The following is a 57,552-nucleotide window of genomic DNA, read 5'->3' on the forward strand; positions in this document are numbered from 1 at the left end:
CGGTGACCTATGATGAGCTGCAACGAATGGGCTATGAGGAGAAGATGCAACTCGCGCAGAAGCTCTTGAGTCAGTACCTCGTTTCCTCAGACAATGGATTGCAATTGCTCAATAACCTGCTGCGTGTGCAGAAAGCGCATGGCAAATGTATGCACTACTATTATCCGAAGCCATACAATGGGAAAATTACGCTCTTCCGGGCCAGCTCACTCCATCCCGATGATATTGAACAGGATGATGAAATCTTCAGAGATCCCGCCTATGGTTGGACTCCATTTACACCGGAAGCGGTCGCAATGTATACAATTCCTGGCGATCATATCTCGATGGCAACCGAACCTCATGTACAGGTTCTTGCAGAACGACTCAACCACGCGCTGGACATCGCGGAGCAGCAGTGGAAAAGGGAACAGGGAGGTTCTCTTCTATGAATAGAACAAGTAAAGACACGAGCACAAAAAGTCGGGGGATGGGCGTTTTCACGCTCATCTGGAGCGGACAGTTTGTCTCCTATATGGGCACAAGCCTGACCGAATTTGCTCTGGCGATCTGGTTGTATCAGCATACATCGTCGGTGACACAATTTACCCTGGCATCGTTATGCGCGGCTCTGCCCGGTGTCCTGGTCGCGCCACTGGCCGGGGTTGTTGTCGATCGCCATAGCCGCCGCTGGATTCTGCTCTGTTGTGATATACTTGCGGCTCTCAGCACATTAGGAGCAGGAACGCTTGCTTTTACTGGCCACCTCAACGTCTGGTTCATCTGCCTGGCAAACATTATCGCATCTGTGAGCGGCGCCTTTCAGCGACCTGCCTATATGGCATTGGTAACGCAACTGGTGCCACAGGAGAGGTTAAATCGCGTCAATGGGATGATTCAGTTTGCGAATGCCAGTACCCAACTGGTCGCGCCGGTCCTTTCCGGCGCCTTACTCCCAATCATCCAGCTACAGGGAATCTTTCTCATTGACCTGACAACATTCCTCTTCTCTATGGGGACACTGCTGCTTGCCAGATACTCAACAGAGCCCCGGACCGTTCATGCAGGGGGTGAACAGGAGCAAAAGGGAAATTTTGTGCAAGATGTTGCGGTTGTCTGGCGCTATCTCCAGCAACATTCAGGGCTGGTAATTTTGCTTCTCCTATTCACGGTTACCAACTTTTTAACTGGAATGGTCAGCGTCCTGGTCAAGCCAATGATCCTTTCGTTTACCTCTGCTGCCTTGCTTGGTACCTTGATGTCTATTGGCGGCATCGGCATGATTGTTGGTGCATTGACTATGAGCGTGTGGCGCGGTTTTAAACGTCGCGTCCATACTATCCTCTGCTTTCTCAGCATCAGTAGTATCTGTCTGGCCCTGGTCGGAGTCAGTACCTCATTCCTGCTTATCGCGGTAGCAGGCTTTGCTTTCTATTTCTGTCTGCCACTCATTAACGGTTCAGTCCATGCACTCTTTCAAAACCTGACAGATACCAGTATGCAGGGACGCCTTTTCTCTGTCCTGGATATGCTTACAGGAGCCGTTGTACCACTTGCCTATCTGCTTTCGGGACCTCTAGCCGATGCGCTTTTCGAGCCATTATTGCGTGCTGATGGATCCCTTTCTCACTCAGTTGGACAGATTATCGGTGTAGGACAGGGACGGGGAATCGGGTTTATGTTCATCCTGATCGGTGGGATACTTCTTATCATTACCCTCTGCTGTAGTGCCTCTTCCCGCCTGCGTCATCTGGAAGCAGAGAAGAACAAGCAAGAGACACCGGCCCTTTCGGCTCAAGAGGCACCGGTAAGCGACTGACAGCGAATGAACCTTGTGCCTCTTTGTCGTGACACTCTCCCGCTTGCCTGAGACTATCAACCGTTACAGGCAACGGGAGAGCGTCAACTTCCCGGCACTCGTAAAAGGTCGCAGGTCTAATAATACCATATTTCAGCTTCCTAAGCAGGTCTCTGGTCGGAGTGCAAGCAGGTACATCTGTAGATATGCTGGGCACCTGATGTATCAGGCTTCTCTTTCTCCTTTTGAGCGCTTTACTAAACTCAGGCCTAAAACAACGCAAAGAACAAAAAGTAACCCCTGTCTCAGCCAATCCATAGACAGCCAAAACCAGCCTCCAGAGACAAGGACAGGGGATGAGCCATGTTCATCAGCATACACACCCATATTCCAAAAGAGTTTTAAAGAAATAACGAAGATAAGAAGGCTCAAAACAAAAAGAGCTATGTTCAGCCCTCTTTTCTCAAGTTTGACTGTTTGTCCTGTCTTTTTCACATAAAATACAACAAGCCCAAGACACAAAACAATGAATAGAAAGCCAATAAGAAGTAGAGGCATATGTTTTCCTCTCCATGAAGATAGGACTTCAATACGAAATAAAGCAGCGTACAACTTATCTGAAAAAGAAAGATTCATAGAACGTACTTATTGGACAGTAAAAAAACCAACCGACCAAAGAAACTACAGATGCAGATGAAATATATTATAACACATATTTTTGCAAGAAAACAAATATGTCAATTATGTCGAGACCAGATTCATCGTGCAGTAATGCCCATCCTCCTCAGGTCGACACGCTCAGAGATAAAAAGGACAAGTACCGTTGTGACAGAGAAGCATTTCCAGCATAATTAGAATCTTTACATGCTTCCCGCTCATGAGAACAGGAGAAGCTGAAATATGATGGCTACCACCTCTGTCAATGAAGCCATCCCTGATCCGCCTGGATGATGAGCGCACGATCCTTCTCCACACAATGCTCATCCAGGCGGATAATTCTCAGGCGAATCATCTGTGTTCACACAGTCACGGCCAGAGCGAGCCGCAAAAGGGCGATCTGGCCGTCAAAGGTGCTCAGCTCTTCAGTGATCTGTTGGCTGGCTCCATAGCCCGGTCTATCCAGCGCCAGAACCGCGTATCCAAGAGAGGCAGCCGTATTGGAAGCCAGCTTCGCCAGGGATTGGTGTCATCAAAGATAGCAGCCGAGTTGCCGCCGCCATGCAAGGCCACAATCAGAGCGCGAGAAGCCCTGGAAGGTTTCGCATAGACTCCCGCGAGGTCACTATGACCCGCGCGGATCAGAATGGGTTTCTTGGTTGTTGAAATGTTCATTTTTCCCCGAGGACATCGCTTACCAGTGCTGATACAGGGCCTTGGAAAGAGGATAGAGCGAAAGAAGAGAACGCTTCTCTCAAGTCTTTACACTCCCAAAGCCACTCTCCGCGCCAGAATCGTTTTTTTCTCAAGACATAGCTTCTGGCCAATTCAGATCAGCAACAGAGAACATTGACACCACAACACCCGGTGGCAAAACTGATTTTCCACCTGATGGGAGCGTTGGCCGAATTTGCGCGCGATCTCATTCGAGAGAGAACCAGAGCGGTCCTAAGGCCAGAGGGCGTGTCGGCAGCTGGTCGAGAAAAGCCGCTGAGGGGTTGCCCTGGCCCGACATCTCTATACGGTGGGAATATCGATATGAGCGATGGTCTGATGTATTCTGTTCAGTTTTCCTTTCAGGTCTTCGTTTAAAACAAAACACCGTTTTATTCAATTATTTGAAACATATGTTTAAATTATGCGTATGAATATTCTCGTTGTCAAGGGGAAAAATCCCCTCTTTTAAGGGAAGGCGAAAGACTACACCATACAAGTATATACACTCCCATGCCCGCGGCTCTCCCCATCTTTGCCCGCTTTCCAGAATCTGTTAGGACTCAAGCTCAAGTAGATAGAACTGATAAATTGACATCACAGTTTGCCTCTACGGTTCTCCCTGTTCGCAGCCAGCTTCATCGTGCCTTCTTTCTCTCTTGACAAAATATATTAGGGCAGGCTAATATCTTAGTAAATGAGTCGGATTTAGCGAATCTCACCTTGAAGAAAGAGGAGAATATGTATTCTTTCAATGAAGAACAGTGGCCTATTGTGTCTATACATAATGATGGAGAGACAACCTTAGCTGATATGGAAGAGCATATTGCTTTCTGGGAGCGCTGTCTTGCACGTCAGGAACCTTTTGGGGTCCTTTTAACCCAGAACGGTGAGGCTCAACAGAGTTCAAAAGAGGTCAGAGCATTGAGTAACCAGTGGCGTCTGGCAAATAAGCCGCGCATTGCTCAGTATTGTGCAGGCATGGCAATGGTCACCACCTCATCAAAAATGCTGGCGCTCTACAAGCCCATTGCAGCTATGATTGCCAGAAAGTCGATGGGGTGTCCGGGGCAGATCTTTACCAGCAAAGAGCAGGCAAGATCCTGGCTTATGCAGCACATAGAACGGCTTACATTTCTCTATACAACCAGAGACTGAACACACAGGGAGCATTCATTTTCCATCTGTGGTCAGCATATTTTCTTCCAGGAGCTCTCGAATCTGCGTCAACACCACACTTCCTCTATCGAGACGATATGCTGCCTGGAGGGGGCACTGCACAGGTAAGCCAGCTTCCTGTTGCGTTCGCTTTGCGGCATTCTGTACATGCATTTCTATTGCCCCTGGATGCAACCGATTATAGGGACAAAACAACTCACATTGCTGATCAGCCGGGAGCACAGAAAGCCTGTAGAGTCTTGTTGAGCCTGAGAGGAAGCGGGCTCTTGCTGCTTGCAAGGGAGAGGCTCCAGATTGTAGAGCACCAGCAGGAAAGCCTCTTCCTGAAGTCTGGATCCGACGATGCCGGAATCAGTATCGGAGATCACCAGGGCCCGTAGTCCGTTTCAGGGTATGGACATAGCATTCTGCCTTCATCAGGCGTCAGCCGTGGACCTATCCGGTGCCTCTTCCGCCAGCGGCAGGCTAAAATAGAAGGTGCTTCCCTTCCCCACCTGGCTCTCAAGCCATATTTGCCCGTTATGCTGCTCTAAAATCGCACGCACGATATAGAGACCAATGCCGAGACCCGGGTACGTACTCTCTTTGGGCCCCGTGACCTGATAGAAGCGCTCAAAAATACGCTCATGATACTTCTCTTCAATACCCGGCCCGAAATCCTGCACAGCGACTTCAACCCGCTCTTCATGGGTGCGAATACGCACCTGCACTACATCAGCATCAGGAGAATACTTGATCGCATTATTCAGCAAGTTGATAAGCACTTGCCCCAGACGGTCCCAATCTCCGTACACCTGAACAGGAGTTTCTACTTCCTCATAGACACAAAGACGATGGCTCGAGGTAGCCGCCTGGACGTTCTCTACCGTCTCATAGACCAGCTCTTTCAGATTGAGTATGGCTTTACGAAAGCTCAACGTCCCTTGCTGCATTTTCGAGACATCAAGCAAATCATTAATCAGTGCTGTGAGCTTCTTGACCTGTACATCCATTCTGTTTAGAAAAAGTAGCGTTCTGGGATCCTCCTGCTGCCGCATCTGTCTTTGCAAGATCTGGATAAAGCCTTTCAAGCTGGTCACCGGGGTCTTGAGCTCATGACTTGCCATAGAGATAAAGTTATCTTTGCGCTGTTCAAGCTCTCTTCGCTCCGAGACATCACGCGCAATCTTCGCTGCTCCGATAATATTTCCCTGCCTATCCTTGACAGGGGAAAAACTTAACGAGACGTAGATACGACTTCCATCTTTTCTTTGACGGACCGTTTCATAATGCTGTATTCGCTTTCCCTGCTTTATCTTATTGATAATTTCTATCTCTTCTCGGAGCAGCTCATCAGGAATAATGAGCGTGATATGCTTTCCAATAGCCTCATCCGCTGAATACCCGAACAGACGCTCCGCGGCGTTATTCCAACTCGTAATTGTGCCATCAAGCCTTTTACTGATAATCGCATCATCCGACGATACCACAATTGCAGCAAGCCTGAAGCGCTCCTCCTCTATGCGCTTCGTCTCAGAGATGTCACGGGCAATACAGGCGAAATTCTGCATAACTCCTGATTCTTTCTCTTTCAGGAAAAAGACGTTCCACAAAACAGGAATAGAAGCACCGGTCTGAAAGTGGCGGAAGGTTACTTCACCGCTCCATGAGCCGTCCTTATACAGAGCGGGGAAGATGTCCTTCATCACGCGCCTCTGTTCGTGCGGCGGGAAATAATCAAGCATGCTGGTTCTGCTGGCCTCCTCCTCGCTGCAAAGGCCGACAAGATCCCGACCAGCCTGATTGACAAAGAAGACCTGCTGATTCGCATCCGCAACCCCGATAAAGTCTGTACACTTCTCAAGGAGAGCAAAGACCCGCTCGCGATCCTCTTCGGCCTGTTTGCGGGCGGTAATATCTTTGATCTGCGCGACAAGATAAAGCGGTTTATCCTGCTTATCTCGCACCTGCACAACGCTCTCCTCAACCCAGACGAGACCTCGATCCTTTGTCAGGTAACGCTGCTCAAGGATGAAGTTCGAGCAGCGGTCAGCACAGAGGTCCTGTATCTGTCGCTCATAGCGGGGCCGATCAGCTTCATAGACAAGCGCGGCAGCTTGCATGTGAGAGATCTCTTGCGCTGTATAGCCAGTAATAGAGCAATAGGCAGGATTTACCTGTAAAATGTGGCCCGCAAGGTCTACAAACGCTATTCCCATCTGGGCCAGCGTAAACGCCATACGGAAATATCCTTCATTCGCGTTGAACGCTTCCTGTACCTCGCCCCTGGCAGCTTCAACGAGCCGGGCAAACAGCTCTTCAGAGGTTGGCAGCGGGCGTCCGCTCTCCTGCTGTGCGCTTCTGACTCCGAGGATAGACGCTCCCGCATCAGAGACCCTCTCTGAAGGCTGCACACGTGAGCCAGTATCATGCAAAACTCGTGCTTGCGGCTGGCCTGTTTTCATAAACAGCCCGCTCTCATCTCCCTGAGCCTGCCCTTGCAGTGTACAGGAACCCACCAGCAAAAAGGGAGGCGTGACATGATGCAGATCCTTCCAGATCTCTTCAACGTGCGTGGCGGCTGCTCGCTTCCCTTCTATGCGCAACAGATCAGCAGTTTCATCAAAGATACGAACAGAGTACTGATCGTCTGCGGCTTGCCAGATCAGACCCGCAACCTCTTCTCGAAAGCGCTGTGAATCCAGCGAGCCATCAACCATGCATTTCGCCAGGATGTCGATAGCATCACGCGCAATATAGCGGTCCTGCAAATCAGGGGCGGTTACATCCAGCCCCATTGACCGTAATCGTGCTTCCAGACCCTCCCTATGCGGCTTTGTTGCCAGAACAATACAGGAATCGCCCTTATGAAGACCAGCTCCCAGAAAGCCACTTACCGAGTCCTGCAAAACAGTATCCATTTCACAGAGAGATACAGGGAGTTCAGGAACAAGTGCCTTATGCCAGACCGGGTCCTGAGCCTGGCCGCTACTCACTCGCAATACCACCACAAAAGCCTCTGAACCGGTGGGAAGCAGCAAACTGGTGATGTTTCCCTCGAACTGATGTGGAACTCTATGCCGATCCAGGAGGCGACAGGCAAGGTTCAGGCGTTTTCCCTGAGCCTGCTGGATGGATATCAACACACGCTGCAAAATAGCACGGTCATCAGGATGAATGAGAGCTAACAGAGAACTACCTGCTATTTCGGCGGGGGACTTGCCCAGAAGTGGAATAGTAGAAAGACTGATAGAGGTTATTACTCCTTCTTTATCGAGTAATGCAGTGATCTCCCTTTCACCCTCACCATAAGCCGGAAAGCGTTGATTGTGCAATGGGGAAACTCCTTCCTGGTAATTATTTGGAGTGGAGGGCATATGTTTTGTTCCTGGCCTTCCTATTGAACCTTTCTTCTATTATATCATCCACGTATTTTGACAGACAAACAAAACCTCACACACCATAATGATATTGGTTCTATTGCTCATACGTGTGTACTGCAAACTTCAGATACACGTTCCTTTCAATATTCCGGGCTTCCTGATATGGCCTGGATGAAGCCGCGTTTCTCCATTTCCCTTACGAGGAACAACAGACCCGAACGTGATCGGAGGAGAAACGACAGGCAGAGATTCAGCCGTTCTCGTCCTCCTCTATCACATGCTATGAAACTTTTTTACCATCCTACGAAATTTTGGTCCCCGAAAATAACTGCCAGTTCCCTTTATGCCTCTCTCCGCACCAGGCTCTGCGGCAGCGTGGCGAATGAGAGAACCGAACAAAGCATACCACCATCGACACAGATCATCGCACCCCCCATAATCAGCGAGCAAGCTCGCCAGACTGGTACCGAACTGACAGCGGCGAGACAGGTGATATGGTGAGCCCAGGTACCGGCAGACCATTTTGCAACACACAGGAGAGAGAATGTAACACTTTCCAGACCCGATTGTTATACTACATGAGGTCGCCGAGACCATATATTCAGAATGAGGCCAATATGCAGGATACATTAGACAAAACCGAGGGGTCTCTTATCTCTGCCAGCTACCAGAAACATGCTACACGGTTGCTTGCCTACCTGAAACGTCATACGTCTTCCCAGGAGGATGCTGAAGACCTCCTCTATGACGTGTTTTATATGGCCATCAAACACGAGCAACAGTTCGCAGCGATGGACGAGGAGAAGCGCCGTTCCTGGCTCTGGACAGTCGCACACAATAAACTCATCAATTATTATCGACGTACCCAAAACCGGGATTTTGTCCCTTTAGATGATCTTGAGAGCATACGCGACAGCGAGCGGTATGAGCCCGAATACTCGTTCCTTCAGAATGAGGAGGAAGCAATCTTGCAGGAGTACCTGAAACAGCTACCAAAGGCGCAGCAGGAAGTACTCTATCTGCGCTTTACCAGTGGCTTGCGCTGCACCGAGATTGCCCGCATCCTGAAAAAACGCGAGGGAGCCATACGCGCAATGCTTTCCCGATCGCTTCGCGCTCTGCGAAGCATGTTTGAATCCCGGAAAGGAGATATATAATGGCAGAGAAGCAAGAGAAAGATTTTCGAGAGCAATATATAGATGAGGATATAGAGGCGCTGCTTGCTTCCTCAGATGATGCTTTTCTGCCCGATGCTTCACAGCAAGCCGCCCGACGTGCCGTTCAGGCCCTTGAGCGTCACTATACTCCTCAGCCTGACTATGCAGCACTTCAGCGTGTCTGGAAGCGGTTAGAACCACATACACACACCGCGACACAGGCCAAAACAGAAAAGGCTGCTTCAAAGCTTGTCATGTTCAAGCAGAAAAAGCATCAGAAACGTCCTGTTCTTCGTAGCGTCGCGTTACTCGCAGCCGTCCTCTGCATTACCGTGCTGGCCGGAAGTGGTATCATCCTCTTGCAGGCGCTCGCGCAGAAGAACACAACAACAACGACTACAACGCTCTCGACCCAATTCGCCTATACAAAAGGCAAGCTCTATGCGCTCGATGCGAAAACGCATAAGCCGCTCTGGAGCTTTGGAGGTTCCAACGCGGTTCTTTCGCTTGGTACACTCCACGGGGATACATATTATACCTACGCGACAGAGGATCAACAGTTGAGGTTGTTTGCTCTCGACGCAAAAAGCGGCTCTGTTCGCTGGAAAGCGCCTATCGATGATAAAGCAATCTCATACCTGACACAAAATTCAAAGCCTGTTATTACAGATAACGCTGTTTATGTTTCTTTCTCTCTTGGCACCACATTGTATATCAAAGCATATCAGGCACAGAATGGTGACAGTCTCTGGACGCATGCAGAGCCCTTGCCGCAATCAAAGACCATCGAAAATCAGAGTAGTTCTTACCTGGCAGCAGCTACCGCGAACCAGATCTATCTTATTCTGACAACAAGCGATAAATCGGTTATCGTTACCCTGAACGAGAAGGGGAAGGAAGTCGGACAAGCTACATACTCTGCGGCTTTCCATGAAGGAGCCATCTTCGCGCAGAATAAGCTGTATATGATAGGCACCGCGCCTGAGAATACGGATCAGCTTTTCAGCTATGATCTGGCTACCAGGAAAATGACTGTATACCAGTTGGCGGGTGTGACAAATGAAAGCGCTTTGCAGTATCAGGATGGAGTGCTCTACTTCAGCGCTTCGGCCCGGAACACCAGTGCGCTGTATGCCTACTCGGTGCAGGATGGGCGAAAACTCTGGGAGCAGCCATTGTCGAGCCCGGCGCCATACCTGTATGTAGCAGGCAAGCACCTGTATACCCTTAACTACCATACCAGAGAGGGATACAGTGTCACTGCGTACAACACCCAGAACGGCGCTTATGAGTGGAAATCATCCTTCTACGAACAGGACAGCCTACCTCCACAGCCGGTTGCTGATGAAAATGTCGTCTACATCGGGCTTTCTCAGAATCGAGTGCTGATGTTACAGGTGAAAGATGGTAAAACGCTTGGCACCTTTACCATTCCCTCATCTGAACAAGTAAAGGATCCGAACGACCAGGTCTTAATGCAGCTCTATAGCAAATAATCGGGCCATTAGACTCCGGTTGCAGAGAGGTACTGCCTCTCTGCGCCGGGCTCCAGCCCGGGTCATTCTTCGTTCTGTGCAGGAAATCAAAACGTATGGAAAGGCGTTTCTTCGTGGCTTCACTCTTTCTCTTATGCCTTGTGCTGGTGCTGGTGACGGCGTGGCAATTCGCCCTGTACGCCTCTCTTCTAAATGCTGGCCCGATGCATATACAACCCAAAAATCATGCTATACCTGAAAGTATTCGTTCTGTTTCTATGAAAAATCCAATGTATACATCCTGTCGAGTCCTCGTACAGTCGAACGTATGTATATATGTATAGCGTTCTTCAAAGCAGGAAGGAACTGGCTCACGTCAATGCACTATACACAAAATCCTTCAAACATCCATACACAACCACTCATTCAGCCTTATCAAGGAGGGCATCATTCCATTCTCCAGATCTTTCTGAATAAGCAGAAGAGCCTCTTGCTTGTGACCATTGCGTCACTCTATGTGGTTTTTCTCATCATTCATTCACTGCAAAGGCTCCTTCTTCCGCAACGTGATGGCATTCTTGCTCTGGGTGCAATCTTCTCTCCTTACCTGTTTGTCCCGTTATTGATTTTCCTCCCTTTCTGTTTTCTGCGCTATCGCGGCTTACTACGCATCGTACTGGTCATAGGGGCGCTCCTCTTCGGCCTCAACTTTCCGCCAGCCATCGCGTTCCCTCAGAGTGCGCCAGCCGACGCCTCTCACTTCACTGCGATGACCTGGAATGCCTATATGGATAATGACGACTCTCAAGCGCTCTATCGTGCCCTCAAGGAGAAGCATCCAGACATCGTCACCCTGCAAGAGGTCAACAACGAGGAGATTTTCAACGCAGAGGACCTGATAAAGAGCTACCCTTATCACTTCTATCATGAGGGTCCCGATTTCCCGACCGCGGAAGTCTTCCTTAGCAAATACCCGGTCCTTCAAACCGGCGTGCTCGAAGACGAAGACGGGCACACCTGGGACATTCCGCGCGTCTTCTGGGCAAAGCTCGACCTCGGGCACGACAAAACCTTGCTTGTCATCAATGCGCACACCCTCTCGGCTGTCAATACAACGTACAATTGCCTTTTTTGTCCTGAGCTGCGTGACAAGCAGATCCACGCAATCAGCCAGTTCGTCACGTCCGTACTCCAAAAAGGCGAAAACGTGCTTCTTATGGGAGATCTGAACGTTACTGACCGTGAAGTCGCGTATAAAGAGCTTTCACAGCAGCTTCGCGACACGCACCTGCTGGCCGGAAATGGGCCCGGGCACACCTGGGGGCGTATCGAGCTCAACCCGCTCTGGGCAATCATCCGTATTGACTATATGTTTATCAGCACATCCATCACGCCGCTCTCGCAGACAACGGATTGCAGTAAGCATGGCAGTGATCACTGTATCGTCACAGGAGAATTTTCCCTCTCTTAACGCCACCTCCCCCCTGCTGAGAGGCCTGTCCTGCCCCTGGGACAGGCCTCACCCCTCAGAAGCATCCCTCAAGAGCAAGATCTGCGCGCCTCCATCCCTTTAGAAAGAAAGCGCTCCGCTCACGGCTCTCTGTATCGCCCCTGAACCGAGGAGCACGAGGAAAGCACCAGGCGCTAGCTCCGCTTCTGACAGACATAGATCATATAGGGAGACGTAGCGGTCAAAGGCTCTTTCTGCCAGTTCCCATAACAGGACGAACTTGTGTCGCGTCCTCAAAAGTTGTATTTTCTCCAGAGCTGGCAAAAAACCATATTTTCCCTCTATGGCGGACAGAGTCGCGCGGGTGGGGAGCAACTCTTTCCCCTGTGCTCTCCCTCACCTCACGCAGCGAGTTGCTCCCACTTTTTTTCAAGTCATAGATCCTCCTTCAGCTTCAAGTCCCAGAAACCGCCCCGTACCATTTCCGCCATCCCATTGACTTCCATATAGCCGGGAAGAGCAGCTATAATAGGGAGGGAAGCAAAGCATTTCACCCTTCCCTCGGCCATCTTTTCAGCAGAAAGCGAGTTGTTCTCAATGACAAATTTTTCTTCGCAGCAGGCTTCAAAAGAAAAACTCGTCGCTCCGCGCCTTCTTCGTTCCAGTCAGGACCTCGGATGGGAAGGTCTGGCCGCGTATGCGTACGACGAGCCAGAGGAGTTTGAGAACCAGTCCTTATTTAAACTCTCACTTGAGCCGTATATCCCGCTGGTCATGCTTGTAGGCGGCGCCATGTATATAGAACAACATCTCGCCAATGGTTCGTGGATCGGCAATCGCTTGCACTCAGAAGAGTGTATCTTGATGACGAACGAGGAAACCTTCAATGCTACTCGCTGGAAAGCGCTTTCCCCCGAACCCATGCAAACCTTACATCTTCATCTCAGCAAAGCGCTTCTGACACAGATTATTGCCGAGGAGATGGAAGCCGATCCCGCTCACATCCAACTTGTAGGAGGTATTGGCATACAGGACCCACTTCTCGCCCAAATCGGTCTGACTTTGTGGCGTGAGCTTGAACAGCAGTCACCCTCTGGGAAGCTCTATGCACAGGCAGCCGCGCAGTTGCTTGCTGTGCACCTCCTACGGCATTACGCCAGCACCTCCATCAAAATCAAAGACACTTCGACACACAAGCTCACTGCTCAGCAATTAAGGCGTGTTACAAACCTCATCAACGAATGCCTTCATCAGGATCTTTCCCTCGAAGCTCTGGCAGAACAGACAGGTTTCAGCCCTTCCCATTTTTCCCGCCTCTTCCGCCAGACAACCGGGAAGACTCCACACCAATTTGTGCTGGATCAACGCGTCAAAAAAGCGCAACAGTTGCTTCAAAGGACTGATCTTCCTCTTGCTCATATAGCGCTAGAGAGTGGCTTTGCAAATCAGAGCCATCTCACCCGGGTGTTTCAGCGCTATCTTGGCCTGACACCGCGAACCTACCGCTTGAATACAAGGAACAGAGCATGTTTTTATTATAATTCGCAAAATTAGACAAGATTGCTTGCTCATCTGCGCTGTACCATATCCCCATAGATATTGGCTAGCATCTCATTTTCCAGAAAGGAACATCTATGGGTAACGATACACCTGCTATTCGCCGAACTTTCCGTATCTGCATTGACGTTGAGGCAGACATCCAGGCAGAACCTGAAAAAGTGCCGGGCGATTATCAGGAGCAGGTGCGCTTCCATCAGGCGTTAATCCAGCGGCTGCTTGAGCACCCGGCGCAACTGGAACGTTTGCTCTCCATCTACGCCATACATTCGCTTAAGAACGCCGGACAGATACTGCGCGAGAAGTACGTGCAGCCCTATTCTGAACAACAGTTGCTTCAATCGATCATCGGGACACTTGAGCCCGCTGCCCGGCAGCACTTTACGGAAGAGTTTGAGGATAATGTCTCTGTCTATCTCTTCAATGGTTGTCAGGCAAACATCAAGCAAGTCAACATGACAACGATTGAGCAGGAAGCCTGACCCTTGGATCAGGCTACACTGGTTCCGATTCTTCTTAACATCCCGCTCGGGAAATGCACACCCTTCAACAGGACGGTGTTACTCGGGCTCACCCGCGTAGCACCGCCTTCCTCAAAACGCCTCCGTTGTACCCTGTTTAACGGATCCGGTGAGCGCCCATTGAACGAAAAGGAGACAGCCGTTCATCTTCTCCGGAATGACTGCTTGCAGGTGGAGAAAAGCAAAATAGGAGAAGCCTTTTCCCATTGTTCATGCTATGCTGAGACAACAGTCACGCATGAATGCTTTCAGACTGAAGACAGTTGAACCCTGCTGAGAAGACAACCGCCGGGGGTTCGCGTATGAATTTCAGGTATAGAAGGAGCGGCAGCATGAGTATTATCACCGAGGCAAGAGCGTCGGACTCACCTTATGTAGAAACGATTATACGCGGTCGAACGGCGAGCGCCGGTTCTCCTCTCCGTCCAGCCGAATTCTGTTGGCATATGGTCTTACGGAGACTGAATAACAAGACCGATCTCTTGCTTGTCGGCCCCTGGACGAGTGCTGGCATGATCTCTTACACCGAAGGCGTAGAACTTCTCTGGATCAAGTTCAAGCCCGGTACCTTTCTGCCTCACCTGCCTACCAGACACTTGCTGGATCGAGAGACGATCCTACCCGGCGCGGCAAAGCAGTCCTTCTGGCTCAGCGGTTCCGCGTGGCAATTCCCCGATTATGAAAATGCAGACACGTTTGTAGACAGGCTTGCGCGTGCCGGTATCCTGACAAGTGATCCTGTTGTGGAGGCGGCGCTGCAAGGTCACCTCAAAGACGTGCCATCTCGCACGGTACGCCATCGCTTCAAGCACGCGACAGGCTTGACGCAGAGCTCTATTCTGCAAATGCAACGCGCCCAATATGCACAAGCCCTTTTACAGCGAGGAGTTTCGATCCTCGACACTGTTGATGAGGCTGGCTATTTCGATCAGCCGCACCTGACCAGATCGCTGAAGCATTTTACCGGCTATACGCCCGCTCAAATCATCCACATGAGTCGGCCTGAAACCCTTGCCATTTGATACAAGACGACTCCCCTGTGCTTGCAGTAGTATAGAGGTGCTCTCACAAAACCCGAGCGGTCAAAGGCGCATTCCGCTAAAAAAGAGCATCTCAATGCTGCGGAACGGTTTTGTTATAGAGCCAGGAATTGACATATTCAGACTGTGTGGTTCACCTTTCTAGTATGTTCCATGAAATAGCACAAAGGAGCCAGAAGACCGATGGATATGAAACTTGAACTGGTGCCGGTTCCCGTCTCTGATGTTGACCGTGCCAAACGCTTTTATGTTGAACAGGTTGGATTTCATGCGGACCATGATGTCCAGCCCGGAAACGGAATGAGAGTGGTTCAACTTACGCCACCCGGATCGGCCTGTTCAATCGTCATTGGGACCGGGATGGGCGAGATCTCTGAAATGCAACCAGGAACGGTCAAGGGGCTACATCTGGTTGTAGCAGATATCCATGAGGCCCGGGAAACGCTTGTGAGCAGGGGTGTTACAGTGAGTGAGATTGACGATCTGGGAGGCATAAAGTACGCCTACTTCAGTGATCCTGATGGCAACAGTTGGGCATTGCAGGAACTGCCAGATCATCGATGATTGCGATTTTCAGCCGGTTGCCTTTCGCAACGCTTGCAGGTTTTCAGGCGTTCGGCTTTGTCCGGAAGAGTACAAGAGCCGTACTACTGAATACCGCAACAGCATGGGAGATGTACGACAGGACAAACATCTTCTAACAGACATCACCAAGCCGGTAGCGCTGAGCGGCTACCGGTCGATTTTTTGTTGCTCTACGACACGCGCCAGAACTGCCACCATTTGCGCACCTGGCTGGAGGGCACATAGCGATCCTTCTGCCAGGTCCAGCCGACAGGGCGCGGCGAAACCAGTGGCACAAAGTGAAGCGTCCCCTTAAAAACATCTTCAATTTCCTGCTTGGTTCTTCCCTGCTGCTTTGTAACCATGAGGAGATCACCCCAAACACTTGCATCTCGATAGGTGCCAGTAGGAGCGATGAGACGGGCCTTCTCCCCCATCTGATCGAGAAGATCTTGCTCAATATGATCCTGGGAAAAAGCACAACCAAAGATCATTCTATCAAAGGGGGCATACTGTGGCAGGCCTTCAGCGGCATCGCCCTGCATAATGGTCACATTCTCAATGCCGAGTTTCGCCAAACGATCCTTCGCAAACTCGACGCGTTTGGGATCACGCTCTACTGAGTAAACGTGCTTGCATAAGCGGGCCATGATGGCGGTTTGATACCCTGTCCCGGTGCCACCCTCAAAGACGGTTACATGCTCATTGAGAAAGAGTAAAGCAACCATCATGAAAATCACACCCGGCTGGCTCAGCAGGCCAGCACACCCTTCATTGGTATGGACACGATCCAGAAACTGCTCATGAAGATATTCCGGGACAAAAAATGCTCTGTCCAATTGTTCAAACTGCTCAACAAGCTTCTGTGGATAAGGATGAAATCGCTGAGCACGCTCTTTTACAATGTCCACAAACGGCCTTGAGTGATTGGTAGGTTGGAAATCCGTCATGCGGTTGCCTCCTTCAGCCATAACGAGAGAGAAGAATGCTCGCTTCTCCTCTCTCTAGTATACCCGTTAATAATTTTCATAAGGGTCAAAAGTATCATAGTCTCGGTCACCTGCACCTACTTCACCATCATCCCGGCCAGGACTCCTATAGGGCCGGTATTCTATTCCATCGTACATCGATGATATGGGGTCATCGTCACTGCTACCGCCACCTCCGCCACCGCCACCAGAGATCTCCTCGCCATTCTGCGCCACCAACAAGCCCGCACCGTCGCATAGAGCAGCATAGCCCCTGCTGGCACCTGAGGCGAAAACCGGCGACGACCAGCCGCCGTCACTTCTGGCCTTCGCTCTTTCGTGAAGGTATGCAGAAACGCGTTCACGCACACGACCAGGCCGATACCAACGATAAGCGCGACGAATTTGCGAGCTGGTGACCAATCAGGACGGCCAACCTCACGAAGCCGCCCGAAGAGATACCGACCAGCCGCGAAAAAGCCCTGTTCACGGAGCTACTCAAACGTCTCATGCGAAACGGACGGGCTGCCCCACGTCTCAGGAACCCGGTTTGCCTCATACAATGCCTGCAACCAGTCAGCGACTTTCATTCTCATCCTTTGAAGCATGCTCTGGACCCTCCCTGTCCTGTATGGGTGTCTCTTGAGAACACTTGACGATCACATGATCGTGCCCGGATCGAGGAAACAGCCTTTCCGCGTATGCTACACTATGGACCAGCAATCCCGGCGAAACAGCGCTTCACTCAGGTGATTGTTCTTGCTCCTGCTCGTCGAGAACGCCAAGCGCCCAGAGTATCGCGATGGCAACCTGACGAGCACTCAGTGTGACAAGCAGATGGGCAAGCACCGCTGTGAGAGACCAGTCAGCCGACGAGACATCGGCAAGGAGCCCGACGACAACCCGTTTCTGTTGCTCTGGCTTCAGTTGCTTGACCGCTTGGAGAAGCTGATCCAGACGATATTCTGGAATGCGCCGAGGATGCTGATCCGGGATTCTCCGAAAATCGTCGCTCACGACCTCCGCACCACACTTCTGGCACTTGTAGATGTCCAGATGCCCCCGTAAGAACCAGTACTGGCACGGCCCGTGACACGTCGGCTCAAAGCCAAAGCCGTGCTGATCCACCAGCGCAAAAATCGCGTCGTTGCTCAAAGCGCTTCTGCTCGTCTTCTTCATCTCTCTCCCCCCTTCTCGATGGATCTCAGCATCTCCTTATCTTGTTGCCGATATCCGATCCGTTCGAGGAACTCCCCGAGAAGCTGGTTGCCTTTCAGGAGCTGGATTCTGCACTCAAAATAGGCAGGATCATTTGCCGCCTCCAAAAACACGCGACGCGCTTCCTGAGGATCAGATCCACTGTACAGCGTCCGGTTTCCTGCGTTGATTGTGTAGTCCATTTTTCTAGCCTCCAATGTAGCGTACTTCAGAGTATAAGATCATGACGATAGGCTATATGGTCCTCAGCAGCAGTTTTCTTTGTTTGAAAAGCTATTAAAAGAATATAATAGAGTAGAAAAATGTAAATGGTAAAATATCATTATTCAAGTCAGGACTTGAGCGGAGGAGGATATGAATAGTTTGTATTGGGGCGAAGGAGGCCGATTCGGACCATTTGATGAACAAGAGGATGGTTGGCCCAATGCTGGACAGGTAATGCGGTATTTCAGAGAAAAGAGTAATTTGAGCGCGGAAACATTTGCACTACTCTATAGTAAGGAATTGGAGAAGGCTGGAAAGCAGAATAAGCGAGGCCAGGTTACAGCTACCTGGATTCTCAATATGGAGAAACAGAATCTTATTCCTTTAGATATGGAACGAAGGCGTATTATTGCCCGTTTATTACATATCCCTCCTGTTCTATTAGGGCTTGCCACACTCGAAGCCGTAACGATCCAATCGAGAAAGAAGAAACCAATGGGAACCTTACAAAAAGTCACAATCGATCTCGCCAAACATCAAAAAAGTATTCGAGATGCACTACATATTCACCGAACGAGTAGTGCAAAGAATCTGATGCAGGATGTTGAGCGGGATATTTGGACGCTCAAAGACATCGAAGCTCAGGTGAGGGGTGACCTGCTCTACCAGATCCAGGAGCTTCTATTGAGCAACTTCTTGCTGGCAACCAGAATTATGAAGGATCAGCGCAATTACCCGGCTGCATATCGCTCTGCAAATGAAGCGGTGCGTGTCGCGAGACAGACGCAAGATAATGACTTGATCGCGACAGCGCTCTACACAAGGGGCTGCATCAAGGCAGAATGGGCCCGCCGAGGAACGGTCTTCAATGGAATGTTTCAACTGGATACCGGTAAGATGAAAAGCGCCGCGAAGGATTTTCAAGGTGTGCTTCAACTCGAACAAGAAACATCTATCCATCCTCAACTTGCAGGATTTACCAGACTCCAATTGAGCCGTGCGCTGGCAATGCTAAAATTAGGGCCGCGTGATGCCAAAGTTGCTCAGGCGCTAACAATGGTAGATGATGCGGCTGATGCTATTGACGCTGATCCCGTAGAAGACTTCTACATCAGGGCTTTAATTACTGGCACATTAACGGGTTTACATGCCGGTGGTTATCATCTGGGAAGGTCCGAAACACTCAACGCAGCAGGTCTTCCCGGGCAGGCACTGGCAGAACTCAATCAGGTACGGCAGCTACGACAAGGAAAGACCTATTCAGGAGACGAGACACGCTATCAGGCCTGGTTTGACCTCTTAATGTCCGAGACATATATGAATCTTGGAGACTATCCAGAGGCTACTGCGAGAGCGAAGAACGCATTGGTAACTTTCCACCAGATTCATTCACCCCGCAATATGGCATCTATCAAGGATATTCAGAGTAGACTGGCATTGAGCTCATATGGCACGTCTATCGATGTAAAGGAGCTTAATGACATGCTCCAGGAATGGTATAAGCCAGAATAAAGCAAAGATCTGTAGCGTATCTGGGATGTGGGTCGCATAAAGCTGGCACTGTTACTTCGTTTCCTTTAGAAGACTGCTGATCAGCATCAGCGACCCGCTTCCTGGGTGTCAGATCCGTTGTACAGAGTAAAGCGCTGGCAAAGTGGTAAGCTACATCGCACCACCAGATCTTGCGCAGCTCGTGCATTGCACCCGCAAGGAGACGCAAAGAAACGAGATTCGTCGGGAACCGGTTTCCCTCTGCTTCACTCATTCCTGTTCGTCTTATTCTAACCTGCCGCGCTCCCGTAAACGCTCTATCGCATTGTCCCGGGGCTGATACCCGAGCACCTGGCGTGCATGCTCAAGATCAAAGAGCCGATGCGGATTATCCGAAACACCATAGAAGATATCAAAACGAATCGTCTCCGCCTCAAGACACCGCTCAACCATATGCACAAAATCGCGCATACTTTGCCACATAGTCGTATCGGCAGCAAACGGCTTTCCTTCCGGAGCATCCTGAGCATTGATCCAGCCAATACGTAAGCAAATCACCCGCAGCCCATGATGATCAGCATAATAGCGCCCCAATGCCTCACCGAACACCTTGCTAACACCATAGAGGCTATCCGGCGCAACAGGCACCAGATGATCTATTATCCGGGACGTGGGTTGATCGGGGTCGGATTGATAGAGCATCTCATAGGTGCCAACTGCATGATTGGAGCTGGCGAAAATGACCTGCTTTACACCCGCCTGCCGAGCTGCTTCAAACACATTATACGTGCCGATGATGTTATTATGAAGCACAGCGTCCCAGGGGCTCTGAACAGCCGCGCTCGCCGCAAGATGGATCACCGAATCAACGCCCTCAAAAGCGGGACGAATCGCCTCAAATTGTGCGATATCCGCTACCGTCGCCTCAACGCCCTCGATTGGTCTCCTCGCAAGCAAACGTAACTCGTAGCGGTGGGCCAGCGCCTTGCGCACCTGAGAACCAATCAAACCATTCGCCCCGGTGATCAACACAGTCCTCGTCATCATACACTCCTTTTTCTTTTCTACACGAACGCTGCGGGAGGGAAGAGACACGAGGAGAAGATCAGCCAGGGCGAAGCTGAACCCTCCTCACAAAAGTCCGGGCAAAAGCGCACCAGGGAACGCAAGATCAATCAATGGTTATCGTGCCCGTCAACGCGCCCTGAAGCGCCTGTCATGAAATCTGACAGGCACACTGAGCAAGAACCATCGAAGGAAACTCCTACTTGCGCTCAATCAAGTTGGAGTACAATCCTGCCGCGTCCGTGACCGGTTTGCGAGAGCATGTGAGCCTCCCGTACCTCACGAAAAGGAAAGATGCGCCCCGTTGTTACGCGAAGCTGCCCCTCGTCGACTAACCGCGCGATCGTCTTCAAACAGTCCTCGGGGGGAGGGGATTGCACCATCATCGTTTCTACACCATACCTCTGCGCCAGTTCCGGTGCTGGTGGTTCAACGAGTGAAATCAGCTTCCCTCCCCGTCGAACGACAGCCAAAGCGCTGCGCCCCACTTCTCCACCAACCCCATCTATGACCAGATCAACCGCTTGAACAGCCAGCTCTTCCAGCGCAGTTGGAGTAATTGGGGTAGTTGTATAGTCAATTACTTGCTCAGCACCAAGCGAACGTACAAACGCAAGATTCGCCGTCGAAGCAGTACCAATGACCTGCGCTCCTCCCCATTTTGCCAGTTGAACGGCAAAGGCACCGACACCACCAGCAGCACCAAGCACCAATACTCGCTGACCGGCTTGAAGCTCTCCATTCTGAAACAGGGCTTTCCAGGCGGTCATAGCTCCAACCGGAATAGCGGCCGCCTCAGCAAAGCTGATAGTTGTAGGCTTGGGCGCAAGCGCCGAGGCAGCAGTGACAATGTATTCAGCATAAGTACCTTTCGTTCCCTGCCCAAAGACCTCCTGTCCAACACTCCATGTTGTCACTCCGGGACCCACGCCCTCAATAATGCCAGCGACATCGTAGCCCGGGATATAAGGAAACTGTTTCGGAAAGAAATCCTGAAAAAGACCGGCACGTATCTTCCAATCAATCGGGTTGACTCCAATCGCGTACACTCGCAGCAGCACCTCACCTTCCTGTGGCTCTGGGCGGGGCACGCTTTCCAGCCTGAGCTGCTCAGGTCCACCGTAGCCATGAACGCGGACCGCTTGTATCGTTGACATCTTGTACTCTCCTTCTCTCGGAAGCTCTTGACACACAAGATCTCAAGCCTCCAATCGACACAACAGTGTTATATAATCAACAGCGTGGTATAATACTCCACTTCGTTTAGTGTAAGGGATGCCAGAGCCCAGGACAACCTGCAAAGTGACCTCACTGTTGGGTAAACAACAGGGAATGCAAAGTGTCGGTTTCTGGAAGAGCAAGCATCTACATTGTAAGGAGCAAAATGTCCAGAATAGTCAATGAAAACGACCCGCGGGTGCAACGGACTCGTCAACTCCTGCTTCAGGCCTTTATGGATCTGGTACGCGAAAAGCAGAATCTACACGGAATTTCTGTACAGGACATCACCGAGCGAGCACGTGTAAATCGATCTACATTCTATGCACATTTCGAGGATAAATATGCTCTTGTAGAAGACTGGTTACGAGGAAAGTTTCAACGAATCCTGGCACAGAAACTCCCTGCATCCTCTTCCCTGCACGCAGACGCCCTTGCGACCCTTCTGCTCTCGGTGTTTGAATTCCTTGCCCTTGTACGACAGCATATCAGGCGGTCTGACCAACAATTCGAACCACTTTTCGAGCAGGGGATACAACAGGAAATCTACGAACTGCTTCTGCGATGGCTTACTGCTTCAGCGCCAGGCGCACGAAAGAAGGAAAGGGAGACAACGGCACAGGTTATCAGTTGGGCGATCTTGGGCACTGCAGCCCAATGGAGCCGTGGTGAGCAGACGATCTCGGCACAAGAGATGGTTCGTCAGGTCCTGCCAAGCGTGATAGCAGCCCTCTCCCCGCTCGTCATCGTTCCATCCCGATAAGCACCAGGACGTCGCGGTGATGCCCTCGAATACTTCATGACCCGAGCAGTAGGAATGCCTGCCGAGCATGTGACAGCCATGCGCAATGCTCCGATGTGGGAAACATTTGAGAAGGTCGCGCCCACGCTTCGCTACAACGCCGCCATTATGGGCGATACCATGCGAGGCAATCCAGAGTCAATGAAAAAGTGGGCCTCGGTTTCCGTCCCAACGCTCGTAATGGATGGAGGCGCAAGCCCCTGGTATATGCAGCATTCGGCAGAAGAGCTCGCAAACCTCCTCCCCCAGGGGCAGCATCGCCGCCTCCCCGGTCAGGATCACGGGCCATCCGATGAGCTGCTTATACCGGCACTCGTGCAATTCCTCAAAAACGAGGATCACATTCAAGCGGGAACTCGATAACCCCGACAGATGAGCGTGAAGGCACCGTCATTCAGAGTGCCTTCACCATATACCCGATAGGCAGGAACTGCCAGAGGTAGTGCCACCTCTTCACGGGAGCAGCCCAGGAAGCTCCCGTCTTCAGGCAGGAGAGGAATGGGGCTGCTGCAAAGGCTGCTTAAGCGTGCTAAAGCGAGAACTGCGGCACCTCCCTCTCAAACCTGCCTGCTCCTCTCCCACCGACTCCATCGCTTACCCGTCTCCCTCGGAAACCATTGTGCTTGCCTGACACAAGGGATAACGAGGAACACAAGCTCTGCAAGGCGCTTCTCTCGGCTGCCACCACCTTCTGAGATGCTCGATGATATGCTATCATACATGTAGCTGATGACAACACGTTCCCGTCCCCAAATTGCTGCTTGCTCGCAGCTTCGACGCAGTTTCTACAAAGAGAGGCACTTTCTCTCAGCAACCACAGGAGAACCAGCTTGCAGATACAGCATTTGCCAGAATCGATTCAAGCTATCCTCGCGAAACACGCAGCCCCACCACGTTTGGTTGCTCATCTGACGATCGTCCACGATGTGGCGGTCAGGCTCACAGCGCGGCTTCAGCATCACTGGCCCCACCTCACCTACGACAGGCAAGCAGTTTTGATCGGGGCCGCGACCCACGATATAGGCAAAGCCATTGTTCGCGAAGAACTGACCGGCCCCGGCTCCCGACATGAGGAGATCGGGCCGCAACTGCTTCGCGAAAGCGGTCTGCGAGAGTCCTATGCTCGCTTTGCCCGCACCCATAACCAATGGGCTCAGGAATCCCCGCTCGAGGACCTTCTGGTTGCCTTCGCCGACACGATATGGAAAGGCAAACGCAATATAGAGCTGGAAGAGGCGCTTGTCAAGCGGATTGCAAGTCAGTGTCAGCAAGAGGTCTGGTCGGTTTATATGCAGTTCGACGAGATCGCTGAGGAGCTGGCGCAAGATGCGCACCATCGCCTTCTCTGGCAGGGAACGTACGCGCCTTGATTATTCAGGGAAGCTATAGAGCATCTTTCAGAGCACTTGATGCACACAGCTCTCTTCCCCAATTGAACAGCATCCCGGACGCAACCAGAAAAGCAAGATGATCCATTCTTTACCTCTATTGCTCCTATTTCCCGAATGAAGCGCCAGGTGCACCATCTGGACCATCGAAAGACAGTGGCCTCTCCGCTCACCTCGCCTCTTCGGCCCGATCGGCTATAGGTCTCTCCGGGACCAGATGAGCAACCAGAAGCTTCAGCGCAAAGCACGGAATAAACCAGCCCAATGCAAGAGGCACATTGGCATACGCCAGTGTCGCAAGCAAACAAACTGTATAGAGCACAAAGGCGACCGGACGCTGCAAGTACGCCCGGGTTTTGAGAAGCACGATAGAAGCCAAAAGCACATAGCCATAGGTCAAGCCAGCCAGCACCCAGGAAAAACCCGGCAGGAACAAGGCAAGCAAGAACGGATGAATATGCAAGGCAAGAAAGGTAAGATGCTGACGAAAGCCCTGTCCAGGCCGATGCCACCAACGTTTAGCAGCATTCGTACTCGTGGCACAAATTCCCCCGCCAATATCAAAGGCAACGAGAGCCACAAAGAGGTATTGAAACAGATTCCAGGGAGCATGGGACAGCAACGCAATACTGAGTATGATTACCGAAAAGAGGGCGCTCCAGAGCAATGTAAGCCAGGTTTCTTCGGGGCGCGCATCCGGACCTATGATATGCTTCCACCACACTTTTATATTGAGAAATGTCATTCTCTTTCTTCCTTTCTTGATATGGTGCCTCAGGATGGCTTTTTCAGACTCTCTAGCAGGAAACGGCAAGCCGGAAGTGCATGCTTTTCAAGCTGAATATGCTCCGGTTCGATAATCCCGAGGAGCGTCGTTCCTTCGAGGAGCGCAATCAGTGCAATGGAGATCTCGTCAGGATCGAAAGGCAAAAACTCCTCACGCACAAGCCCCTGTTGCAGGATCTCTTTCACCAGCAACCGAAAACGCTGATAGTATGACTGGAAAAAGTGACGGATCTTCTCCTGTCGCGTCGCCATTGCATAGAAATCAAGCGTCACTGGAAGCAGATGCGCGGCCTGAGCCAACTGCTGAATATAGCGCTCTAGCATGGAATACAGGCGCTCAGATGCCGGACCCTCCTGCTCCTGCACACTTTGCAGAAGTTGAAGCTCCTGATCCAGGAAAAGTTGAAGCAATGTAAGTAGAAGATCTTCTCGATTGTGGAAGTACCAGTAGAGTGATCCTTTGCTCAGTCCGGTAGCCTGAACAATATCATCCATGCTGGTTTCATGAATGCCTTTCTGTGCAAAGAGCGTTGCTGCCGTTTGCAATATCTGCTGTCTGCGCTCTTCGGATGTCGTGGATCGTGGCACTGCCATTTCCTCCTTTTTAACTGACCGATCAGTCTAGACTGAGTAGTCGATTCATTATAATCAGCAGAACGGAGAAATGTCAAGCAATATCGTATTCGTGAAGCCAAGCCTGAAGAATGAGCCAGAGGGCGCAATCCTGAGACCCTTGCCCAACACGTGTCATCTTGCACCAGCAGGGCCACATGAAAACGGTCCTCCCTGTTCTGCGGAAGCGAAATATCCACACGGAGAGCGATGCACAGAACGAAGAAAAAGAGACAGCAGGCTTTTCTCCCTGCTGCCTTTCTTGTCTCAGTTTTGTGCACGATCGCCTTCAGGATAGGAGACCGCTAACTGGAGAAGCGAGAATGATATTTATCCACCATACCTTTTTGGAACAAGAGCGTATCGCTTTCAGCGAGCATATATCCTTTTTTCAGCTATTCAGCACGGCAAACGATATTTAGAACAATAAGAGAGCAGAATGATCTTGTCCCATCGCGTGAAAGCTGCTATAGTGAAGAGCAATATAAGCATTCTCTTCTCGCTCCCTGTACAGGGGGAGGTTGTATGGACAATTCACAACACATAGAGCAACAAATAGCGCACTTCAAACAGGTACTGGAACGGCTGACCTTGAGCCACTCGATTGGTCGCATTGGTACATTTGAACGCTCGCTTCAGGACAATAGCAGTCTCTGGACTCCCGAACTCGAAGCCATCTATGGGCTCAACCCCGGCGAATTTGAGGGGCGACATGAGAGCTGGCTTCAGTACATTCATCCTGCTGATCGGGAGCGTGCAGCCCATGCCCTGGAGCAGGCCATTGAGACTACCGGCTCCTTTGAAACCGAATTCCGGATTATTCGCACTGACCAGCAGATACGCTGGATACAGGCGAAAGGTCGCGTGCTCTATGATGAGGCACAACAACCGCAACGCATGATCGGTGTGCAGATCGATATCACCGAGCGCAAGCAGACGGCCCTGCAATTAGAGTTCCAGGCAGCTTTACTGCAAGCCTCCTACGATGCTTTGATTGTACAGGATGCCCAGAATCGAGTTCTCTTCTGGAACCGGGGTGCGACCGTGCTCTATGGGTGGAGTGAGGAAGAAGTACTCGGCCAATCTCTTGCCCAACTCTTACAAACTCAGTTTCCCCTCCCTCTCCAGCAGATTCACACCCTGCTCTCTCATCAGCCATTCTGGGAAGGGGAGCTCATTCAAACCCGACGCGATGGCACACAACTTACCATTGCCAGCCGTTGGAGCCAGCTACACGAGCTCAAAACCGGAGAAGTCACCTATCTGATCATCAACCGGGACATCAGCGAGTTCAAACGCACACAAACCCATATTCACTTTCTGGCTGAAGCCAGCAAGCAACTGGTGACCGCTCAGACCTACCAGGAAGCCCTGAGAAACACCGTACACAGTGCTGTCCCCAGTATCGCCGACTGGTGTCGGATCGACCTGCTTGACAGTCATTCCCTCTTCGAGCGTCTCACTGTTGCGTTTCCTGAGCTCCCCGAGGAGACATCGTCTCAGCTCCCCCCCTTGCTTGAGACGGTCATCACAACCGGTGCTTCTCGCCTGTTTCCGCACCTCTCCGCGCCTCAGGTGCAGGAACTTACACGCACTCCGGAAGAGGCAAACAGACTGCGCACACAGGGAGCTGTTTCGGCCATGATAGTTCCCTTCCACCTTCAGAATGTGCCTATCGGCATACTTACCTTTATGATTACAACCGCCAAACGCACCTATACGCAGACAGATCTCACGATGGCAGAAGAGCTTGCCAGTCGCATCGCTCTGACGCTGGAAAAAGTGCGCATGATCCAGCATGCCCGGGCCTTGAATGCCTCTCTGGAAGCACAGGTCCAGCACCGAACCGAGGCCCTGCAACGCAGCTACGAACAACTGCGACAGGTCAATATCGACCTTCAACAGAGCAATCAGGAACTGCAAGAATTTGCACATGTCGCCTCTCACGATCTGCAAGAGCCTCTGCGCAAGATCCTCGCCTTTGGCGACCTGCTGGAAGAAGAGTGCGGCGCCAAACTGGACGACGGGAAAATCTATCTTGATCGCATGCGAAGCGCCGCCAGTCGTATGCAGCGGCTTATCAATGACTTGCTCGCCTTCACGGGCATCGCCACCAAAGTCCAGCCTTTCACGCCCGTTGACCTCAATGAGACGGCTCAGACCGTTCTGGATCTGCTGGAAACCCGCCTTCAGGAGACAGGAGGACAGGTGCAGCTTTCGCCGCTGCCCACTATTGAGGCCGATCCGATCCATATGCAACAACTGCTGCAAAATCTCATCAGCAACGCGCTCAAATTCCATAAGCCCTCGATCCCGCCCCTCGTGACAGTTTCTGCCACTATCAGCGGAGATCCTCCTATCTGCACGCTCTCTGTCAGCGATAACGGCATTGGCTTCGATGAAAAATATCTGGACCGCATCTTTACGGTGTTTCAGCGCCTGCATGGTCGCACTGAATACGAAGGGACCGGAATCGGGCTGGCTGTCGTCCGCAAGATCGTCGAGCGGCATGGCGGTACCATCACAGCGAGAAGCACACCCGGTGAAGGTACCACCTTTCTCGTACAACTTCCCGTTCGTCAGCCATCAACCGCGAACGAAACAGAGCTTGAGCCCGATCTAACCACAGGACACCTTCAACTCTGAAGGGATGTTCTCTCCATGAGACCAACGCTTGCCGCTGTCCATCCATAGGACTGGCTATACGTACCGGGAAAGCGGCGCAAAGCAAGAGCAAAGAAGAGCACACAGCCCACCAGAAGCGCTCTCTACTCCCAGGTCCTGAACCTGGTTGCTGCTTTGCGCTCTCCCCGCGGCAAGGTCAGCACACATCAAGCCCGGGTAAGCCATGCCAGACAACCAGGCGTCTGGCTTCATAAAGTCCAGATGCCCGAGCCCGGGAAGAAGCGTCACCTGCACCCGTTCTCCCGCCGATGGATAGGTTTCTCGCAGCGCCTTCTGAAAGCGCAGCGCCCCATCCGATGGCACATGCGTATCTTGCTCCCCACAAAGAAAATGAATCTCGGGCCCATGAGCAAAGCGCTCCAGATGCGTCAATGGGTTGAGATGGTCATAGAAAAAGCGCGCATAGGCGTCTGGCTCGCCTGGCGGCAACAGCGTACCCGGATGAGTCAGATCTTGCATCCCGGGCCGGAGCCAATCGGGCGTTGCGATCACCGCCGCAACTCGCTCAATCCGCTGATCGAGCCCGGGAGCAGCAACAGCAATATCCCCACCCATCGACAGGCCCCCGATGACAATCTGAGGTTCAACGTGCAGTGTCGCTATAGCCCAATCAATCACACGCAGCACATCCAGGGTTGTTTGTCCCGGTAGAGGCCACATATATCGCCGAAAGTTGCCGAAAACCCGCTGCTGTATCTCTGGCCGCGACTCCGTGCCCCGTTCCCCATGTTGCCAGGGGTCCAGGCTCAGCGCGACATACCCGGCTCCCGCGAGATCCTGGAGGTAGGGAACCATCAATTCCTTTGTTGCGCTAAAAGGCGGCAGAAAGAGAATCAATTGCTGCCTCTCGCGGCGTTCCTGAGGCTCAAACCAGGTGACGGGGATATGATCGACCCATGCAGATGAACCACTCAATGCTTGAGAATCGTTACCCATCCTGTCCTGCGCTTTGTATTGTGAAACTCAATGCCATTCTAGCAGCAGAGCATGGAAACAACAAGGCTGCTTGTCTGCTCCTGACCGGGGAGCAGCCGTTCGAAGGGCAATAGAGGATGACTTGAAGGCTTGCTACTGCCTCGCCCTTCCGCTTGCACTCTATGAGGCTGGATGCCGCGTCAAGATCTGCACGTCTGCTTTAAACAGGCTGAAAGGGAGTCAGACAGGCCAGTAATATGGCAGATCAGGCGGCACGTCCCACCCGAACTGACTATAATAGGAGAAATCTTTGCGCAGGAGGTTCGATTTGTGCGAGTCATGCAAACGCGGATCACCAAGCCAGAAAGGAAACACAATAGGTCGGCCTGTTAGATCGTATGTTGCCAGCGAGTTGCGATACCCCCGCCCGATCCACTCGGTCACTACTGCGTTAATATAGAGCCGTAATGCTTCTTCATAGCCTCGCCACATCCGCACTGCCGGGTGATTACGCCAGGCCCCGCGATAATTCGGGGTCAGGAGAATGGTCAGGATCTGGGTTCCCTCCACACGCTGCTTGCCAAGCCGCCGATTATCAAGCACTGCTGCGGAATCTTCAAATGATGCATAGGGCAAAAATGTTTGCAAAAGCAGACCACCTCACTCTTTATACCAACACTCACCTCTTATTCTATTATAGCATGAAAGAGATGAGAGCGCTTTCACAAAGCCACAACAGCCACCATCCACTTCAAAAATCATCATAGACCCTGCTTTTCCTCTCGAAATAAACCTGCTGACGAATTGTTGATTCTACAGAAAGACCCTGTTCAAGAGGAACGAGCCCTTTCTTCAAGCGAGAGGCCTCAAGACGCAATTGTGATAAAATAGGCTATAAACTAAAAGGAGGATTCTTCATGGTACTGGAAGCCAGTCAAACCATAGTAAGCATTCTGGCACATCCTGATGATGGCGAGTCATTTACAGGTGGGACAGTTGCACAGCTCGCAAGCAAAGGGAAAGCGATCTACTATCTGGTGATCACGCGAGGCGATAAGGGGAGCAACAGAGAAGATCTCCCGCCAGAAAAGTTAGTGACGCTCCGGGAACAGGAACAAAGGGACGCCGCTCGCATCCTGGGAGTGAAAGAGGTTTTCTTTCTCAGTGGCTATTCAGACGGTGAACTTGAGCCCACCTTGCGCCTTCGCCGCGAGATCGTCAACTACCTTCGACAACTCAAACCCGATACGGTCTTCTGCTTTGACCCCTGGAAACGCTACGAACTCCATCCGGACCATCGAGCGGCAGGCATCGTAGCGGTAGATGCTGTAGCTTCCGCAAGGGACCGCTATTTTACCGGAATCACCATACAGGAACCGCATAATGTGCAAAGAATTCTCTACTTCAACACCGACATGCCCAATTTTTATGTCGACATATCCGCACACCTTGAGACAAAGATACAGGCCCGCTGCGCTCATGTCAGCCAGATCAATCCCAACAAACACCCGAGCACATACTTAACCGCATGGGCCGAGGAAGCGGGCAAGGCTGGCGGCTATCCCTACGCAGAGGCGTTTCATTTGCAGCAACTCTAGCGAGAGAACATGCAAGCTTCTCAAAAGGTGCACTGAAGCCATCCACATGCAGGACAACCCAACCGTTTTCAATCGCTCAACGCCCTTTCTTTCCCGCCAGTGGAGAGGCCATTGCTGTCAGAGCGGAGCGACATAATGGCCTCTCTTCTCTCTCCACACACCTATTGTCTGGTTTCCTCTTCCACCCAGGCCTTATACCTGGGATGGATCCTTTCCACTGGATAAGCCAGAATCTCCGGTGTGTCATAATGATGCAATTCCTTGATTCTCTTTTCTACCTCCTGATACAGTTCCACACGCGTCTTGGCCTCAACCTTCCACTCTTGTGCGCTAACAAGTTCTCCCTTCCACCAATACCGAGATCGGAAGGAGTACACATGAACCGCTGAAATAAGGCGTTTATTCAGCAGTTCGTCAGATATCAGCCATGCTTCTTGCTCATCATCAGTCGTAAAGACCACATTGATGACACTTTTACCTGTAGTTTCTTCAGTCATAACAACTCCTTTACCTCTTGTACCTGCTTCTCACTTAACCAGCGATCAGGTGCGGAAGCAACAACATCTTTCGCCAACTGCTTTCTATGTTCGCTCTTTAGCTCCTGTGCTAACCGTACTCCAATTTTCATATTGTACACAAATGTATCGAGATCATTCGTTCCCGCGGCACAAGCAGCACGAAGGATTGCATTCTCGCACTCTCCGCGGCGGGTTGGGGCACTCTGCTCGCTCTTCCGTAGCGCCTCCTCCGCCTGCCTGAAATTCCCCAGATGCATGTGCACTTTTGCATACCATTGCCAGAGCAGGCTAGGCGGATAGTCTCCATAGGTGTAGGCGGGATCTAGCTCGGGGCGCTTTGGATAGGTTTGGGCAGAACGCTCTATACATCGCATGGCATTCTCTTCATCTTGAAGCATGGCATATGCTTCTGCCATTTCCCCCAGGATATCGCTGTACATCAGGGATGGGCTTTCGCCGACGAAGTGTAAGGCATTCTTATATATATTGATAGCCTCCTGCGGACGTCGTATATTCCCCTGTACAAGCCAACAGGCTTTGTAAGCAAGAGCAGCGGCCCGTAACATCGAGTCCGAAGTGAACTGGCTAAGAGTAACTGCTTCGCCCCGATAATACACAGACGCCCTGTAATCCAGGGCATGTTTCGCTATCGTTGCCCGAAGCAAGCAAGCCTCAACGGCCAACGCCGCTGCTTCATCGCTCCCTGAAAGTGCCTCTCCGGTCAACTTTGGTAGGAGGGACGAGATGGCGTTCTCGACTGTTTTCATGTCACGGTCGAGCTCAGTCCACCCACCCTTGAGTGCTAGCCTTCCTATCGCATACAGGTCACTACCCCCCAACGTCATAACAGCGCCTCCAACCGCTGTCGCACCGATCATCTTTAATGCAGCTCTTCGCTTCATATCTTCCTCAAAAAACTCCTCTAGCTTCTGACGATAGTAGGGGCTTATTTTCCTTCTCCCGGTTTCCCACTTCCAGACCGTTTGACGATCAGCCCCGATCGCTCTACCAACTGCTTCAAGGGACAATCCCCGCTCTTCACGCAGGCTTTTCAACAACATACCATCCATCATGCTATTCACCTCTATCATAACCCAAACAAGCAAGCATATCAATATACTATACGTATATTTTAACCTACCATGTGCCAGTGACTACAAAAGAGACTACAAAAAGGCTACGAAAAAATAAAAGTTTTCATGTATGCTTCTCATAGAAGCGCAACAGCCGTAGAGGCATCATCAGAAAGCACGGTACCTATGACAACGGAGGACGGCTGTTGTCGCTTCCACCTTGTGGTAGAAGGAAAAGAGGTATAATATGTTGAGAAAAGCCGGTTTGGTCAGGGATCGACGAGGGATCGTGACCGAGTGTACCTTTACCATCACGCTTCCGGGAACCATTCTTTCCGCGCTGCTGCACGTTTCGCACATGGAAATCGGGAGGCTCAAGGGGCTCAAGCAGCGGGCAGAATACCAGGAAGCCCTTTTGCAGGATCTGGAAGCGTTCACGTATGCCACCGGTCAGCATCTCTATGGGAGGCCGGGAGATGGAGGACGCCCGATCACGTCTCAACCTTCTTGAGGAGCTGGACAGAGCGGGATTGACTCCGCAACAAGTAGCCTGCGGGATGAGCTGGACCTTCATCAAGATGGTTCTGGGCTTTCCCGTCAGGCGAGGCGAGGCCGAACGGATTGTTGCGAACCTCTCGCTCTATGCGGGGCGAGCGTATACCGCCGAACAGTTCTGCTCACGCTTCCTGACCGATCTGCCCAAACCGGTGCTCGATCAGAAGATAGAGGAGCTTAACGCCCTGCATCGACGCTGGCAACAGGCCAAAGGCACGACGGAGGGAACAGAGCTGGCGCACCAGATCCACGAGCTCAAGCGCTGGCTCAAAGCGCACGATGTCTTCTTGCACTTTCATGACACACTCGATCGTTATTTCGTAGATGAGTGGTGACCCACGCTTGACGGGGTCACCAGAGAAAGGGAAGCACGCATACCACGTTCAGGAGGAACAACAATGCAAGCGCTAGTATACCTGCTTAATCATGCCGACCTCTCGGAACCCCTTCAGCAGTGGATCGAACAGGCACTCGAGGGAGAAGCCCTTCATCCGCTGGAAGCCAAACAGATCGTGCTTGCCTGGCAACAGGTATCGGGTGAGTACAAAGAGCCGGAGGAACTGGGAATCAAGCTTGCTCCCATCCCGACAGAGCATCTGGTTTCGCTCAGATCACAGGAGGCCCAGGCCAGGGCCGCCCTGGCAGCGAACCCCGACAACGAGATCGCCCGCAGCATTCTTCGCCTGATTGAACGTATTTATACGAGCTATGGGCTTCCCCGCGCCCAACCATAACGAAACAATCCCTTCTTCGCTCACAATGCCGAGCACCGTAGAACCCCGGAAGGGCCTGCTCTCAGGGCCCTTCTTTTGTGCTAGCGTGCTCTCTGTCTGCAAGGGCTGGAAATCCCCTCGCTGCCCCTGAAAGTGATCGTCCGCGCCTCGGCATAGACAGGCAGCGAGCCCCCTGAACAAGATGCCATGATCAACGTTCGGACGCTCCGCCATAGACAGACCTTCTCTCGCGCAAAAGCCCCATTTCTTTCTATACCGAAAAATCATTACATCTGCTTAACACTACCTTAAACCTCAACACCCATAATGGATCAGGAGACATCTTTTTTCAGGATATCTCACCATCGAAACAGAACTTGATCGCTCTCCCGCTTCACCTACACCGCCCTATGTTCGGTGAAGCGGTAAAGATGACTTTTTCGGAGAGGAGGTGATTCTATGCAGCTCATGACAGCACGCAAAAAGCCAGGTAAGAACCGCGCTTCTCTTCTCCTCCTGCTTTTTCTTTTCTTGCTGGCAGGTTGCTCACCAACCGGGAACACAACCGAGCTGCAAGGGCATATTGTCGCAGCGGGTTCTACCGCCTTGCGCCCCCTGGTTGAGCTTGCCGCCAAAGAGTTTCAGCACAAATATCCTGGAGTCGTCATCGATGTGCAGGGTGGTGGGAGTATCCAGGGGCTCAAGCTGGTCACAACGAAACAAGTGCATATCGGAAATTCCGACATTTACGCTGATCCCGCGCTCTACCCTGATCCACAACTCACCGATCACATTGTCTGCGCCATACCTTTCGTGATGATTGTGCATCCAGACATAAAGCTCGACTCCCTGAGCCAGCAAAACATTATCGATATTTTTTCGACAGGCAAGCTCAACAACTGGGCTCAGCTTGGCGGGCCAGATCAGCAGATTGTCCCGATCGTTCGTCCGGCCAGTTCCGGCACGCGTGCAACATTTCGGAAATACATTCTCGAAGGTCGAGACGAGAACGGCACCTTGCTGAAAACCGACTCATCAGATGAGGTACGCGATATTGTCGCCCGCACGCCCGGCGCTATTGGCTATGTCGCAGTCTCTTATCTCTCAAAAGCGGTTCACGCCATCTCGATAGATGGGCAAAAGCCGACTATCGAGACCATTCAAGCCGGAAAGTATCGCTTCTGGGGCTATGAACACATGTATACTCTGGGCGATGAAAACGCGCCTGTCCGGGCATTTCTCGATTTCATGCTGACACCAGAGATACAGCAGCAGGCCCAGAAACTCGGCTATATTTCCGTCAGTGCGCTCAACCGGGTACAGGTATACCCGAAAGAGAGGCCCCTATGACCCGAAAAACAGCAGAAGATCTCTCATTCTCCGGTATCTCGGATACCGCCATACCGTTCCAACCGGAACACAGTCTCTCTTCGCTGAGCACCCGCTGGAAACGGACGGGCAACCTTCTCCTGAACCTTTCTATCGGGAAGCGGCTCTCGCTGGGTTTTCTTCTGGCGGCGCTCATTGCCGCGCTGGTTGCGGGTATCGTTGGAGCGCAACGCGCCTCATTCTTCAGCCAGCAGTCTGAATTCTATCAGCATCTTTTGCGCACGAACACGGCCCTCTCCACCGGCACGAACTTCCTGCAATTGATGGATACCGAGGTTGACCGCTTGCTCAGTACTGCCGCCGCAGAAAACCCCTCGAAAGAAACCCTTGAGGAGAGTCAGAAAGCCCTCTCAGGACTCATCGACCGCTATGACCAGACACTGAAAGACTATACCCAGAATGACCTGCTCAAAAAGCATCCGCCCTACAGCGAGCTTCTGGCAAAAGCCGGACGGCAACAGCAGGTAGAGCAACAGGCAACGCTGGCAGGCAGTGCGCTCCGTACCTGGCAGGTCTACCGCGCTTCCCTGCAACAGATTCAACAACAGGTCGCCGCAGGTAATATCGCGGAAGCCCAGACGATCGCTCATGTGCAGGCAGGGCTTACCCGCACCGATGCCCTCAGCGCGTTACGAGCGCTTATCAGTCTGGATCAACGCCTCGCCTCGGCTGTCAAGGAGGCGGCAGAAGGAGAGGAACGCACCCAACTGATGATTACTATTATCGCTTCGCTTCTGGCCTTTCTCGCCATTGGTCTGGTTGGCTGGTTCATCTCCGGGACACTCGTGCGCCGCCTTCGTCTCCTGCGCCAGGTGACACAGGCAATCGAGCAAGGCCACTTCACGGCACGCGTCCCGGTCGTCGGCCATGATGAGATCTCAGACGTGAGCGCCTCCTTCAACGGCATGCTTGAAGTGATCGTCGGGCTGCTGGAAGAGACCAAGCAGCAACGCGACGCACTCACCAACGCGGCAGAGCACCTTTTCTCTGAGATGCGGATTGTGAGTTCAGGCGACCTCCGGGTAAATGCCCCGGTCAGCAGCGACCCGATTGGCATGCTTGCCAACGCCTTTAACTTTACAGTCAGCCGCTTCCGCCGCTTCATCGCCCGCACCCAGGGGGCGATGGAACAGGTAGAAACGATCGCACGTCGTGAGCATGAGCGCGCCGATGCTTTTGCTCATATGCTTGCGCTTCAAAATAGCAAACAGCTCCGTAGCGGTCAGTGGAGCAAATACACCGACGATTCGGCGGAGCGAAATGTGATGGAGCTTCAGAAACAACTGAAGCAGATTCAGGGGTACCTCCACAGTATCTCTTTCGAGGGGCTGCACCAGCGAGCACGAAACCTGCAAGCGCTCACAGAACAGATCTCCCTGTACGTCAAACGCCTGGGAAAAACAACAGGCGAGATCTCAACCTCACGCCCGGTCGCTTTTCAGGAGCTGCACATTCTGGATTCACTGCTTCAGCGCATGAACGGTGAACTCCAAAAAGAGCAGAAGAGTATGCTTCACCATCTGGACACGCTTCAAACCGAGCTAAGCCGTCTGGACAGTAGCCTTCAGACCTTGAAACTCGGTTCAGGGAACGAAGCTCTGCCCCGAAATGCCCGAGAGCTTCCGGCGGAGGTACTCAAGCAGGGAACCAGCTTCACGGCTGAGATCCAGGCACTCGCGCAGCAGCTCAACTCGCTATCCCAGGACATGCGAACGGCTATTACCTCATTCCAGCTCGACGGTGTAGAAGCAGTGCGAACGGCCCAGAACATCCCGGGCCTCGAGCAAGCATTACCTTCTCATCATTATTCGATGCTCCAATCATAAGGCACGGCATGCGAGAAAGAGGATGACAGAGAAGTTCCTGTGAGGAGAGACCCTGAACGTCTCTTCTCAACAGGAGTTCTCTTTTGGAGCAGGAGCACAGAACCGGCTTCTGCTTGCGACCAGAACCCGAACGCATACTTTTCTTCGTCCCCATCCAGAGAAGCAGGGGGGCCGCGGAGCTGCCCTCGGTCGTCCATAGACGGCCAGGATATGCCACAAATACTTGATACGCTGAAGCGCCTCTTGAGATGAGCCCCGGGCTTGCCACTGCTCAGGACTGGGTACCACCGCGACAATAGCCCCTTTCAGATGCATGATTTTGCAGCACACGCCGCGCAAAAGCAGGCAGCTCTGATCCTCGGAAGGCATGCGGCACAGCCTCTAAGGGAGCTCACTCTACTGCTGTGTCTGATACTCTGCTACCAGCGTGGTCAGCTCGATGAGATTCCCGAATGGATCGTGACAAAAGAAGCGCGGACGCCCGGGAATAGGCTCTGCCTCTAAAATGGCAATGCCTGCATTCTGCAAGCGCTGGCGATACTCGTCGAGCACGTCAACTTCCAGGCAAAAATGCTGCCCATTTTCGTTGGGAGGCTCATCCGAAGGCATGAAATGCAGCTCCATTTCGCCTTCACCTGCCGCGAACCAGACCAGTTGTCTGTGTGCGAGCGATTGCGGAGGCTGCTTTTCCTCCAGGCCAAGCACCCCACCATAGAATGCACGAACCGCTTCCTGACTCCCACGGGGAACGACGAAGGAGACGTGCTGCAAACGAGGCCGTATCATGTTTTTCACTCCTTTGCTATCAAGGCGCGTAGTAGCAAATGCAGCTTGCGCTTCTATCAAGAGTATGCTGTATTATACTACCAATATTCTCCTATGCTCCATTGCACCACTACCGAATTGCAGCCAGGAGAAAAATGTTCACCCGCCCATCCAACGTGAGCAGCATATAGAAAACACATACACTGAGAATTCAGCAATACATGATCCTCAATTCAATCAGAGATAGAACCCAACAGGGGTATTCTGTCTCCCTGGCCATACCGCTAAAAGCTCTTCAATGTTACTTTACAATTTTCTTACGTATTTTCAATAACCCTTGAAGAATTTCTCATAGATATCTGGTATGCTCATAATCAGCGTACCTCGATTATCCCGCCGAGGGAAGCGAACACCCTGTTTATCACCGCTTTGAAGGAGTTACAGAATCATATGGGAGTCATTACGACCGGTTTACGGAACGTTATCCGTAGCCCTTTTCGACAGAGCCTCATTATTTTGCTTCTGGGCGCAAGCCTGATGTTTGTCGCAGCAATGGTCAGCCTCAATCAGAGCGCACAGGAGCAACTGCAAAAAGTGCGCTCCGAGGTCGGTACAGGCATCACGATCACCTACGCAACCGAAAATGAGACCCAGGACAACGAGAGGCCCGGTAACCCCAATCGCGGAGAAAATGGAACCTTCAACCAGTTCGGTCAGCAGAACGAACGCACGCCAATTCCTCAGGATACGATCGACAAAGTCAAAAAAGTGGCAGGCGTCACCGGGGTTGAAGAGACGCTCATGCGCTTCGATACCGATAAGGTTTTTGCCACCCGTGAGATACAGACTCCGAATGGATCAACACGCACAATTCCAGCCTCCATTTATGGCATTTCCAGCGGCTCAACCCATTTCACTATTCAGGGAAACACCCCCACGATTACCGCCGGACGCGGTTTCCAGACCAGCGACGATACTGCCAGCGTCGCCCTGATGAGTCAAACGCTGGCCGACGCCAACAAGCTCAAACCTGGCTCAACGGTGACTCTCAAGGGGAGCAAAATCACGATCATTGGCCTCTATACCTCGGACAATCCCCGCACCGATAACTCCTTGACGCTGCCACTCAAAACAATGCAAAAACTCTACAATATCAACGGCGTCGATAGCATCACCGCCTATGCCTCAACCTACGATCAGGTAGATTCAGTCGCAACCAACCTGCGGAACGCATTGGGCAGCAAGTACAACGTGGTCACCGAGAATCGCCTGTTTTCCGCGGCGATCAACTCCTTGAGCAGCGCGCAGAACACGATCAGACTGGCACTCATGATTGCGATCGCGGTTTCAGCAGCCATTATCATCTTCACCGTCTTCATTATCGTGCGTGAGCGCACCATTGAGATTGGGACCCTGAAAGCGCTGGGAGCCTCACACTGGCAGGTCATCGCCCAATTCTGGGTTGAAGTGTTCGCCCTCAGCATTCTGGCCTCGATTGTGGCAACTCTACTTCTTGTGCTGCTTGGGCCAATCATTTCGCAACAGTTCGATGTCTCCACAGCGATGACAGGCCAACCGCCCTTCATGAATGGCGCAATGACGGCATCCCGGCAGGGTAGGCCTGCTATGGGCGGCTTCCTGCAACAGTTCGGGAATATTCACCTTGCCTCCGCAACCCTGAATACGCAGACCCTTCTTATCATCGTGGGTCTGGGCATCGGGCTCGCCATCCTGACAAGTATCATTCCCGCCCTCGCTGTCGCGCGTATTCGTCCCGCGGTCGTGCTCCGCAAAGGCAATAACTAGAGAAGGAAAGAAAGATGTCAGAAACGATCAATCTGGAAACACCCACTCAAACAACAGAGCCCGCCGTGACCGTGGTTGCCAGAAATCTCTGCAAATACTTTAAAATGCATGGCGAAGTCATTCACGCGGTTGATAATGCAAGCTTTGTCTTCAAAGCAGGCCAGTTCGTGACGATCATGGGGCCTAGCGGCAGCGGCAAATCTACCCTGCTCTATCTGCTTGGTGGCCTCGACCAGCCGACAAGCGGTGAACTCACTATCGATGGCATCGACATGACCCGGCTCAGCGGCTCAAAAGAGCATCACTTCAGGCGGCAGAAGATCGGCTTTGTCTTCCAATCCTTCCACCTGATCCCGAATCTCACAGCGCTGGAAAACGTCATGCTGCCAATGGAGCTTGCTGGCACGCGCTCTCGTAGCGAGATGCGCGAACGAGCACGCACCCTGCTGCTTCAGGTCGGTATCAACGAAGATCGCCACCGACATCGACCCGGGAAACTCTCTGGCGGACAAAAACAGCGTATCGCGATAGCTCGGGCGCTTGCCAACGATCCCCGCGTGATTCTGGCTGACGAGCCGACCGGCAACCTCGACACTCACAACGGCAAGCGCATCATTGATCTGCTCAGGCAGCTCGCGCATCAGGGGCGCACCGTTATCGTGGTGACACACGATCAGCGCATTGCAAAACAGGCAGATGTCTGCATCGAGATTGAGGATGGCAAAATCACCACGCAGAATCTTGAGGTTCCCGCCACTCCCGAACCGCCACAGAAAAAGAAGCGCCGTAGATAACTTCGTTCCCACATCCTCCCGGTACAGGAGCGCCTTCATCCCTTCCTCAATCGAAGGTGCTCCTGTCTCTCAGGACGGCCACTCATCATCCTACCGCTCTGAATCCTCCACAGGAGATGCTGGAGTGGCTTTGTCTATCCCTTCTTCGGGCTCTCCTGAGCAAGCACATGAGCAGCCCGGTGACATGCATCTCGGCAGGTTGTCTGTCTATCCCTTCTTCGGGCTTTTAAACAGAATATATGCGATTCTGTGAGCATAGAACCTGACACCTTTTTTTCCTGTCTTTCCTGCGAGAGTCATCTGCTCTACAAGAAGCATACACCAAAAACCAGAAAAAAGGCAAGTGTCTATAAATATCTATTATGCCTCCCTGATCCCAATTACCACAAAATATGTGATCTATAGCTGAGTTTTTGTGCCACTCTCTCCAAGCGCGCTTCTCTCTCGTCCTATCGGAGAAGATCGTTTCTGTCTCTTTCCCCTATAAACCCCGGGGATGAACGGCATAGCGCCCCACCAGAACAATGATTGCAACCGAGAGAAGACCATGTGCTACGTGCTTACTCGCTCCTCGGTATCTTCTCCGTCTCTATCGAAATGGAAACGTTTCCTCATTTTCCCTTGACACCCGCCTTTTTTATCAGTATACTCCCTTTTAGATGGAAACGTTTCCATCTTTCAACAGAATAGGGTAAGGCATGGCAACGATTAAAGACATCGCACGAACAGCCGGTGTAGGCATTGGAACCGTATCACGCGTTCTCAATGAGACGGGATATGTGAGCGAAGAGACGCGCCAGAAAGTATGGAATGCGGTAAAGAGCCTTCAATACGTCCCTAATGGTATAGCCCGTGCGCTGGTCACGAAACGTACTATGGCTCTGGGCGTTGTCCTGCATGACTTGATGAATCCATATGTCCCCACGATCGCACGCGGGATTGAGGATGAAGCCCGCCGTCATGGCTATACCATGATGGTGCTGGATACCGATTGGCAGCTTGAACATGAGCTACGAGCCATCACGATTCTACGTCAGCAAGCGGTTGATGGAATCATTCTGGTTTCGCCTGCCAACACAGAAGAGATGGTCAGCAAATGCCAGGACGAAAACATCCCGGTGATCGTGGTCGATAGCGGAGATGCATCGGCGATATCGCATATCACTGCCGATCACTACAAAGGGGCCAGAGATGCAGTCGCCTGGGCCAAAAAGCAGGGACATACGCACATCGGGTTTCTGGCGGGGCCGGCCGGATTGCGTTTTGCGGATTTGCGCCTGCGCGGCTACCTGGACAGCATGGGGCTGACAGATCTCTCGCTGGAAGAGGTCGACCAACGAAAGGAACTCCCCATTGTCCGTGCTGAGTTTCTCTTTGAGGGGGGGCGCGCCGCTACCGAAGCGCTCTTACACGCCCATCCCGAGATCACCTGTATTTTCGCGGGGAATGACATGTCTGCGCTTGGAGCCTTGCAATATCTTGAGCAGCAGGGCATTGCAGTCCCGGAGCAAATCGCGATTATTGGCTTCGATGATATCTTTATCGCTTCCCTTGTACATCCAAGACTTACCACTATTCGTCAACCCATGTATGAGATCGGCGTGGCAGCAGCCGAACTGCTGATGCAGCATCTGAGCGCACCGGAGTGCCCGATACCACAACGCGTCTTCGATCTCACACTGGTCGTTCGCGAGTCTTGTTGAGCATGCCTGTTGCCAGCGGTCGTGAAAGAAAGGATTGCTTATGAGAGAAGGGAGAGCTGTTCATCTGCCCGACAAGAGCAGTGCTCATCAGTATGGCATGCTGGCCTGAGCAGGGCGCGATAGCCCTTTCGCCTCAACAGGGAAGCGCATTATCAAGCCCTGGTCATCATTGAGGAGCAACAGCCACTGCCGTGAGCCGGGACCGCACGCTCAAACGGTGAACGGTCTGCCTGTATTCTCTTGCCTGTCGTTTCACTGAGGCGCATTATCGGCCCTGAGAGCCGCGCGAAACGACACCGTTCCTTCTCCTCACGCTGCTCAAGGCAGGCAAACATTTCGAGCATGACCCATGCATGTCATTATCTCCAGACGGGTTCTCGCTCTTATCAGAAAGGAGGAAACTCACAGCCAGAAAACACTGAAGAAACTCTATTGATGGTAGCTTGCCTGACATCTGTCAACGCGTTCTTCCCTTTATAAGCTGTATTTGTATGTAGATTCTCTAGTCCAGACTTCAGGAAGTCTGTTAGGCACTGATGCCTGAGAGGTTGAACAATGCAAGCCAAAATCACTCGACGCACATTTTTTGGGGTTACCGGTGCCGCTGCCCTCTCGACAACGCTCAGCGCTTGTTTTGGCGTCGGCAACAATCAGCCATCAACCGGGGGAAATAACAGTACCACTATATCTATCTGGGATATTCGCACAGGGAGCGATCAAGAGGCGATCAGGAAGCTGACGAATAGCTTCAACTCTTCCCATTCTGATGTACGTGCGAACATCGAATTTTTCCAGAATGACCCGTACAAGCAAAAGCTTCAGATCGCGATGGGTGCCCATAATCCCCCTGACATCTTCATTGGTTGGGGCGGTGGCATCCTCAAAAACTATGTTGATGCCGACAATGTGTACGATCTGACCCCCGACCTGAACGCGGACTCCAACTGGAAAAACCGCTTCATCCCCTCTATTCTGGAAAGCGCCACCTTCGATGGAAAGATCTACGGCGTTCCGTGCAGTGGCATGCAACCGCTGTTCTTCTTCTACAATAAGGAGCTCTTCAAGAAGCATAACCTGAAGCCGCCTCAGACGTGGGATGAGCTGCTCAAGATCGTCGATACACTCAACAAGCAGAGCATTATTCCGATCGCGCTCGCCGGTGCCAGCAAGTGGCCGTACCTGATGTACCTGGAATACCTTGCCGATAGAATCGGTGGGCCCGACGCGTTTAAAGCGATCCTCAACAATCAGGCAAACTCGTGGTCTCAGGATGCGGTCATCAAGGCCGCGACGCTCATCCAGCAACTCATCAACAGCAACGCGTTCGGTTCCAATTTCGCCTCTGTCGTCGCAGATACGAACCAGGATGCCGCCCTGATCTACACCGGAAAAGCCGCGATGATGCTGCAAGGAAGCTGGAACTTCCCGACCTTCCAGACAAACAGCCCCGACTTCGTGAAAAATGATAAGCTCGGCTGGTTCCCCTTCCCCGCTGTCGAAGGTGGCAAGGGAGACGCCAGCAATATTTGCGGCAATCCATCGAATTTCTATTCGATCTCGAAGGCCTCCAAAGCCCCTCAGAAATGCATCACGTATCTCAAAGATGCGGTGCTCGCTCCCGAAGGAGTCAAGCAGTTTATTGCGCTGGGCAACGTTCCCCCCGTTCAGGGAATCGAATCACAACTGGCAAGCAGCGAGAATGGCGAGTGGTTGCAGTTCAATTATCAGCTCGTGCAGAAAGCCTCTCACTTCCAGCTTTCCTGGGATCAGGCACTGCAACCGCAACCCGCGCAGGAGCTGCTCACCAACCTGGATCGGTTGTTCTTGAAACAGATCACTCCTCAGCAGTTTGCCGACAACATGAACAAGACCCTGAAAGCGTCTTAGACTGGCAACTTCGGAAACATGCCCCGGCTCTCTGTCCCCCTTGTATCGGGCGGACAGAGAGCACTCTAGAAAGGTGCACGTATGAGCGCGTCAACAAGAACAGCAGTATCCCGACGAGACGGATGGATAGCTGTCCTCTGGTCGCTGCCAGCCCTGGCATTCTATCTTCTCTTCGCGATCATCCCGCTCTTTATCGCGGTATACCTGAGCTTTACCAACTGGAATGGGCTCTCACAGCCAACATGGGTGGGGCTTCAAAACTGGATTGCGCTGCTCTCGGACAGCGTGACCGGCAACTCGCTCATCCTGACGATTGAAGTCATGCTTATAAGCTGGATCGTCCAGACGCCGATCAGCCTGTTACTCGGCGTTTTCATGGCCGGCACGCAGCGGTATCGAGCAGTGCTCAGCGTCTTCTACTTTCTTCCCCTGCTCTTCTCAGCGGTCGCCATCGGCCTCACCTGGGTCGCGCTGCTCGATCCAAACTTCGGGCTGGTGAATACGCTGCTCAAGACCATTGGCTTATCAGCACTGGCAAAAGGCTGGCTAGGAGATCCCGGGCTGGCATTTTTCGTCGTGATGGTGATTATTTGCTGGCAATTTATCCCATTTCACTCCCTGCTCTACCTGGGCGGCGCGAGACAGATCCCGCGAGAACTCTATGAAGCATCCACCATAGACGGTGCCGGGCGGCTTCAGCAATTCTTCTTCATCACGTTACCTCAACTCAAGTACACGGTGATTACCTCCACCACCCTGATTTGCACCGGTTCTCTCACCTACTTTGATCTTTTTTGGGTCACTACCGGAGGCGGGCCCGGCTACGCGACTCGCGTGCTTCCACTCCATATGTACATCACGGCTTTCCCGAACCAGGCGGTAGGCTATGGTAGCGTGCTGGCGGTCGTCCTGGCCCTTTTCGGTGTCGTCCTTTCGTTTGTGTTTCTCCGGTTCACTGGCTTTACCAGGATGTCAAGCCAGCTCGAAGGCCTGTAGTATCAGCAGAGCTAGAAAAGAAGGTGTTTTATGAGTGCAGACATAGTTTCTCAGCAGATCGCTGATACCCAACACCAGAACCAACGAGCACCGCGGCGCGGGTGGTGGGAGATCCTCCCATTCACGTTCGGGATTATCTGGTTTCTCATTGCTTTCTTTCCCGTACTGTACATGTTTGGAACCAGCCTGCGCCCGCTCTCCGACTACTTTACAGACATTCCCTGGTTGCCTCCATCGCATCCCACGCTGGAAAATTATAGCTCGGTGCTCGCCAGCGACTTCGGACTGTATTTCATGAACACGGTTTTTGTCACGGTGTTCAGTGTCCTGCTGATCGTTATCGTGTCGCTGTTGAGCGCCTACGCGATCTCAAGGATACGCAATCGGGTGACGCAATTCATCTTCAACCTCTTCCTTGTCGGGTTAGCCATTCCCCTTCAGGCAACGATTATTCCGATCTATGCGATCACTATCAACCTGCACCTCTACGACTCGCTGTATGCGCTCATCCTGCCCAGTGTCGCCTTCGGTATTCCGCTCTCTGTGCTGGTGCTTGTGACCTACATCAGAGATATTCCCCGAGAGCTCTTTGAAGCGATGCTCATTGATGGCGCGGGCCATTTCCGCATCTTGCGCGCCCTGGTGCTTCCATTATCGCGCCCGGCGCTGACCACCGTCATCATCTATGAGACTATCCAGGTCTGGAATGGCTTCCTGTTCCCGCTGGTTCTGACGCAGAGCACCAATGTTCGTGTGCTCCCGCTCGCTCTCTGGAACTTCCAGGGCCAGTATACAACCAATGTCCCGGCGATTATGGCAGCGGTCTTTCTGTCGGCGACCCCGATTATCCTGCTCTACATTTTTGGCAGGCGACAACTGCTCAGCGGCCTGGTCGCAGGCTTCAGCAAATAGTGTTGAATAGAAGGGATACAAACGAGTATGTCTGCAACGTATCGTGATCCACATGCCCCGCTTGAAGAGCGTGTTGAAAACCTGCTCTCCCTGATGACTCTGGATGAAAAGCTTGCTCAGCTCGGCAGCTATTGGAGCACCGCCTTCATCAGCACGGGCACCTTTGATCCTGACCTGGTGCGTCAGAAGATCCCGCATGGGATCGGCCAAGTGACGCGTATCGGCGCTGCTACCGGGTTACGCCCACGCGAGAGCGCACGGCTGATGAACGCGCTGCAAAAAAGCGTCATCGAGCAAACGCGGCTCGGTATCCCGATCATTGTACATGAAGAGGCCGCCGGAGGCTTCTGCCATCGCGATGCCACCGTCTTTCCCCAGGCCATTGCGCTGGCCGCCACCTGGAATCCAGAACGAGTCAAGCAGGTTGCGGAGGCCATTCGGACGCAAATGATGGCCGTCGGAGCGCGACACGCCCTTGCTCCAGTGCTCGATGTCGCACGCGATCCACGATGGGGACGCGTCGAGGAGACCTATGGCGAAGACCCTGTCCTGATCGGCGCCATCGGAACCGCCTATGTGCAGGGCTTGCAGGGCGACGATCTCGCGCATGGCGTCGCAGCGACCGGCAAGCACTTTCTTGGCTATGCACTTTCCGAGGGTGGACGCAACTGGGCCCCGGTACACCTCGGCCCGCGAGAGCTCCGCGAAGTCTACGCGGACCCCTTTGCGACCGTCATCAGAAATACGGGAATCGCAACTATCATGAACTCGTATGCCTCGGTTGATGGTCTTCCATGCGCGGGCAGTCCCGCTATCCTGAACGACCTGCTCCGTGACGAGCTTGGCTTTACCGGGGCCGCCGTCGCTGATTATTCCTCTATCGAGATGCTTCTTTATCATCACCGGGTCGCGGCCACACTGGGAGAGGCCGCACGACTGGCCTTGCAGGCAGGACTTGATATGGAACTGCCGCTCATCAATTGCTATGGGGAGCCGCTCAAAGCCGAGATTGAGGCGGGACGGCTGTCATTGGACGTCATCGACACAGCCGTGCGGCGCGTCCTGCGACTCAAGTTCCAGTTGGGACTCTTCGAGCAGCCCTATGTCGATGAGGAAGCCGCAAGCAGCGCGTTCCAGACTCCAGAGCAGCGCGATCTCGCTCGCAAAGTCGTCGCGGAATCCACGATTCTCCTGCAAAATGATGGAGTGCTTCCGCTCTCGCCAACCCTGAAGCGCCTCGCGATTATCGGGCCGGGTGCAGATGATGCACGGCTCCTGCAAGGCGATTATCATTACCCGACTCATCTGGAGCTGATCTATGCCTCTGACAAGGAGCCCGATGCTGTGGGCCTGACGACGCCAAAGGCGACCGGAGAGTACGCGCCCGGCCCCTACTATACCCCTCACGTCACTCCACTGGCGGGCTTACAGGCTGCCCTGGGCGACCGGGTAGAGATCCGCTATGCAAAGGGGTGCGAGGTGCTTGGCGAGGATCGCTCCGGTTTCGCGGATGCGGTCCAGATCGCTCGTGATGCAGATGTCGCGGTGGTCGTGGTCGCGGGCAAGAGCGGCCTGCAACGACCGGTCACAGTGGGCGAGGCCAACGACGCCACCAATCTTGATCTTACCGGAGTTCAGCCCGAGTTGATCGAGGCCCTCGCTGCTACCGGCACGCCGCTGGTCGTCGTTGTGCTCAGCGGGCGCATTCACACGCTGAGCGAGGTCGCGAAACGGGCCAACGCGCTGCTTCAACTCTTCCCGGCAGGCGAAGAAGGCGGCAACGGGCTTGCAGACATCTTAACCGGGCGCGTCAACCCGAGCGGGCGCCTCCCTGTCAGTATGCCACGCGTGGTCGGTCAGGTCCCCATCTACGCGGGAACCCGGGCGGGCGGTGATCGTGCTATGTTCTTCGACGACTATGTTGATGCTCCGACCACGCCTCTCTTCGCCTTCGGCCACGGCCTGAGCTACACGACATTTACCTACAGCAACCTGAACATCCAGGCTGGCAAGACCACCGATCCGATACAGGTTTCGCTGGAAGTACGCAATACCGGAGAGCGTGCAGGCGACGAGGTCGTTCAACTGTATGGGTGCGATCTGGTTGCGTCTGTCGCCCGTCCCAATCGCATCCTGCTCGGGTTCGCCCGGATCTCACTTGCCCCAAATGAGGCACGCACCATCACCTTCACGGTCCATCCGTCGCGACTCGCCTTCTATGATCCCGCCATGCGCTTTGTGACCGAGCCGGGAGCTTTCCGTTTCAGCGTCGGCGCTTCCTCAGCCGACATCCGCCTTGAACAGACCATAACGCTGGAGGGCGAGACGGTCACGTTCAAACAGCGAGAGATCGTTGATACCACAGTCGCGATTGACTGAGTGAGAGGGCCCATCTCAGATGGGCTCTCATCTGTCAGGCCGCTCACTCAGCATCCAGACCTGGGGGTCACCCCACGTCCTCCATTGATCGCAAAGGCAACAACGCATGAAGCGGCTGGAATTGAGCCTTCATAGACCTTCCGCATAGGCTCTATGTCTGGCAGTGCTCACCCCTGATACTGCTCGTCGCTCACCTTTTCCAGCCAGTCGACGGTTTTGCCATCAAGGCGCTCCTGAAGGGCGATGTGAGTCATGGCTGTTGTTGGAGCGGCTCCATGCCAGTGTTTTTCACCTGGCGGGAACCAGATCACGTCTCCCGGTCGGATCTCCTCTATCGGACCGCCCCACCGCTGCGCCCGGCCACAGCCAGCCGTTACAATCAGTGTCTGGCCGAGCGGGTGTGTATGCCATGCCGTTCGAGCACCCGGCTCAAAGGTCACGCTGGCGCCATTTATGCGGGCCGGATCGGGGGCCTCGAAGAGAGGGTCAATACGCACTGTGCCGGTAAAGTACTCGGTCGGCCCTTTCCCGGATGGTTGCGAGCCACATCTTTTGATATCCATTCTTCTTACTCCAGCTTTTGCATTCTTCTATCACGTAGGGGGAGAGAACAATGCTGTCGTTTTTTCAGGACAGCGACAGAGCAGAGAAGCCTGCGCTGCCTGCTACCAGTATAGACAGTCTGGAGAACAGAGCAATGGTCCGCGACGGCAGAATGTTCAAAGAGGCAGGGCTTCAGGACAGCTCAGACCAGCCATTTTCTTGACCCGAAAGATCAGGGTATGCTAATATCTTACCTGACAGGTCGGATTTAGACGGAGAGAAAAGATCGATCCCCTTTTTCCGCCGGATGAAAGCGGCTCGCAGCTATGACTCCACGCGAGCTTTTTTCTAGAATCGAAAGGCATCTGAACAGTATGACAAAAGGAGCTATTGTTAGTCCCCGGCTCGCGGCATTGGAACGGGAGCTCGTTGCGGGCAGGAGCGAGGCGCTTGGGCTCTTCTGGCAGGAGATCACCGAACGCGGAGCGCCGCTGATTGAGCCTGTTGAGGGTGATAAAAAGCATTATTATGTCACCTTTCTCTGGCGTGATACCGGCGCACAGGGACCGCTTCATAACGTGGTGGTTTTCGCACGCCTGGCCGCCTGGAAGGACCCACAAAAGAACCAGATGACGCGCCTGCTTGACACCGATCTCTGGTACCGAACCTATCGCATACAGGCCGATTTGCGCTGTACCTATTTGCTCTCACCGAATGATCCGCTGACGCCGCCTATGAATAACTGGGTCAATTTTATTTCGCGGATGACGGTCGACCCGCTGAATCCCCATGTCTTTGTGCAGCGTCGTGACCCTGATATCCCGGACGAGCGAGAATTGCAGTTCTCCATTCTTGAGCTTCCTGAAGCTCCACCACAGCCCTGGAACGAGCCTCGCGAAGGGGTTGCCCGGGGACACATCACGCACCATCGGCTCCGTAGCGAGATTCTTGGTAACGAGCGGAGTATCTGGGTCTATACCCCACCTGGCTATACTCCCGAGGCCGAACCCTATGGCCTGCTCCTTTTATTCGATGGATGGGCCTATCTTGAGACGGTTCCTACTCCCACTATCATCGAGAATATGCTGAGTGAGGGAAAGATCCCGCCACTCGTTGCAGTGTTTGTCGATAGCCTGAAACTCCCGATACGCAACCGTGAGCTTCCCTGCTATCCGCCCTTCGTGGATTTTCTCACACAGGAGCTGTTCCCCTGGCTTCGTCAGCGCTATCGTGTGACAGAAGATCCCACCCGGGTGATTGTGGGTGGTTCCAGCTATGGCGGGTTAGCAGCAGCCTTCGTGAGCTTGCGAGCTCCCGAGGTGTTCGGCAACGTGCTCTCGATGTCCGGTTCGTTCTGGTGGGACAAAGATCCCGAGGACGGGATTCCTCAGGAGTGGCTCACCCAGCAGTTTCTTGCACATCCACGTCTGCCCCTCCGCTTCTATTTTGAGGTTGGCACAAAGGAACGAAGCGGCTTCGTCGATATGATCCCCTGTACCCGACACCTGCGAGACATCCTGCACTTGAAGGGATACGAGGTCTATTACCATGAGTTCAATGGCGGTCATGAATATATTGTTCGTCGTGGCTCCCTGGCAAATGGCCTGCTGACACTTGCCGGGCCCTGGCTGTCTGACGCTTCCTGACGACCTTTTCAGAGGAAAAAGGGAGCGCCATCATCGCAGACGCTCCCTCCCGGTTGCTTCAACGCTTTCGCTTACGCCGCCTCTTCGTCAGTACCTCCCTCTACCTTCTCGCCCTGTTGCTTGCGTATCCACGCATATACCGGCAGGCCAAGCAACAACAGCACAAAGCCATAGAGCACTGTGGTCGCACCAGCTCCGATAATCGCCCAGACGGAATAGACAAACGCAAGAATCGAAAACATGCTCGATCCGAACAGACGCCTTCCATTAAAGAGGTCACGTCGCGTGAAGAACAGAATCAGTTCAGCAATGGCACAGAAGGCATACGGAATCTGGCTGGTGAGCGTCCCGAGCAGAATAATAAAGCTGAACATCTCTACCAGATTGCCGGGGCCCATATAGTTCAACAGTAACAGCAGCGAAGCCAGCGTACTCGAAAGCACCAGCGCGAAGACCGGCACTCCCTGACGAGACACTCGCCCGAAGATGCGCGGAAAAAGCCCATCCTGTGCCACGGCCATCGGCACCTGACCGGCCATCATCATTAAGCCATTCAAGGCACCCAGACAGGAGATGACGGCCCCAATCGCCAGCGCGTACGAGGCCCACGATCCCCAGAGCAGACCCGCCGCTTCGGCATAGGGCGCCGATGAATGGCCCAGGCGCGACAGCGGCATGATCCCCATGATGACTGTTGTACTCAGGATGTATACCAGTGAGGTAATCAGTATGCCCAGAAGAGTCGCGCGAGGAATTGTCTTCGCTGGATCTTTGACATACCCCGCGGGAACGGTCGCCGATTCAATCCCCAGAAATGACCAGAACGTCAGGGCCGCGACTGCTGTAATCGCGTCAATGGGCGGCTTACCACTGGGGTTGAGCGGCACAAAATGCTGCCAATCGACCCGGAAAAATCCGAAAACCAGCAGCGCCAGCAACGGGACCAGCTTACAGATGGTGGTAATCACCTGCATAATGCCCGCGTCTTTGACCCCGAGCGTGTTAACGCCAGTAATCAGCCAGAGCAGCGCCAGCGCCACAACCCCGGAGAGCCAGCGCTGTTCACTCAAGATGGGGAACATCCCCTGAAGGTAGCTCACCAGCGCAACGCTGATAGCCGCGTTCCCGATCCATAACGACATCCAGTGACCCCAACCGATCCAGAACCCGGCAAAGTCGCCAAATGCCATCCGTGTATACGCATAGGGACCTCCCTCACGAGGAACCATCGATGCCAGACGCGCAAACAGCAACGCCAGGCAGGTCGCTCCGGCAGCGGTCAAACCCCAACCCACAAGCGAGATGCCTCCATATGAAGCCAGCGAAGCAGGGAGAAGGAAGATTCCTGAACCAATCATATTCCCCACAACCAGCGACGTACACATCCAGAAGCCCAGAGAGCGCTTTGAGCGGGTTGACGATGTGGCATCCTGTACCTCTAGTTGTCCTACAGCCTTTGTTTTCGATACCACCTTGACCAACACCTCCCTTTCCACATATCCGATGTTCACTTCTCCCCTGCCCCGGCAGTTGCAGAGACAAGGCAGCGGAGGATTCACATCCTCACGAAAATCTTATCATATGCTGCGGTGTCGAAGTCAACTGTTTTACATCTCCAACGAAAAAGACCATTACAGCTCAATCTGTATAGAAATACAGTTATCTTCTCCGCAACGATTCATCCCGCCTCGTGCATGAAATACGAGGATACAAAAAAGAAGCGGCGCCGCTCATCACTCTGCCTGCCGCCCCGCTTCAATTCGACCACGATACCAGGCAAACAGGCCCGGCAGTTCACCTTGCCAGGCCCTGTACCCCTATCTCTCTTACAGTGGAAGTCTATATGTACCTGAAAGCTGATTGTACTCTTCCTTCCTCAATCACACGTAATATCAAGGGAAGAGAACCGAGACGACGCGTTTTCCAGAAGCCCACAAGGAGCAGCATTAGCAGCATCGGCAGATCGAGATACAGGACTATCAGCATACCATCTACCAGACCCGGACAGTTTAAAATGATCGGATATCCCATAAAAGAAAACAGGCGCCTGGATCAACAGGGTTGCACTCAGGCCCAAACCGAGCAGAAACCTGGTATCGCGTATCATGCATATTCCTTCTTTACCTCTCACCTTAGAAGGGATATTGCTCTACCTTTCAGGTGTAGATGTACACATGAAACATGAAGAGGGGCAAATGACCCATTTCTGTTTCATTGCGAGGAAGAGACCGAGACATAACGCATCTCCGCAGCGTGCTCTTGTTTCGCTCTCCCACATTGAAGGCACTGCGCACTCCCCCCCCTCTGTTCATTGATGTTTTTTGCTCCGCCTACCCGATTCCCCCTTTTCTATGCATCTATCCGCATCGTTCTCATCGTATAGATAGAGAGGAATAGAAGCAGAGCAGAAAAGAGACATCTGCTCAAGGCCATCAGACACATCGCCGCTCGTGGCCTGATGGGACAAAATGAAGTTCTGGAAAAGATACCCCACCAACGACGGGGCGTATTATCAACGGTTCACTGCTTCGCAGACAAACCTGCGGCAAGGAAGCGCATGCGTCAGGTGGGATCAGAGGAGAGGTATAGATGAATTCAGCAAACACCCCCGAGAAGGTACAGGCAAAGGCCAACCAGGTCGCAAAAAACCGCTGGGTTGCCTACCTGGCCCGCTTCGGCTATATCACAAAAGGGATCGTCTATCTGCTCGTTGGTATTCTGGCCGTACAGCTTGCCTTCGGCCTCGGCGGAAGAACCACTGACCAGCGGGGCGCACTTCAGACCATAGCCAATCAACCTTTCGGACAGGCCTTGATGTGTATTGTCGCTATCGGCCTGTTCGGCTACGCGCTTTGGAGCGAGATGCAGGCTATACTGGACGTTGATAGAAAAGGCAAAGACGCCAAAGGCATTCTCTCCCGGCTTGGCTATGCAGGAATCGGCATCTCCTATATCGCGCTCGGTATTGGCGCGTTCCATCTGGCCACCAGCACAGGAAGCGCGGGCAAGAACTCCACTGACTCCGCTCAGGACTGGACGGCCCGCCTGCTTCAAATGCCGTTCGGCGTCGTCCTCGTGGTCATTGTCGGCCTGATCGTGCTTGGTATTGCCATTGCTCTGTTTGTCAAAGTCTACAAGGCCTCATTTCAGCAGGCTCTCGATCTCAGTTCCCTCTCTCCCGGGATGCGCGAAGGCGTTATGCTGCTGGGAAGAATCGGGCATGCCGCCTTAGGAGTCGTCTTCGTCATTATTGGTATCTTCCTGATTCTCGCAGCGCTTCAACATAACCCCAATGAAGCGAAAGGGCTGGATTCGGCCCTGCTGGAACTGACGCATCAACCATTCGGGGCGGTCCTGCTCGCCATCATCGCGCTTGGGTTCGTCGCCTATGGGCTATACTGCTTTATTGAGGCACGCTACCATAACATCCAGCATTACTAACGATCGCACTTTATGCCTGTCATCTCTACACGCCACAGACCACAAGCGAGGAGTGTATTGCACTTCTCGCCTTTTCTATGAGCCATCATCGTCGGCCTGATCGAAGATAGAAGCATCAGGGGGCGTGAGTGACGTTGTCATGCTGGTGCTCTTGATCACGCAAGAGGGTCTTCGCGCGCTTGCTTGCTTTCCGGCGGCAGAAATGCGAATATGGAGAGATACCGCTTCCTCAGCCTGTCATCAGCCTCTTTTTGAGAGCAGGAGGCGCCCGATGTTTCTTTCTCAGGAGTGAACAGTGAGAGTTATCACCTATAACATCCTCGATGGAGGAGAGGACAGAATCCCGGTCATCACCCAGATCTTGCACAACCAGCACCCCGATATGATCGCCCTTCAAGAGGCCAATGACCGCAGCAATGCCGAGCAATTAGCCCGCGCCCTGAAGATGCACCTGGTCTTCGGCGAGGCCAACAGTGACTATCATGTGGCCTGGCTGAGCAGCCTGCCTGTTCTCCAGGTTCGCAATTATCGACTTCCCGTCCTGCATAAAACCCTGCTGGCCATCGATGTTGCATGGAAGGGCACGACGCTCCACCTGTGCACAACACACCTGCGGGCAGGATATGAAGATGTGTATGAAGAGGGTCGCGAGGACGAAATCAAGGCCATTCTGGAAACCATAGAACCAATGCTGAAAGAGCCGCTCCTGCTGGTCGGAGATCTGAATGCGATTGCCCCGGGTGATCCGGTTGCGCTTGTGCCCGAAGGCCACCGAGAACACGATGAGCGGCTACTTATCAAGCAGGCGAAGCGTCTGGTCATAGCGCGCATCCGGGAGGCCGGCCTTGTCGACTGCTACCGCGCACTGCATCCCACCGAAGAGGGCTACACCTGTGACGCGCGCCGGGACGCCCCCTGCATGCGCATCGACTACTGTTTCGCCTCACCGAGCCTTGCTCAGGACGTGCGAACTTGCAACGTGCTCTCAAACGAGCTGACATCACGGGCCAGCGATCACCTGCCTGTACAGGTCGATTTCGCGTAACAGCAAAGGGGACTCCCAACAAGCCAGCTCTGTACGTCGATCTCCTATGAGACGAAAGGAGTTCAGCGGGTCTACGGCGGCATGCTCGCCAGCATCGGCGTCCGGGCAGAGCTCAGGTCGGGTAAAGCACATGTCTCCCCGACCTGATTTCACCGCTTGCCAGTTGCTCGCGAATCACACCCGGCTCACCGCTTACACACGCTTCACCACTCGCCAATCAGCCGCGCCAGCCGCAGCGCCTCTTGAGCCGCATCAGCGACCGGGATCAGCCCGACCGTCAGTTCGTCGATCTCGGTGTGAAGCAGCTCTAACAGCCGTTCCCGGATCCTGCGTTCATCGCCATAGACCAGTAGGCTCTCAACCAGTCGTTCCGAAACCGCTTCGATCTCCGCCAGCGAGAAGCCCGCCGCCACAAACATAGTGCGATAGTTCGGACGCGTGGTATAGATCCGCATGGCTTGCCGCCCGATCTGCAAAGCCGTCTCGCGATCCTCCGTAAAGACGACCGGCACATGTGCCACCAGCCGAGGACATTTCCGCCCCGCACGAGTAGCCCCCTCTTGCAGGGCCGGGAGAGCCGTATGAAGCAGATACGGAACCGGACACATTGCCGAGATCGCTCCATCCGCGATCTCACCCGCAAGCCGGAAAGCCTTCGGCCCGAGCGCCGCCATCAGTAATGGAATCGGGGCCGTCGTGGGCAACTCAATATCCGTTGTCAGGAAGCGCCCCTGATGCCGGACTGCGCCCTCGTGCAACAGAGGACGCAACACCTGCATATACTCGCGCAGGTACGCAAACGGCGCATCCATCTCGATCCCATAGGCACGCTTCGCATACAGAGGCGAACTCGCGCCGATCCCCAGTTGCAGCCTTCCGGGAGCCAGCGCGTGAAAACTGGACGCCTGAAGCGCCAGAAAGACCGGATGGCGTGCAAACGCCTGGATAATAGCCGTTCCCATTTTGAGCCGGGTAGTCCGCATCGCTGCCGCGGTCAGCACCGTCAGGATGTCGGGCTCCCAGGGCGCTCCACCGATCCAGATATGCGATACTCCCACCTTCTCTATTTCAACCAGCGTCTCCACCAGCTTCGCAGGCTCTTGCGGCTGAACCGAGAGTCCAATGCGCTCACGGACAGATTGATTCATCGATCTTCTCCTTTATCTCTGAAAAACGGCATCGTGGTGATGCATACACGACGCTCTGTTGCAAAACCAGCCTAGCAGGAGATAGAATAGAGCGTCAACCAGCAAAGAAAAGGAAACTGTTGCATACGCAACGGCAAAGGAAAAACTGATGCAGAAGTCAGAGGCCCACAAAGATCTTCGCGTTCTCCGCACCCGGAAACTGATTCAGCAGGCCTTCATTGACCTGACTGTCGAAAAGGGTTTCGCCGCATTGACCATCCAGGACATCACCGAGCGTGCAATGATTAACCGCTCTACCTTCTACCGTCACTATCTGGACAAATATGACCTGCTTGATCAACTGCTCAACGAACTTGATGCCTTGCTTGATAACCGCAATACTCCGGACGAGCCCGGCCCCCTGCGCCTGCTTCAGCACATCGAGCAATTCGCCGACTTCTATCGCGTCATGCTCGGTCCACAGGGCGACCCCTCGTTCGTTGAGCGCTTCCGTCAGAACACAGAGCGCCACTTCCGCGCTTTGTTCGCTCAGGCCAGGGCCGCAAGCAACGAGCCACCCCTTGACTTGAAGATCGCCAGCATCGCCTATGCGGGTGTTGGGGCCACTATCTGGTGGCTGGAACAGCAGCAACCCTGCTCTCCCGAGCAACTCGCCACCTGGATGAGTCAGATCAGCAGCGCGATTGCAGGCCCCGAACTCAAGCCGCGCAGCAGCAAAGAGCGCTGATCGACACAACTCAGTCGCAAGCCGGGGGATTCCTCTGGCTTAGAGTCGGCCACACGCTTGAGCCAACCACGCCGCTGCACTCCAAGGAGCGAGCACTGTACCAGCGCATGCAGACACGAGCCTCCCGTGAGCAGGCCCGGGCTGCTGCAAGCATCCATATGGCGAAATGGAGCGCAACATATGAGCTTGACACCAGGGTATATACAGTGGTATGCTGAGAACAGAAAATACCACCGTATATACCACGCTCACGGAGAAAGGGGCCGTATGCCATCAAGTAAGGATCGCCAGCGTGTCGAAATCCCGGTCTACCTCTATGAGCAACTGGCGCGAATCGCCGAGACGGAGGATCGCACGATTACCAGTGTTCTCAACCAGCTCCTGTTTCAGGCATTACAGAGCTATCAACCGACCTGGATTCCCGGTAAACACCTCAGTCGCTTCAATGAGCACGCCCGGCATGTGCTCTCACTCGCTCGTGAAGAGGCCCTGACTTTCAATCACGACTTTATCGGGACCGAACACCTCTTACTGGGCGTCTTACGTGAACAAAAGGGGATTGCTGCCCTGGCACTGGAAAAACTGGGCGTTACCCCTGACGCCGTCCGGGCCGCGGTCGAAGCGAAGATCGGGCGGGGAGACGAGCCGGTCCAGGAGGACATTGACTATGTGCCCCGCGCCCGCAAGGTTCTCTCCCTCGCAATGGACGAAGCAGAGCGGCAGGGAAGCGCCTATGTGCGCACAGAACACATCCTGCTCGGCATCGTACGTGAGGGGGGCGGCGTCGCTGCCGATATTCTCGATACGTTTGGCGTTCTGGGGAAAGTTCGCGAACAGATTTCCAGGCTCCTCGGGTAGCAACAACAAGGAGGAAAACGCATGCGTCCATCTAGCAACATCTGGACAGGAAAGGCCAACAGGTATGATCGGGCACGTCCGACACCACCGCCAGCACTGCTTGATCTCCTGACGCAGCTCATCGCGACCCCGCAGCCCGCCCTGGTGGTGGATCTGGGAAGCGGAACCGGGCTGTCAAGCGCTGTCTGGGCTGATCGAGCACAACGCGTGATCGGGATTGAGCCCAATGCCGACATGCGCAAAGTAGCAATGCACAAGCTCAAGCTCCACAATATTCCCGCTACGGCTCATATCGAGTATCGTGAGGGTGTGGCCCATCAGACCGGCCTACCTGACGCATGTGCGGATATCGTCACTGCCGCTCAGGCGTTCCACTGGATGGAACCAACGTCAACGCTGGCCGAGGTCGCCCGGATTCTGCGCCC

The 57,552-nt window shown here is 53.2% G+C and carries 56 protein-coding genes and 1 pseudogene (2 of these 57 running past the window's edge); 36 read left to right on the top strand and 21 right to left on the bottom strand.

Annotated elements, in window-relative coordinates; genetic code table 11:
• Window positions 1–431 carry the 3' end of an amino acid adenylation domain-containing protein gene (locus tag EI42_RS15665; RefSeq protein ID WP_111323564.1) on the top strand. The gene continues 6,817 nt to the left of window position 1, outside the view, so 431 of the gene's 7,248 nt are visible here — the last part of the coding sequence; the start codon falls outside the window, past its left edge; it ends in the stop codon at window positions 429–431.
• Window positions 428–1,798, top strand: coding sequence for an MFS transporter (locus EI42_RS15670; RefSeq protein ID WP_111323565.1), 1,371 nt, complete (start codon window positions 428–430; stop codon window positions 1,796–1,798). The genes EI42_RS15665 and EI42_RS15670 overlap by 4 nt, the downstream gene beginning before the upstream one ends.
• Before the next feature lie 204 nt (window positions 1,799–2,002).
• Here EI42_RS15670 and EI42_RS15675 read toward each other — a convergent pair whose 3' ends face one another.
• Window positions 2,003–2,335, bottom strand: a complete 333-nt coding sequence (locus tag EI42_RS15675; RefSeq protein WP_211326195.1) for a hypothetical protein — start codon at window positions 2,333–2,335, stop codon at window positions 2,003–2,005.
• A gap of 364 nt (window positions 2,336–2,699) precedes the next feature.
• On the opposite strand from EI42_RS15675, the gene EI42_RS15680 reads away from it, so the two are divergent.
• From EI42_RS15680 to EI42_RS15690, 3 genes and pseudogenes are all read left to right on the top strand, one after another.
• Window positions 2,700–3,044 carry a hypothetical protein gene (locus tag EI42_RS15680; RefSeq protein WP_111323566.1) on the top strand — a complete coding sequence of 115 codons (345 nt, stop codon included), beginning with the start codon at window positions 2,700–2,702 and terminating at the stop codon, window positions 3,042–3,044.
• 217 nt (window positions 3,045–3,261) lie between these two features.
• Window positions 3,262–3,418 (top strand): annotated as a pseudogene (locus EI42_RS34695) (recombinase family protein); the annotation flags it as partial.
• Window positions 3,419–3,922: 504 nt separating this feature from the next.
• Entirely contained in the window at window positions 3,923–4,306 is a 384-nt protein-coding gene (locus tag EI42_RS15690; RefSeq protein ID WP_211326196.1) for a hypothetical protein, read from the top strand.
• Window positions 4,307–4,321: 15 nt separating this feature from the next.
• Here the strand turns inward: EI42_RS15690 and EI42_RS32570 are convergent, their stop codons facing one another.
• Both EI42_RS32570 and EI42_RS15695 read right to left on the bottom strand, forming a co-directional pair.
• Window positions 4,322–4,480 carry a hypothetical protein gene (locus EI42_RS32570; protein ID WP_170142661.1) on the bottom strand — a complete coding sequence of 53 codons (159 nt, stop codon included), beginning with the start codon at window positions 4,478–4,480 and terminating at the stop codon, window positions 4,322–4,324.
• Between the two features lie 263 nt (window positions 4,481–4,743).
• Window positions 4,744–7,641 carry a PAS domain S-box protein gene (locus EI42_RS15695; RefSeq protein WP_170142662.1) on the bottom strand — a complete coding sequence of 966 codons (2,898 nt, stop codon included), beginning with the start codon at window positions 7,639–7,641 and terminating at the stop codon, window positions 4,744–4,746.
• A 665-nt stretch (window positions 7,642–8,306) separates the two neighbouring features.
• On the opposite strand from EI42_RS15695, the gene EI42_RS15700 reads away from it, so the two are divergent.
• From EI42_RS15700 to EI42_RS15735, 7 genes are all read left to right on the top strand, one after another.
• Window positions 8,307–8,846 (top strand): RNA polymerase sigma factor, encoded by a 540-nt coding sequence (locus tag EI42_RS15700; protein ID WP_170142663.1) that lies wholly within the window; start codon window positions 8,307–8,309, stop codon window positions 8,844–8,846.
• On the top strand, window positions 8,846–10,342 hold the full coding sequence (locus EI42_RS15705) for an outer membrane protein assembly factor BamB family protein (protein WP_111323570.1): 1,497 nt from the start codon (window positions 8,846–8,848) through the stop codon (window positions 10,340–10,342). Before EI42_RS15700 ends, EI42_RS15705 begins: the two co-directional genes overlap by 1 nt.
• A 358-nt stretch (window positions 10,343–10,700) precedes the next feature.
• Window positions 10,701–11,792: an endonuclease/exonuclease/phosphatase family protein gene (locus EI42_RS15710; RefSeq protein ID WP_170142664.1), complete on the top strand. Its 1,092-nt coding sequence runs from the start codon at window positions 10,701–10,703 to the stop codon at window positions 11,790–11,792.
• Window positions 11,793–12,368: 576 nt separating this feature from the next.
• Window positions 12,369–13,325: an AraC family transcriptional regulator gene (locus EI42_RS15720; protein WP_111323573.1), complete on the top strand. Its 957-nt coding sequence runs from the start codon at window positions 12,369–12,371 to the stop codon at window positions 13,323–13,325.
• Between the two features lie 80 nt (window positions 13,326–13,405).
• Window positions 13,406–13,810 (top strand): hypothetical protein, encoded by a 405-nt coding sequence (locus tag EI42_RS15725; protein WP_111323574.1) that lies wholly within the window; start codon window positions 13,406–13,408, stop codon window positions 13,808–13,810.
• 371 nt (window positions 13,811–14,181) lie between these two features.
• Window positions 14,182–14,871 (top strand): helix-turn-helix domain-containing protein, encoded by a 690-nt coding sequence (locus EI42_RS15730; protein ID WP_170142665.1) that lies wholly within the window; start codon window positions 14,182–14,184, stop codon window positions 14,869–14,871.
• Window positions 14,872–15,072: 201 nt separating this feature from the next.
• The gene (locus tag EI42_RS15735; RefSeq protein ID WP_111323576.1) at window positions 15,073–15,453 is read left to right on the top strand and encodes a VOC family protein; all 381 of its coding nucleotides are present in this window, start codon (window positions 15,073–15,075) and stop codon (window positions 15,451–15,453) included.
• 191 nt (window positions 15,454–15,644) lie between these two features.
• On the opposite strand, the gene EI42_RS15740 is transcribed toward EI42_RS15735, so the two are convergent.
• From EI42_RS15740 to EI42_RS15750, 4 genes are all read right to left on the bottom strand, one after another.
• Window positions 15,645–16,403, bottom strand: a complete 759-nt coding sequence (locus EI42_RS15740) for a protein-L-isoaspartate O-methyltransferase family protein (RefSeq protein ID WP_170142666.1) — start codon at window positions 16,401–16,403, stop codon at window positions 15,645–15,647.
• A gap of 66 nt (window positions 16,404–16,469) precedes the next feature.
• Window positions 16,470–16,844 carry a hypothetical protein gene (locus EI42_RS31950; RefSeq protein WP_137685996.1) on the bottom strand — a complete coding sequence of 125 codons (375 nt, stop codon included), beginning with the start codon at window positions 16,842–16,844 and terminating at the stop codon, window positions 16,470–16,472.
• 318 nt (window positions 16,845–17,162) lie between these two features.
• A complete protein-coding gene (locus EI42_RS15745; RefSeq protein ID WP_111323578.1) occupies window positions 17,163–17,600 on the bottom strand; it encodes a hypothetical protein in 438 nt (145 codons plus the stop codon).
• Window positions 17,597–17,821 carry a hypothetical protein gene (locus tag EI42_RS15750; protein ID WP_111323579.1) on the bottom strand — a complete coding sequence of 75 codons (225 nt, stop codon included), beginning with the start codon at window positions 17,819–17,821 and terminating at the stop codon, window positions 17,597–17,599. The genes EI42_RS15745 and EI42_RS15750 overlap by 4 nt, the downstream gene beginning before the upstream one ends.
• A gap of 172 nt (window positions 17,822–17,993) precedes the next feature.
• Between EI42_RS15750 and EI42_RS15755 the strand changes: the two genes are divergently transcribed.
• Complete coding sequence (locus EI42_RS15755) at window positions 17,994–19,355, top strand: hypothetical protein (RefSeq protein ID WP_111323580.1); 1,362 nt, start codon at window positions 17,994–17,996, stop codon at window positions 19,353–19,355.
• Here the strand turns inward: EI42_RS15755 and EI42_RS33315 are convergent.
• The 3 genes from EI42_RS33315 to EI42_RS15765 form a co-directional block, all read right to left on the bottom strand.
• Window positions 19,318–19,608 (bottom strand): hypothetical protein, encoded by a 291-nt coding sequence (locus EI42_RS33315; protein ID WP_211326197.1) that lies wholly within the window; start codon window positions 19,606–19,608, stop codon window positions 19,318–19,320. The two genes, EI42_RS15755 and EI42_RS33315, sit on opposite strands and share 38 nt — an antisense overlap.
• Before the next feature lie 11 nt (window positions 19,609–19,619).
• Entirely contained in the window at window positions 19,620–20,381 is a 762-nt protein-coding gene (locus EI42_RS15760) for an NAD-dependent epimerase/dehydratase family protein (RefSeq protein WP_211326198.1), read from the bottom strand.
• A gap of 227 nt (window positions 20,382–20,608) precedes the next feature.
• Complete coding sequence (locus tag EI42_RS15765) at window positions 20,609–21,556, bottom strand: NADP-dependent oxidoreductase (RefSeq protein ID WP_111323582.1); 948 nt, start codon at window positions 21,554–21,556, stop codon at window positions 20,609–20,611.
• A gap of 227 nt (window positions 21,557–21,783) precedes the next feature.
• Between EI42_RS15765 and EI42_RS15770 the strand changes: the two genes are divergently transcribed.
• The 3 genes from EI42_RS15770 to EI42_RS15780 all read left to right on the top strand — a co-directional run bounded on the left by EI42_RS15770 (window position 21,784) and on the right by EI42_RS15780 (window position 23,789).
• Window positions 21,784–22,380, top strand: a complete 597-nt coding sequence (locus tag EI42_RS15770; RefSeq protein WP_111323583.1) for a TetR/AcrR family transcriptional regulator — start codon at window positions 21,784–21,786, stop codon at window positions 22,378–22,380.
• A gap of 36 nt (window positions 22,381–22,416) precedes the next feature.
• Window positions 22,417–22,782: an alpha/beta fold hydrolase gene (locus tag EI42_RS15775; protein ID WP_211326199.1), complete on the top strand. Its 366-nt coding sequence runs from the start codon at window positions 22,417–22,419 to the stop codon at window positions 22,780–22,782.
• Window positions 22,783–23,249: 467 nt separating this feature from the next.
• Window positions 23,250–23,789, top strand: a complete 540-nt coding sequence (locus tag EI42_RS15780) for an HD domain-containing protein (protein ID WP_170142667.1) — start codon at window positions 23,250–23,252, stop codon at window positions 23,787–23,789.
• A gap of 187 nt (window positions 23,790–23,976) precedes the next feature.
• Here the strand turns inward: EI42_RS15780 and EI42_RS15785 are convergent, their stop codons facing one another.
• Window positions 23,977–24,552, bottom strand: a complete 576-nt coding sequence (locus tag EI42_RS15785) for a hypothetical protein (RefSeq protein WP_111323586.1) — start codon at window positions 24,550–24,552, stop codon at window positions 23,977–23,979.
• A gap of 29 nt (window positions 24,553–24,581) precedes the next feature.
• On the bottom strand, window positions 24,582–25,181 hold the full coding sequence (locus tag EI42_RS15790; RefSeq protein ID WP_170142668.1) for a TetR/AcrR family transcriptional regulator: 600 nt from the start codon (window positions 25,179–25,181) through the stop codon (window positions 24,582–24,584).
• Window positions 25,182–25,730: 549 nt separating this feature from the next.
• Here EI42_RS15790 and EI42_RS15800 point away from each other — a divergent pair.
• Window positions 25,731–27,851: a PAS domain-containing protein gene (locus tag EI42_RS15800; protein ID WP_111323589.1), complete on the top strand. Its 2,121-nt coding sequence runs from the start codon at window positions 25,731–25,733 to the stop codon at window positions 27,849–27,851.
• A 54-nt stretch (window positions 27,852–27,905) separates the two neighbouring features.
• On the opposite strand, the gene EI42_RS15805 is transcribed toward EI42_RS15800, so the two are convergent.
• A complete protein-coding gene (locus tag EI42_RS15805; protein ID WP_111323590.1) occupies window positions 27,906–28,826 on the bottom strand; it encodes an alpha/beta hydrolase in 921 nt (306 codons plus the stop codon).
• A gap of 219 nt (window positions 28,827–29,045) precedes the next feature.
• The gene (locus tag EI42_RS15810) at window positions 29,046–29,453 is read right to left on the bottom strand and encodes an MSMEG_6728 family protein (RefSeq protein ID WP_111323591.1); all 408 of its coding nucleotides are present in this window, start codon (window positions 29,451–29,453) and stop codon (window positions 29,046–29,048) included.
• A gap of 269 nt (window positions 29,454–29,722) precedes the next feature.
• Here EI42_RS15810 and EI42_RS15815 point away from each other — a divergent pair, with 269 nt between their 5' ends.
• Window positions 29,723–30,403, top strand: coding sequence for a PIG-L deacetylase family protein (locus EI42_RS15815; RefSeq protein ID WP_111323592.1), 681 nt, complete (start codon window positions 29,723–29,725; stop codon window positions 30,401–30,403).
• 161 nt (window positions 30,404–30,564) lie between these two features.
• Here the strand turns inward: EI42_RS15815 and cutA are convergent, their stop codons facing one another.
• Window positions 30,565–30,900: a divalent-cation tolerance protein CutA gene (cutA, locus tag EI42_RS15820; protein WP_111323593.1), complete on the bottom strand. Its 336-nt coding sequence runs from the start codon at window positions 30,898–30,900 to the stop codon at window positions 30,565–30,567.
• Entirely contained in the window at window positions 30,897–31,994 is a 1,098-nt protein-coding gene (locus EI42_RS15825) for a helix-turn-helix domain-containing protein (RefSeq protein ID WP_170142669.1), read from the bottom strand. The genes cutA and EI42_RS15825 overlap by 4 nt, the downstream gene beginning before the upstream one ends.
• A 247-nt stretch (window positions 31,995–32,241) precedes the next feature.
• Between EI42_RS15825 and EI42_RS15830 the strand changes: the two genes are divergently transcribed.
• The 5 genes from EI42_RS15830 (at window position 32,242) to EI42_RS15850 (ending at window position 36,477) form a co-directional block, all read left to right on the top strand.
• Window positions 32,242–32,505, top strand: coding sequence for a hypothetical protein (locus EI42_RS15830; RefSeq protein ID WP_111323595.1), 264 nt, complete (start codon window positions 32,242–32,244; stop codon window positions 32,503–32,505).
• Window positions 32,471–32,884 (top strand): hypothetical protein, encoded by a 414-nt coding sequence (locus EI42_RS15835; protein ID WP_137685997.1) that lies wholly within the window; start codon window positions 32,471–32,473, stop codon window positions 32,882–32,884. Before EI42_RS15830 ends, EI42_RS15835 begins: the two co-directional genes overlap by 35 nt.
• Before the next feature lie 63 nt (window positions 32,885–32,947).
• Window positions 32,948–33,283, top strand: a complete 336-nt coding sequence (locus tag EI42_RS15840) for a hypothetical protein (RefSeq protein WP_111323597.1) — start codon at window positions 32,948–32,950, stop codon at window positions 33,281–33,283.
• 438 nt (window positions 33,284–33,721) lie between these two features.
• Window positions 33,722–34,612 carry a phosphate ABC transporter substrate-binding protein gene (locus EI42_RS15845; RefSeq protein ID WP_111323598.1) on the top strand — a complete coding sequence of 297 codons (891 nt, stop codon included), beginning with the start codon at window positions 33,722–33,724 and terminating at the stop codon, window positions 34,610–34,612.
• Window positions 34,609–36,477: a HAMP domain-containing protein gene (locus EI42_RS15850; protein ID WP_111323599.1), complete on the top strand. Its 1,869-nt coding sequence runs from the start codon at window positions 34,609–34,611 to the stop codon at window positions 36,475–36,477. The genes EI42_RS15845 and EI42_RS15850 overlap by 4 nt, the downstream gene beginning before the upstream one ends.
• A 396-nt stretch (window positions 36,478–36,873) precedes the next feature.
• Here EI42_RS15850 and EI42_RS15860 read toward each other — a convergent pair whose 3' ends face one another.
• Window positions 36,874–37,263, bottom strand: coding sequence for a VOC family protein (locus EI42_RS15860; protein ID WP_111323601.1), 390 nt, complete (start codon window positions 37,261–37,263; stop codon window positions 36,874–36,876).
• Window positions 37,264–37,692: 429 nt separating this feature from the next.
• Between EI42_RS15860 and EI42_RS15865 the strand changes: the two genes are divergently transcribed.
• The 3 genes from EI42_RS15865 to EI42_RS15875 all read left to right on the top strand — a co-directional run bounded on the left by EI42_RS15865 (window position 37,693) and on the right by EI42_RS15875 (window position 41,545).
• A complete protein-coding gene (locus EI42_RS15865) occupies window positions 37,693–39,048 on the top strand; it encodes an ABC transporter permease (RefSeq protein WP_111323602.1) in 1,356 nt (451 codons plus the stop codon).
• Window positions 39,049–39,062: 14 nt separating this feature from the next.
• Window positions 39,063–39,842 (top strand): ABC transporter ATP-binding protein, encoded by a 780-nt coding sequence (locus EI42_RS15870; RefSeq protein ID WP_111323603.1) that lies wholly within the window; start codon window positions 39,063–39,065, stop codon window positions 39,840–39,842.
• 698 nt (window positions 39,843–40,540) lie between these two features.
• Window positions 40,541–41,545 carry a LacI family DNA-binding transcriptional regulator gene (locus EI42_RS15875; RefSeq protein ID WP_111323604.1) on the top strand — a complete coding sequence of 335 codons (1,005 nt, stop codon included), beginning with the start codon at window positions 40,541–40,543 and terminating at the stop codon, window positions 41,543–41,545.
• Between the two features lie 152 nt (window positions 41,546–41,697).
• Here EI42_RS15875 and EI42_RS33320 read toward each other — a convergent pair whose 3' ends face one another.
• A complete protein-coding gene (locus EI42_RS33320; RefSeq protein ID WP_211326200.1) occupies window positions 41,698–41,889 on the bottom strand; it encodes a hypothetical protein in 192 nt (63 codons plus the stop codon).
• A gap of 211 nt (window positions 41,890–42,100) precedes the next feature.
• On the opposite strand from EI42_RS33320, the gene EI42_RS15880 reads away from it, so the two are divergent.
• The 4 genes from EI42_RS15880 to EI42_RS15895 all read left to right on the top strand — a co-directional run bounded on the left by EI42_RS15880 (window position 42,101) and on the right by EI42_RS15895 (window position 47,719).
• Entirely contained in the window at window positions 42,101–43,432 is a 1,332-nt protein-coding gene (locus EI42_RS15880) for an ABC transporter substrate-binding protein (protein WP_111323605.1), read from the top strand.
• A gap of 81 nt (window positions 43,433–43,513) precedes the next feature.
• Window positions 43,514–44,428, top strand: coding sequence for a carbohydrate ABC transporter permease (locus EI42_RS15885; protein ID WP_111323606.1), 915 nt, complete (start codon window positions 43,514–43,516; stop codon window positions 44,426–44,428).
• A 30-nt stretch (window positions 44,429–44,458) separates the two neighbouring features.
• Window positions 44,459–45,340, top strand: coding sequence for a carbohydrate ABC transporter permease (locus EI42_RS15890; protein WP_111323607.1), 882 nt, complete (start codon window positions 44,459–44,461; stop codon window positions 45,338–45,340).
• A gap of 27 nt (window positions 45,341–45,367) precedes the next feature.
• On the top strand, window positions 45,368–47,719 hold the full coding sequence (locus EI42_RS15895) for a glycoside hydrolase family 3 N-terminal domain-containing protein (protein ID WP_111323608.1): 2,352 nt from the start codon (window positions 45,368–45,370) through the stop codon (window positions 47,717–47,719).
• A 167-nt stretch (window positions 47,720–47,886) separates the two neighbouring features.
• Here the strand turns inward: EI42_RS15895 and EI42_RS15900 are convergent, their stop codons facing one another.
• Window positions 47,887–48,282 (bottom strand): (R)-mandelonitrile lyase, encoded by a 396-nt coding sequence (locus EI42_RS15900; protein ID WP_111323609.1) that lies wholly within the window; start codon window positions 48,280–48,282, stop codon window positions 47,887–47,889.
• Between the two features lie 354 nt (window positions 48,283–48,636).
• Between EI42_RS15900 and fes the strand changes: the two genes are divergently transcribed.
• A complete protein-coding gene (fes, locus tag EI42_RS15905) occupies window positions 48,637–49,908 on the top strand; it encodes an enterochelin esterase (RefSeq protein WP_111323610.1) in 1,272 nt (423 codons plus the stop codon).
• A 71-nt stretch (window positions 49,909–49,979) separates the two neighbouring features.
• Here the strand turns inward: fes and EI42_RS15910 are convergent, their stop codons facing one another.
• Window positions 49,980–51,380, bottom strand: coding sequence for an amino acid permease (locus tag EI42_RS15910; RefSeq protein ID WP_211326201.1), 1,401 nt, complete (start codon window positions 51,378–51,380; stop codon window positions 49,980–49,982).
• Between the two features lie 1,117 nt (window positions 51,381–52,497).
• Here EI42_RS15910 and EI42_RS15915 point away from each other — a divergent pair.
• A complete protein-coding gene (locus EI42_RS15915) occupies window positions 52,498–53,349 on the top strand; it encodes a DUF1206 domain-containing protein (RefSeq protein ID WP_111323611.1) in 852 nt (283 codons plus the stop codon).
• A gap of 295 nt (window positions 53,350–53,644) precedes the next feature.
• Window positions 53,645–54,394, top strand: a complete 750-nt coding sequence (locus tag EI42_RS15920; protein ID WP_111323612.1) for an endonuclease/exonuclease/phosphatase family protein — start codon at window positions 53,645–53,647, stop codon at window positions 54,392–54,394.
• A 203-nt stretch (window positions 54,395–54,597) separates the two neighbouring features.
• Here the strand turns inward: EI42_RS15920 and EI42_RS15925 are convergent, their stop codons facing one another.
• A complete protein-coding gene (locus EI42_RS15925) occupies window positions 54,598–55,542 on the bottom strand; it encodes an LLM class flavin-dependent oxidoreductase (RefSeq protein WP_111323613.1) in 945 nt (314 codons plus the stop codon).
• Between the two features lie 148 nt (window positions 55,543–55,690).
• Between EI42_RS15925 and EI42_RS15930 the strand changes: the two genes are divergently transcribed.
• From EI42_RS15930 to EI42_RS15940, 3 genes are all read left to right on the top strand, one after another.
• Complete coding sequence (locus EI42_RS15930; protein WP_111323614.1) at window positions 55,691–56,269, top strand: TetR/AcrR family transcriptional regulator; 579 nt, start codon at window positions 55,691–55,693, stop codon at window positions 56,267–56,269.
• A gap of 267 nt (window positions 56,270–56,536) precedes the next feature.
• Window positions 56,537–57,127, top strand: a complete 591-nt coding sequence (locus tag EI42_RS15935) for a Clp protease N-terminal domain-containing protein (RefSeq protein WP_170142670.1) — start codon at window positions 56,537–56,539, stop codon at window positions 57,125–57,127.
• Between the two features lie 21 nt (window positions 57,128–57,148).
• Window positions 57,149–57,552: the 5' portion of a class I SAM-dependent methyltransferase gene (locus EI42_RS15940; protein ID WP_111323616.1), read on the top strand. It continues 397 nt past the right edge of the window; the window shows 404 of its 801 coding nt (coding positions 1–404); the start codon lies at window positions 57,149–57,151; the stop codon falls past the right edge of the window.

The sequence above is a fragment of the Thermosporothrix hazakensis genome, from assembly GCF_003253565.1.
Classification (GTDB): domain Bacteria; phylum Chloroflexota; class Ktedonobacteria; order Ktedonobacterales; family Ktedonobacteraceae; genus Thermosporothrix; species Thermosporothrix hazakensis.

Bases quoted from the DNA above. Each gene is read 5' to 3' on its own strand.
- EI42_RS15825 (WP_170142669.1), bottom strand. From the start codon at position 31,994: ATGATGGATGGTATGTTGTTGAAAAGCCTGCGTGAAGAGCGGGGATTG.
- EI42_RS15770 (WP_111323583.1), top strand. From the start codon at position 21,784: ATGTCCAGAATAGTCAATGAAAACGACCCGCGGGTGCAACGGACTCGT.
- EI42_RS15730 (WP_170142665.1), top strand. From the start codon at position 14,182: ATGAGTATTATCACCGAGGCAAGAGCGTCGGACTCACCTTATGTAGAA.
- EI42_RS15750 (WP_111323579.1), bottom strand. From the start codon at position 17,821: ATGGACTACACAATCAACGCAGGAAACCGGACGCTGTACAGTGGATCT.
- EI42_RS15735 (WP_111323576.1), top strand. From the start codon at position 15,073: ATGGATATGAAACTTGAACTGGTGCCGGTTCCCGTCTCTGATGTTGAC.
- cutA (WP_111323593.1), bottom strand. From the start codon at position 30,900: ATGACTGAAGAAACTACAGGTAAAAGTGTCATCAATGTGGTCTTTACG.
- EI42_RS15925 (WP_111323613.1), bottom strand. From the start codon at position 55,542: ATGAATCAATCTGTCCGTGAGCGCATTGGACTCTCGGTTCAGCCGCAA.
- EI42_RS33315 (WP_211326197.1), bottom strand. From the start codon at position 19,608: ATGAGTGAAGCAGAGGGAAACCGGTTCCCGACGAATCTCGTTTCTTTG.
- EI42_RS15745 (WP_111323578.1), bottom strand. From the start codon at position 17,600: ATGAAGAAGACGAGCAGAAGCGCTTTGAGCAACGACGCGATTTTTGCG.
- EI42_RS15875 (WP_111323604.1), top strand. From the start codon at position 40,541: ATGGCAACGATTAAAGACATCGCACGAACAGCCGGTGTAGGCATTGGA.
- EI42_RS32570 (WP_170142661.1), bottom strand. From the start codon at position 4,480: ATGCATGTACAGAATGCCGCAAAGCGAACGCAACAGGAAGCTGGCTTA.
- EI42_RS15765 (WP_111323582.1), bottom strand. From the start codon at position 21,556: ATGTCAACGATACAAGCGGTCCGCGTTCATGGCTACGGTGGACCTGAG.
- EI42_RS15895 (WP_111323608.1), top strand. From the start codon at position 45,368: ATGTCTGCAACGTATCGTGATCCACATGCCCCGCTTGAAGAGCGTGTT.
- EI42_RS15900 (WP_111323609.1), bottom strand. From the start codon at position 48,282: ATGGATATCAAAAGATGTGGCTCGCAACCATCCGGGAAAGGGCCGACC.
- fes (WP_111323610.1), top strand. From the start codon at position 48,637: ATGACAAAAGGAGCTATTGTTAGTCCCCGGCTCGCGGCATTGGAACGG.
- EI42_RS15675 (WP_211326195.1), bottom strand. From the start codon at position 2,335: ATGCCTCTACTTCTTATTGGCTTTCTATTCATTGTTTTGTGTCTTGGG.
- EI42_RS15785 (WP_111323586.1), bottom strand. From the start codon at position 24,552: ATGACATTTCTCAATATAAAAGTGTGGTGGAAGCATATCATAGGTCCG.
- EI42_RS15700 (WP_170142663.1), top strand. From the start codon at position 8,307: ATGCAGGATACATTAGACAAAACCGAGGGGTCTCTTATCTCTGCCAGC.
- EI42_RS15755 (WP_111323580.1), top strand. From the start codon at position 17,994: ATGAATAGTTTGTATTGGGGCGAAGGAGGCCGATTCGGACCATTTGAT.
- EI42_RS15740 (WP_170142666.1), bottom strand. From the start codon at position 16,403: ATGACGGATTTCCAACCTACCAATCACTCAAGGCCGTTTGTGGACATT.
- EI42_RS15775 (WP_211326199.1), top strand. From the start codon at position 22,417: ATGACCCGAGCAGTAGGAATGCCTGCCGAGCATGTGACAGCCATGCGC.
- EI42_RS15710 (WP_170142664.1), top strand. From the start codon at position 10,701: ATGCACTATACACAAAATCCTTCAAACATCCATACACAACCACTCATT.
- EI42_RS15935 (WP_170142670.1), top strand. From the start codon at position 56,537: ATGCCATCAAGTAAGGATCGCCAGCGTGTCGAAATCCCGGTCTACCTC.
- EI42_RS15725 (WP_111323574.1), top strand. From the start codon at position 13,406: ATGGGTAACGATACACCTGCTATTCGCCGAACTTTCCGTATCTGCATT.
- EI42_RS15870 (WP_111323603.1), top strand. From the start codon at position 39,063: ATGTCAGAAACGATCAATCTGGAAACACCCACTCAAACAACAGAGCCC.
- EI42_RS15760 (WP_211326198.1), bottom strand. From the start codon at position 20,381: ATGATGACGAGGACTGTGTTGATCACCGGGGCGAATGGTTTGATTGGT.
- EI42_RS15720 (WP_111323573.1), top strand. From the start codon at position 12,369: ATGACAAATTTTTCTTCGCAGCAGGCTTCAAAAGAAAAACTCGTCGCT.
- EI42_RS15880 (WP_111323605.1), top strand. From the start codon at position 42,101: ATGCAAGCCAAAATCACTCGACGCACATTTTTTGGGGTTACCGGTGCC.
- EI42_RS15850 (WP_111323599.1), top strand. From the start codon at position 34,609: ATGACCCGAAAAACAGCAGAAGATCTCTCATTCTCCGGTATCTCGGAT.
- EI42_RS33320 (WP_211326200.1), bottom strand. From the start codon at position 41,889: ATGCTCGAAATGTTTGCCTGCCTTGAGCAGCGTGAGGAGAAGGAACGG.
- EI42_RS15830 (WP_111323595.1), top strand. From the start codon at position 32,242: ATGTTGAGAAAAGCCGGTTTGGTCAGGGATCGACGAGGGATCGTGACC.
- EI42_RS15845 (WP_111323598.1), top strand. From the start codon at position 33,722: ATGCAGCTCATGACAGCACGCAAAAAGCCAGGTAAGAACCGCGCTTCT.
- EI42_RS15865 (WP_111323602.1), top strand. From the start codon at position 37,693: ATGGGAGTCATTACGACCGGTTTACGGAACGTTATCCGTAGCCCTTTT.
- EI42_RS15835 (WP_137685997.1), top strand. From the start codon at position 32,471: ATGGAGGACGCCCGATCACGTCTCAACCTTCTTGAGGAGCTGGACAGA.
- EI42_RS15930 (WP_111323614.1), top strand. From the start codon at position 55,691: ATGCAGAAGTCAGAGGCCCACAAAGATCTTCGCGTTCTCCGCACCCGG.
- EI42_RS15885 (WP_111323606.1), top strand. From the start codon at position 43,514: ATGAGCGCGTCAACAAGAACAGCAGTATCCCGACGAGACGGATGGATA.
- EI42_RS15860 (WP_111323601.1), bottom strand. From the start codon at position 37,263: ATGATACGGCCTCGTTTGCAGCACGTCTCCTTCGTCGTTCCCCGTGGG.
- EI42_RS15680 (WP_111323566.1), top strand. From the start codon at position 2,700: ATGAAGCCATCCCTGATCCGCCTGGATGATGAGCGCACGATCCTTCTC.
- EI42_RS15915 (WP_111323611.1), top strand. From the start codon at position 52,498: ATGAATTCAGCAAACACCCCCGAGAAGGTACAGGCAAAGGCCAACCAG.
- EI42_RS15705 (WP_111323570.1), top strand. From the start codon at position 8,846: ATGGCAGAGAAGCAAGAGAAAGATTTTCGAGAGCAATATATAGATGAG.
- EI42_RS15800 (WP_111323589.1), top strand. From the start codon at position 25,731: ATGGACAATTCACAACACATAGAGCAACAAATAGCGCACTTCAAACAG.
- EI42_RS15890 (WP_111323607.1), top strand. From the start codon at position 44,459: ATGAGTGCAGACATAGTTTCTCAGCAGATCGCTGATACCCAACACCAG.
- EI42_RS15840 (WP_111323597.1), top strand. From the start codon at position 32,948: ATGCAAGCGCTAGTATACCTGCTTAATCATGCCGACCTCTCGGAACCC.
- EI42_RS15805 (WP_111323590.1), bottom strand. From the start codon at position 28,826: ATGGGTAACGATTCTCAAGCATTGAGTGGTTCATCTGCATGGGTCGAT.
- EI42_RS15815 (WP_111323592.1), top strand. From the start codon at position 29,723: ATGGTACTGGAAGCCAGTCAAACCATAGTAAGCATTCTGGCACATCCT.
- EI42_RS15670 (WP_111323565.1), top strand. From the start codon at position 428: ATGAATAGAACAAGTAAAGACACGAGCACAAAAAGTCGGGGGATGGGC.